Source organism: Pseudomonas capsici (assembly GCF_017165765.1).
GTDB lineage: Bacteria > Pseudomonadota > Gammaproteobacteria > Pseudomonadales > Pseudomonadaceae > Aquipseudomonas > Aquipseudomonas capsici.
In genome coordinates this window covers 1-57,671 of sequence record NZ_JAFGZD010000007.1, presented here as the reverse complement: position 1 = coordinate 57,671, position 57,671 = coordinate 1, and the positions used below count along the sequence as shown (strand labels likewise).

Below are 57,671 nucleotides of genomic sequence, written 5' to 3'. Positions count from 1 at the left end.
AGCCCTGTTTCGCGGCGGCAAGCTGGATCAGGGCATGCCTGCCTGCACCGGTTGCCACTCGCCTGACGGCACCGGCAACGCTCCGGCCGGCTATCCGCATCTGGGCGGCCAGCATGCCGATTACATCAAGAAACAATTGACTGCATTCCGTGAAGGCGACCGGGTCAACGACGGCGACACCATGGTCATGCGTTCCATCGCAGCCAAGCTGAGCAACAAGGATATCGAGGCTCTGGCGCAATATATCCAGGGTCTGCACTGATCGGTACGCAGGCCTTCGGGCAGGTATTCCCGAGCCAGGGCGTGACGTGTTTCATGACACATGCAAAAAGGGTGGCCCGAGCCACCCTTTTTTTTGATTGTCAGCGTTACACTAAGAACTCACGTCTTGATGGCCGGTCGAAAAACCGTCGCTTCGAGGCGACTCAATCTGCTCAGGAGTAAAGCATGCGTAATCTGATCATCAGCGCCGCTCTGGTTGCCGCCAGTCTGTTCGGTATGTCCGCTCAGGCCGCCACACCCATCGAAGCTGGTAAGCAATATGTTGAATTGAGCAGCGCCGTGCCTGTTTCCGAGCCAGGCAAGATCGAAGTGGTTGAACTGTTCTGGTATGGCTGCCCGCATTGCTATGCATTCGAGCCGACCATCAACCCATGGGCTGAAAAGCTGCCTGAAGACGTCAATTTCGTCCGTATCCCTGCCATGTTCGGCGGCGCCTGGGATGCCCACGGCCAGTTGTTCATCACCCTGGACACCATGGGCGTAGAGCATAAGGTTCACGCAGCTGTATTCAACGCCATCCAGAAAGACCGCAAACCTCTGACCAAGCCCGAAGACATGGCTGACTTCGTTGCCACCCAGGGTATCGACAGAGCCAAGTTCCTCGAAACCTTCAACTCCTTCGCAGTGAAAGGCAAGATTGCCCAGTACAAGGAACTGGCCAAGAAGTACGAAGTGACCGGTGTACCGACCATGATCGTTAACGGCAAATACCGTTTCGACCTGGGCAGCTCCGGTGGCCCGGAAGAAACCCTGCAGGTTGCCGACCAACTGATCGCCAAAGAGCGAGCGGCCGCCAAGGCAGGCAAGTAAGAGCCTTTCGCCATGCGCCGCTGGGGTAAGGGCACACAGCGAGTCGTTGGCCTGCATGAACCGCAGGTCAACGAACACCATCTGCTGCAAAGCGGACTGCCCGCCGATGGCCGGCTTCGGTTGCTCAGCTTCAATATCCAGGTCGGTATCAGCACCGAACGTTACCGGCATTACCTGACACGCGGCTGGCAGCATCTGCTGCCCCACGGCGGACGCGCGGGCAATCTGCAGAAGATCGGCGATCTTCTCAACGATTTCGATCTGGTAGCGTTACAGGAAGCCGACGGCGGCAGCCTGCGTTCGGGCTTCATCAACCAGGTCGAGCATCTGGCCCACCTCGGTTCTTTCCCTTACTGGTATCAGCAACTCAATCGCAACCTGGGACGCCTGGGTCAGCACAGCAACGGCGTGCTCAGCCGTCTGCGCCCCGGCAAGATCGAGGATCATCCATTACCCGGACCTGCCGGACGTGGTGCCATTCTTGTACGTTTCGGGGAAGGCGAGGACGCGCTGGTAGTGGTCATGATGCATCTGGCCTTGGGGTCACGCACCCGTGTAAGACAACTGGCCTATATCCGGGAACTGATTGGCGGCTATCGTCACCAGATCCTCATGGGCGACATGAATACCCATGCCAACGACTTGCTGGAGCATTCGCCGCTGCGCGATCTCGGCCTTCTGGCCCCGCAGGTCGAGGCAACCTTTCCCAGCTGGCGGCCACAGCGCTGTCTGGATCATATTCTGCTCAGCCCGACACTGACGCTCGAACGTGTTCAGGTACTGGCCCAACCCATTTCCGATCACCTGCCCGTTGCTGTAGAGATTCGCCTGCCTGCTTCGCTATGTGGTGACTCGCTACCCGTGCTCTCTGGTGGACCCCTTGAATGAGCGAAGAAGCCGAGCGCTGGAAAGAGAAGTATCTCAAGGGTATCGAGCAGCAAGACCTGCTCGCTGAGCGCTGGAACGCCCGGCTCGACTTGCTGCGCCGCGGTCTGGTCCGCAGTAGTCTCGCGGCGGAAGGTACCGACCGGTCTGTCGACGAATGCATGAAGGAAATGCGCGAAATCGTGCGCAAGGACGACATGGATGCGGGTCTGGCAGCCCTGATACCACGCCTTGAAAAGGCGGTGCTGGATTCCGAGCAACGTCGTGAAGTCCGGGTCGGGCAGATCAGCAGCGCTTTGAATGCGCTGGTGACCCAACTGCAATCCTTGCCACTGCCCCGCGAAGTGCGCAAACCCCTCAAACGTTTTGCCAAGGATCTGGAAGACCGTGCCTCCCAGGCCCGGGAATTGCCACTGCTGCTCAGCGAACTGAGCGGTTTGCAGGGCAAGGCGCTGACCCTGCTGGAAAAGCACGAAGAAGGTCCTCGCCCCGGACTCCTGCAACGTCTGTTCGGTAGCCGCGAAGAACCGGGCGAGGCGGCACATGCTCCTGAAAGCGCTCATCCGCCTGCGCCAGCTTCTGCCGAGCATGAGCATGAAAGCGACGACGAGGCACCTGAGCTTCCTTCGGCGCCAGTGCCCGCACCTGCGCCAGCACAGTCAGCACCAGCACCAGCACCAGCACCAAGGGTCGAGGTTGAAGCGCCAAAAGCCGAGCCGACAATAGAGGCTTCAGCTCCCACCCCCGTGGTTGAGCCCGTGGCTGAAGCACCAAAGCCGGTTGAAGTGCTAGCCGCCGCACCCGCGCCCGTCGAGAAAGTGGCGTCGGCGCCAGTGCAGGCCCCACCGCAGGATCTGCTGACACCAACGCCTTCCGTTCCTTACGAGCATCTGCCTGTTGTGCAGGCTCCGGTCGAGAGCGAAAGCGAAGAAGATGAAACGTCGACCGATGAGCAAGAGGCCGACGAAGGTGATCCCAACTATTCCCTGCCTCACTCCCCGGAGCCGAGCTACAGCTCGGTGGCAGCCCATATCGAAGAAACCTTGCTGGGACTGCTCAAGGACCTGACCTTGTCGGAGCACCATCGCCCGCAAGTCGAAGACATGCAGTTACGCCTCAAACACGGGCTCAACTGGTATGAACTGCTGCCGATCCTCGATGATCTGGCCGTTCTGATGCTGGCGATCAATAACGGCGGCCAGCAGGAATTCGGGACCTATCTCAAGCAGCTCAACGAGCGGCTGGAGTCGTTCCAGAGCCATCTGCAGGCCGCCAGCGAAGATCATGCGGAAAGTCAGTCCACCGCTCGCGATCTCAACGAGCAGTTGCGCGAACAGGTAGGGGGATTGCAGAGCAGCGTCCAGGACGCCTCCGACCTGACCAGCCTCAAGCAGGTACTGGATAACCGGCTCGAAGGCCTGCTCAGCACGATGGATCATTATCAGCGTAAACGTGATAACCGCGAGCAGGAAATCGCCTCACGCCTGCAAGGCCTCGCCGCCCGTGTCGCCAGCATGGAGCAGGAAGCCCTGGGTTTCAGGACGCACCTGGAAGAGCAACGACAGAAAGCCCTGATCGACCCACTGACCAGCCTGCCCAACCGTGCGGCATGGGGCGAGCGTCTCGAGCAAGAGATGACGCAATGGCAACAGGAAAAGAACAACCTGTTGATTTGCATTCTGGACCTGGATCACTTCAAGCGGATCAACGATGGCTACGGGCATCTGGCCGGTGACAAGGTGCTGAAGATCGTGGCCAGCGTCCTGAAAAAACGCATACGGCCCACAGACTTCCTGGCCCGCTTCGGCGGCGAGGAGTTCGTCATGCTCATGCCTGCCACCCACGTCTCGACAGCCCTGACGCTGCTGGATGAACTGCGGGCTGCCGTCGAACTGTGTCCGTTTCACTTCAAGGGTGAACGGGTGACGATCACGGTATCCATGGGCGTGACCGCCTTGCGCACCGGCGAGCGTAGCGATATCGCCCTCAAGCGGGCCGATCAGGCGCTGTATCGCGCCAAGGAAAACGGCAGGAATCGCGTCGAGCAGGGGTGACTGAAACATCTGGAATCCATCGGCGTTTCACGAATGAAGCAATTTGGTCGCATTTTGTTATGATGTTGCATTTGCTGCCGACGTATCCTGACTGCCATGAAGCTGTTCATCCCTGCTTTTCTCCTTCTGGTCCTGACTGCCTGCTCCAGCGGGCCAAAACTCGATACCAGCCATCCTTCGGCCAACCATGACGGCCGGGTTCAATACGTCATCATGCACTACACATCCGCCTCGCTTGAGCGCTCGCTGGAGTTGTTGACCCATGGCGAAGTCAGCAGTCATTACCTGATAGGCGACGACAACCCGGCGACGATCTACAAGCTGGTCGATGAGGGTGCTCGCGCCTGGCATGCTGGCGAGAGTGAATGGGAAGGGCGTACCTGGCTCAATTCCAGCTCGATCGGCATCGAAATCGTCAATCCCGGCTATACCGATACGCCTACGGGACGTCTCTGGTATCCGTACACCGAAAGCCAGGTCCAGTCGATCATCGTGCTGCTCAAGGACATCATCAAACGCAACAATATCGACCCCAGGCACATCATCGGGCACAGCGATATCGCTCCGATGCGCAAGCTGGACCCGGGTCCTCTGTTCCCCTGGAAGCGACTGGCCCATGAAGGCATAGGCATCTGGCCGGACGAACGGCAGGTCGCCCAGCGTCAGGCGCAGATGATGGATAACCTGCCCAGCATCACCTGGTTCCAGGAGCAATTGGCACGCCTGGGTTACACCACGCCTCAGACCGGCGAGCTGGACACCGCTACACGCCACGTTCTGGCAGCCTTTCAGATGCATTACCGTCCAGAGCGCTTCGACGGACAACCCGACATCCAGAGCGCAGCCATCCTGAAGGTACTCAACCGGGTCGAATAGATCAGGCTCGCGGGCAGCGTTCTTTAACAAACTATTTGCGCGCTTGTTGCTATACCTGATGGATATTCCATGCGGATATCCACTGATGCTCATCGCGCAAACGCGCTTTCGCATTCACTTTTCCCACCCTTGGCTGCTGGCGTTGCTGGCGGCCCTGTTGAGCGCGGCTGTCTTTTTATTCGGCAGCTTCGGACTGGCAATGCATCAGGCGCGACAAAACGAAAGCCTGCAGATGAACGCTCAGGGCGAGCGTTTTCTCGTGCGACTGGAGCAGCTTTTCGGTCAGTTGCGGGCCGGGCTGGATCAACTGGAACAGCAACCGCTGAGGCGTTGCAGCCCGGAAATGGTGGGGCGCCTGCGCGAGGTCATCTCCAGCAATCGCTTCATTTACGAAGCCGCCTATGTCGGCGATGCGCGTACCTGTTCCAGCTGGCCACGACCCAGGGTGCTCCGCGAGCTTCGAGAACCCGACATTCGTGGCCCGACCTATGATTACTGGCTCAACACCTCGACCCAGCCGGACGACAATCTGGCGGCACTGGTCATGGGCCGTGGAGATTTCCGGGTAGCGACCTCGCGGGGACATCTGACGGACGTCGTGGATCTTCCGGCAGGTGGCAGCCTGCTGGTGGTCCTCGATAACGGCACCCGGGCGATACCGGTTCTGGGGCCTGCGCAAGCCTGGCCGCCGGTGGAAAGCTGGTCGCCGGACAACGCCACCACGCTGATCACGACAGCAAACCAACTGATCTACCGCATGCCCACGCAAAGCCCGGAGTATCAGCTGGTGCTGATCACCCCGCGGACCGACTTGCAGGTAAAGATCACCGGAGCCTGGTGGTTGCTGGTGCCCGCCAGCCTGTTGATGTCCTTGTGCATCGCGGCGCTGGTCCTGCAATTGATGCAGCAGCGCAAATCCCTGGGTGCCGAGTTGTCGGGGGCGTTGCGACGCGGGGAATTGAAGGTTCTCTATCAACCCATCTTCAACCTTGAAACCGGCTTGTGTGCAGGTGCCGAAGCGCTGGTGCGCTGGCGCAGGCCGGACGGCACGCTGACCAGCCCGGACCTTTTCATTCCGCTGGCCGAAAACACCGGACAGATCCGGCAAATCACCGATTTTGTCTTGCAGCAATCGCTGGAAAAGCTCGGGCCGCTATTGCGCGCCAATCCGCATCTGTACGTTTCGGTGAACCTGGCGGCATGCGATGTCATCGCGCCGCGTATTGGGCGCGTAACGGCCAGATTGCTGGCCCTGCACAAGGTCGCAGCTCGCCAGATCGCGTTTGAGGTAACCGAGCGAGGCCTGATCGATGTGGTGGTGGCGCGCAATCACCTGCAAATGCTGCGCGATCGCGGTCATCAGATCCTCATTGATGACTTCGGCACGGGCTATTGCAGCCTGGCCTATCTGCAAACCCTGCCGGTGGACTGTCTGAAGATCGACAAGGCCTTTATCGATGCATTGGGGCACGATGCCGCCAGCAGCGGCGTTGCGCCCCATATCATTCGCATGGCCCACGCCCTGCAATTGCGGGTGATCGCCGAAGGAATCGAGTTCGAATCCCAGGCCCATCTGCTCAAGAGCGAAGGCGTCGTCTATGGCCAGGGCTGGCTGTTCGCCCGCCCTTTGACCGCCACCCGATTCTGCGAACTGGTCACCGGCGGTCGGAGAGGGGCAGGGCGACGCAAGGATGATGTGGCGTGATCTTACGTCGGCAGCGCCATGTAAAACTGCGTTCCCTGGCCAGGCCGTGAATAGACGCCCATTCTCCCCCCATGCAGTTGCACGATTTCCTTGCACAGCGCCAACCCGAGGCCGGCACCGCCTTTCTTGCGCCCTACCTGCACGAACGGCTCGAAGATCCGTCCTTGCTGCCCGTAAGGAATGCCTTCGCCATTGTCTTCGATACTGATGATCGCCCGCTCCCCATGACGGCGAGCCTGCAGGCGGATCAGACCGCTTTCGGGGGTATGGCGCAACGCGTTGTCCAGCAGGTTATCCAGAACCCGTTCCAGTTGCGCCTGATCGGCATGCAGATGTGGGACGGGCTCCTGAATGTCCAGCATCAGGGTGATGTCGTGCAACCGGGCCTGTTCCTCGAAACGGCCTCTGGCTTCTTCGAGCAGCTGTTTGATGGAGCAGGGGGCCAGCTTGAGTTTCTGCAAGCCGTTCTGGTAGCGCGAGAAATTCAGCAAGTCGTTGATCAGTTGCATCAGACGCTGCATTTCTTCAGTGATGGTATTGAGCAGATCCGCTTCGCGGGACTCTGCCGCAAAATGCAGGCGCTCCTGCAAAAGCCCGAAGGCCATATGGATACCGGTCACCGGTGTGCGCAGTTCATGAGACGCACGCAGGACGAACTCGCTGCGCACCCGCTCGAACGCCCGTTGCTCGGTCACATCGCGCAACACCATCACGGCACCGAGAATGTGGCCTTTGGTATGACTGACGGGGGTCAGGCTGTAGGTCAGCAGCCTGGATTCGCCATCGATATCGATGCTCAGGTCTTCCGGCGCATGCTCCAGAGTCCCGCCACGCAGGATCAGGAATAACTGCTCATCCAGCTCGGGATGTTCCAGCGCTTCACCCAGGCCGCGTCCAAGACGACTCTCGTCCCAGCCGAGCTGGCGCTGGGCCACAGGGTTCAAATGCTCCAGGCGACCCTGCCGGTCGATCATCAACAGGCCGTCGTCGATACTGTCGAGCACCGCTTGCAGACGCTGCTGACCGGCCAGCAATTCATCGACATTAGTCGCCTGATGCTGACGCAAGGCCTCGGCCATAAGGCCGAAACGCCGGGTCAGAAGGTTCATTTCGGCTGCCGAGGAGATAGGCAGCGTCACTTCATAATTGCCCTGGCCGATATGGTCGGCCGCCTTGGCCAAGGCCTCGATCGGGGCACCAAAGCGACGGGCAATGCCATGGGCAGTGATGAATCCGATGCACAGCACGGCAATACCCACCAGCCCAAGCAACCCGGCAATCCACAGCGCCCGCTCCCGGGAATAGGCTTCGGCCGTGCTGATGTTCTGCAGGGCTTCGCCGTGGGTATCCAGCAGGTCGTTGCGCAACGCGTCGAAGCTGCTCCGCAGTTCGGGGTTGTCGTGCATTGCGCGTGTGTCATTCTCGAAGCGTTGGGCGGCCTCCAGGAAGCGCTGGTAGTAGCGGCTCGTATTCTCGAATCGGCCCTGCACCTTGCTTTGCGCATCACGTTCGATGCCTTCGGTCAGCAAGTCGTGAAACTGATCCTGATAAGTCTTCAGCAAGCGCTTGTCAGGCGAAGGGCTGATCATGATCACCAACTGATCGCCCAGGTTCTGCCGCAGCTTCAATCCAAGCTCAAGGTTGTTGATATTGCCCTGGATCAGAGCCTCCTGGCTCTTGGCCATTTGCATGACACTGACCAGCCCCAACAGCAATCCCAGCAACGCAACCGTCATCAACGCCGAAATGCTGAGGAACAGGCGGGTACGTAACTTCATTGCCAGCTTCATACAGAACAACTCATAGGTTGTACTGCTTGCGCTTGCGATAAAGCGTCGAGGAGTCGATCCCCAGAGTCTTCGCAGCCTGATCGAGGGTATCGCTGGTGGCCAGGACGGCGCCGATATGAGCCTTTTCAAGTTCATCGAGGCTCAGGGCAGCTCCCACGCGAGGTGCGTTGTTGGTCGGGACCTCAGCCATGCCGAGGTGACTGACTTCGACCCGCTCCTGCGGACAGATGATGCTGGCACGTTCGATGACGTTACGCAGTTCACGGATATTGCCGGGCCAGCGGTAGTTGAGCAGTGCGGCACGGGCTTCCTCGCTGAATCCGCGAGCCGGTCGGGCGTAATCCTTGACGAAGCGCGCCAGGAAGCGGTCGGCCAGCGTCAGGATGTCTTCGCTTCGCTCGCGCAACGCCGGAAGGTGCAGGGTGATCACGTTCAGGCGATACAGAAGATCTTCCCGGAAGCGCCCGCTGCGCACCATGTCTTCCAGATTCAGGTTGGTGGCCGCCAGAATTCGTACATCGGCACGCCGCGTGACCGGATCACCGACGCGCTCGTATTCCTTGTCCTGAATGAAACGCAGCAATTTTGGTTGCAACGTGAGTGGAAAATCGCCGATTTCATCGAGAAACAGCGTGCCGCCATCGGCTTGGTTGACGCGACCCAGCGTGCTTTCGCTGGCCCCGGTAAAAGCTCCGCGACTGTGACCGAACAACTCGCTTTCCATCAGCTCGGCAGTCAGGGAAGGGCAGTTGATGGTGACACAGGATTTCTTGGCCCGCTTGCTCCAGCCGTGAATGGCGCGGGCCAGTTCACCTTTACCGGTCCCGGATTCGCCCAGAATCAGGATGTTGGCATCGGTCACGGCAACCTGCCGCGCCGTTTCCAGAATGGCCATCATCGACGGGCTGTGTGAATCCAGGCCGTCCTTGGGTTTACGTATCTCGCCTTCCAGAGCCTCCAGACGAGCAGACAACTGCCGTACTTCCAGTTGCTTGGCGGTAGCAAGGCGCAGTTGATCCGGGCTGCAGGGTTTGACCAGATAATCGGCGGCACCGGCCTGAATGGCATCGACCGCCGTATCGACCGCCGAATGGGCCGTGACGATCACGACCCGCATCCAGGGTGCCTGAATACGCATCTGCGCCAGAACATCCAGCCCGTTGTCCTCGCCCAGGCGCAAGTCCAGAAAGCACAGGTCGAACACCTGGCGCTGCATCAAGGTGTCGGCCTGAGCTGCGCTGTTGGCAGTGGCGACACTGTAACCCTCATCTTCCAGACAGTACCGGAACGTGCGAAGGATGGCGGACTCGTCGTCCACAAGCAGAATACGGCCCTGATTCTCAGTGGCTGTCTCCATTTTTCCTACGCTCCTAAGTAAATGATCTTGGTTAGTGTCGGAATCATCGGGCAAGTTGCATGGTTGATTCTGATTGATTCTGTGACATGCATGTTAGCTATCTGTTCGAGCCTTGGCTAACCGGCTGATTTTCCTGACGATATTTCTCCCGCCAGGGATGTTTTGCCCCCACGATCTCCCAAGACCCTCGATTTTCCTCAAGTTAACTCCATGACCACCCTTTCGAACATTCGTGCAGAACGCACGACCACAGGGGGTCGATCGTGCAGCTTGCTGGCCGTAACTTTTTCGAGAATATCTCAAGCCATTGATTTTATTGAACTTATTAAAAAATCAAAAAATGGCATGCAGCCTGCAATATCCCTTGCACTCAAGGCCTGACCTCATGGCCAACCACTTCATCACACCGTTCAGGTAAAGGGAGTTTAAGGATGAACAACTGGCATATTGCTCATTTGCGTATTTCATCCTTGCACATCCAACAAGGCCTGTTTCTGCTGCTGGCCTTGCTTGTCACCCTGATCGCGGTTCAGCAATTCGAACGTTGGGATCATTCGCGTGAAGCGGCCCGGACCCAACAGCAGATCATCAAGGTAAGCACGTCCTATCAGAGCCTGACCCGCACTGCACAGATCAATGGACTCGAAGCCAGGCCTGTAGACGGCGTGGTCTCCGTAAACGAAGTAGTAACGCCGCAAAAATGGATCTTCTGATCCTGAGAAACCGAACGAAACGTTCCAAATTCAAATAGCTGTAAAAAGGAGTATCACCATGCTGAGTTGGGCTATCACGTTCTTGATCATCGCCATTGTCGCTGCCGTTCTGGGCTTCGGTGGTATCGCAGGCACTGCAACAGGTATCGCCAAGATTCTGTTCATCGTGTTCCTGGTCATGTTCGTCGTATCTTTCTTCTTCGGACGCCGTGGACGAGGCTGAGTAATGGGCAAATCCTTGCAATCACTGGCCGCCGCCCTGTTGATGGGCGGCAGTGCCATGGCATTAGCCGCCAATGACGGGCAGGCTCGGGTCAATGAGCTGTTGAGTTCTGCGCCCGAGTACCGCCAGACGTGGACCAAGGTCGTCAAGAAAGAGGAACGGTTGCCTGACTGGATCATCAACCTCTCTGGTGCTTCCGAGCAGATGACTGCCGTTACCGAAGACGGAGACCCTTACCTCGTCGGTCCTCTGTGTGAAACTGCCGAAACCTGCCGGAGCAAGCGCCTCATCGTGGCATTCAGCCTCGATAAGGAAGACGCCTACGCCATGCTGGTCGAAGTGCCTGCCGGACTTCCGGCCGACAAGTCGCCGACTCGTCATGCGACCTACCGTTTTCTGGGCAAACCGGATGAAGGCATGCAGCAATTGCTGAAAGAGCAGTTGAGCAAGGACCCGAACTGGTATTGATCGGCCCCCTGACATCTTTCAAGGACCAGGCATCCGGACACCCTCCCGCCTGCCTGGTCTCCCGTCGCCCTCGTTCCACTCTTCATTCTCGCAAGAGAATCAGGCTATGTTCGTGAGTGCATAAGCACAGTCCAGCCGTGTACCCTTGGATGCCGCAACCAATCGACGAGGGTTTCATGGGTTGGTTCAACCGTCACAAATTCCTGCCGTTTCTCGCCTGGCTGCCCGCACAGACCCGTGCCAGCGTCGGTCGGGATGCATTGGTAGGTCTGAGCGGTGCCGTTCTGGCATTGCCCCAATCCATCGCTTACGCGCTGATCGCCGGTCTTCCTCCGGAATATGGTTTGTACGCGGCCATCGTGCCGGTGTTGATCGCCTGTTTGTGGGGTTCGTCGTGGCATCTGATCTGCGGGCCGACGGCAGCGATTTCCATCGTGCTGTATGCCAGCATCAGTCCGCTGGCGGTTCCGGCCAGCCAGGACTACATCACTCTCATTCTGTTGCTGACGTTCATTGCCGGAGCCTTCCAGTTGCTGCTGGGCATGATGCGCTTCGGCGCGCTGGTGAATTTCGTCTCGCACTCCGTCGTGCTGGGCTTCACCCTGGGCGCAGCCATTGTGATTGCACTGGGACAGATACCGAACCTGACCGGCATCGACCTGCCCAGCCAGAGCACAGCCCTCAACAGCCTGACAGCGGTCCTTGAACACAGTCAGGAGATCGACAAGCCTTCGCTGATCCTCGGCCTGCTGACTCTGGCACTGGGCATTACCCTGAAATATTTCGTGCCGCGCTGGCCGACGCTATTGATCGCTCTGGTATCGAGCAGCCTGCTGGCCTGGCTGTGGCCTGCGATGTTTGGCCATGTGAAGGTGGTCAAGGCTTTCACGGGTCAGTTGCCGCCATTCAGCCCGCTGCCGCTGGATCTGGAATTGATCCTCAAACTGCTGCCGACTGCCGTGGCGATCGGCATGCTCGGGCTGGTGAACAGCCTGTCGATTGCCCGCTCGCTGTCGGCACGCTCCCAGCAACTCATCAATGCCAATCAGGAAGTCCGCGCCCAGGGCCTGTCGAATATGGTCGGCTCCCTGTTTTCGGGTTACATGTCTGCCGGTTCATTTACCCGCGCCGCCTTGAGTTATGAGGCCGGTGCCCGCTCACCTCTGGCGGGTGTGTTTTCGGCATTATGGGTCATGCTGTTCGCCGTCGCGGGGGCGTCACTGATTGCCCACATCCCGATTCCGGCCATGGCGGCCTCAATTCTGCTGATCTGCTGGGGACTGGTGGATCATCGCGGTATCGCGGCGTTGTTCCGGGTCAGCCGTTCGGAGTTTTTCGTGATGGCCCTGACCTGTGTCGCAACGCTGCTGCTGGAGCTGCAGACCGCAATCTACGCGGGCGTGCTGGCTTCGCTGTTCTTCTACCTCAAGCGCACGTCGCAGCCCAAGGTGCAGCAGTGGCGCGAAGGTGACGAAGACATCATGCGCGTTGGCGGGTCGATTTTCTTCGGGGCCAGTCACTACCTGCAAACCCGCCTGCAGCGTACCGAAGGCAAGCATGTGGTGATCGACGCCCAGCACATCAACTTCATCGACTATTCGGGCGTGGAGATGCTGCATCAGGAGGCCCGACGCCTGCTCAAACAGAACCGGACCCTGACTTTACGCCGCGCCCGACAGCAGGTCGTTGAAGAGTTGCAGAAGCTGGAGGGTGCACAGAAGTGCCCGATCCTGTTCGAGGATTAGGCGCTCGCCAACTGCCGCCGCATTTCGGCCAGCACCTCTGCGGAGTCCGGACGCACGCCGCGCCATAGCAGGAAGGCTTCGGCGGCCTGTTCGACGAGCATGCCCAAGCCATCCACCGCCTGGGCAGCACCGTGCTCGCTCGCCCAGCGACAGAATGCGGTCGGCTCCTTGCCGTACATCATGTCGTAGCAGAAGGTATGACCCGGCTGGATCAGGCTGGCGGCAATCGGTGGCAGCTCGCCCGACAGGCTGGCGGAGGTTGCGTTGATGATCAGGTCTACCGACTCTTCCAGCCAGTCGTAACCGCTGGCGAATACCGGGCCGAGGTCCGTAAAGAGCTGGGCCAGGTTTTCGGCTTTTTCCACCGTACGGTTGGCGATCACCAGGGCAGCCGGTTTCTGCGCGAGCAACGGCTCCAGAGCACCACGCACAGCACCGCCGGCACCGAGCAACAGGATACGCTGGCCTCTCAGGCTGACACCGTGATTGACCGTCAGATCACGAACCAGCCCGGCGCCGTCGGTGTTATCGCCCAGCAAGGTGCCGTCGGCCTGCTTGCTCAAGGTATTCACGGCACCTGCGCGCTGGGCACGCCGGGTCAGGCTGTCGGCCAGGCGATAGGCTTCTTCCTTGAACGGCACGGTCACATTGGCCCCGCGACCGGTCTGGAAAAAATCTCGGGCGAAGGCCGTGAAGTCATCCAGTGGCGCCAGCGCGGTTCGGTAATCCAGTTGCTGCTCTGTCTGCCTGGCGAACAGGCTGTGGATCAATGGCGACTTGCTGTGGCCGATGGGATTACCGAATACGACGTACTGGTCCATTTGTGTTCCTGTTGATGTGTTTAGCGCCCGGTGCACTACTGACTGCGAGAGGCGGCTTCGGTCATTCCGCCAACCAGTCCCGATCCTGAAGGAAATACTCGGTCAGGCGCGCTTCTTCGCTGCCCGGCGCAGCCTTCCAGTCATACCCCCAGCGCACTTGCGGGGGCAGGGACATCAGGATCGATTCGGTACGGCCACCCGATTGCAGGCCAAACAGCGTGCCGCGGTCGTACACCAGGTTGAACTCGACATAGCGGCCACGTCGGAACTCCTGGAACTCACGCTGTTGCACGGTATAAGCCGTGGCCTTGCGACGACGCACAATCGGCAGGTAGGCGTTGATATAGGCGTCACCGATGGCGCGCATGAAAGCGAAGCTGGTGTCGAAATCCCAGTGATTCACATCGTCGAAGAACAGACCGCCAACCCCGCGTGGCTCGTTGCGATGCTTGATGTGGAAATAGCTGTCACACCAGGCCTTGTAACGGGGATAGACGTCATCGCCAAACGGCGCACAGGCACGCTCGGCAACCCGGTGCCAGTGCACGCAGTCCTCTTCGACGCCGTAGTAGGGCGTCAGGTCGAAACCGCCACCGAACCACCAGACCGGCTCTTCGCCTTCCTTTTCTGCGATGAAGAACCGCACGTTGGCGTGGGAAGTCGGCACATGGGGATTGTGCGGATGGATCACCAGGGAAACGCCCAGGGCCTCGAAGCCGCGTCCGGCCAGCTCGGGCCGGTGAGCACTGGCCGACGGCGGCAGGTTGCTGCCAAAGACGTGGGAAAAGTTGACGCCGCCCTTTTCGATGACAGAGCCGTTTTCGATGACCCGCGTTCGACCACCGCCACCTGCCGGACGTGTCCAGGCATCTTCGACAAAGTGTGCGCTGCCGTCCTCGAGCTCCAGAGCAGTGCAGATTCGGTCTTGCAGATCCAGCAGGTAGGCTTTTACGGCCTCGGTACGGGTAGTCATAGTGATCCCTGATGCTGACTTCAAACGGCTGAGCCCCCCGAATGCAAAGGGGTACAGGCAAATTGGCGCGTAGCATACCACTGGCCGGGCTGCCTTCGCAGTTGACGAAGATCACTTGAAGGAGTCCGATAGCCTATCTGACGATTCGTTTCAGCATGGAGATAGCAAATGGCAAAGCGTATCCAGTTCAGCACTGTCGGAGGACCCGAAGTTCTTGAATATGTCGACTTCGAGCAGGCCCAACCCGGCCCGCAACAAGTCGTGGTTCGCAACAAGGCCATTGGCCTGAATTTTATCGATACCTATTACCGCAGCGGTCTTTACCCTGCACCTTCGTTTCCCTCTGGGCTGGGTACGGAAGGCGCGGGCATAGTCGAAGCCATCGGCAACGAAGTGACGCGCTTTCAGGTAGGCGACCGAGTAGCTTATGGCACTGGCCCGCTGGGCGGTTACAGCGAACTGCATGTATTGCCCGAGGACCATCTGGTGAAACTGCCCGATTCCATCAGCTTCGAGCAGGCCGCAGCCGTGATGCTCAAAGGCCTGACGGTGCAATATCTGCTGCGTCAGACTTATCTGGTCAAACCCGGCGAAACCTTTCTGTTCCACGCCGCTGCCGGTGGCGTCGGTTCGCTGGCCTGCCAGTGGGCCAAGGCGCTGGGAGCGCATCTGATCGGCACGGTCAGCTCACCGCAGAAGGCCGAGCACGCCAAAGCCCTGGGTGCATGGGAAACCATCGACTACAGCCATGAAGACGTGGCGGCACGCGTGCTGGAACTGACCGAAGGCAAGAAGTGCCCGGTGGTCTACGACGGCGTCGGCCAGGACACCTGGCTGACTTCCCTCGAGTGCGTTGCACCTCGCGGCCTGCTGGTCAGCTTCGGCAATGCATCCGGGCCGGTTTCAGGGGTGAATCTGGGCATTCTGGCGCAGAAGGGTTCGCTGTACGTGACCCGTCCAACCCTGGGCAGCTACGCCAATAACGCGCAAAACCTGCAATCGATGGCCGACGATCTGTTCGACATGCTCGCCAGCGGCAAGATCAAGCTCAACGATATCCAGCAATACGCCCTGAAGGACGCCGCCCAAGCGCAGACCGAGCTGTCGGCACGGCGCACCACGGGATCGACGATTCTGATTCCTTAACCGGGACGCACCACCTGGCCGGTCGCGACATCGCGAATGACACTGGGGTTTCGGCGGCCGCCCAGGCTGCCGCCGAGCACCAGGTCGATCTGCCCACGGAAATACTGCTCCACGCGCAGGCGCGTGCGGGCAGCGGGGCGACCGGCAGGGTTGGCCGAAGTGGAAATCAACGGGCCGACCAAGGCGCACAGTTCACGCACGGTCGGGTGATCGGTCACGCGCAGGGCCACGGTTTCATGCACGCCGGTGATCCACTCGGGCAGCAGGTTCTGATGCGGCACCAGCCAGGTGTTGGGGCCAGGCCAGGTGCTGGCCATGCGATCGATCCACTGCTCGGGGAAGTCCTCGAACAGAAAGTCGAACTGACGGATGTTGTCGGCAATGAGAATCAGCCCTTTATCCACAGGCCGCGATTTGATCGCCAGCAAGCGATAAACCGCTTCTTCATCCCACGGATCGCACCCAAGCCCCCAGACCGCCTCGGTTGGATAGGCAATCACCGCTCCGGCACGAATATCTCGAGCGGCTTGCTGCACACGCCAACTGCTGACCATTGATGTATCTCCGCTAAATCTTGCCGGGCAGTTTAACCTCAGGGCGCCCGTGCGAACCATCGTCCGGCTTCATTGCTGATCATTCCGTCCAGTTCCAGCTCGGTCAGGGCTGCCAGCACCCGGGGCAGCGGCCATTCACTGGCAGCAGCCAGCGCTTCGCTGGTCTGTGGCGCGGCATGCAGAAGGGTCAACAGCAAAGAGGCAGGAGAGTGCTTGCCCTGAGAGGCACTCTGACGAGCGAGTGCGTTGCCATCGTCTGCTAAGCAGTTGGTCGCGGGCAAGCTCGCCCCTACAGCGATGTTTCTGCGTTCGGTCTGCTGAGTGGGCACTTGGCGATGCCAGTGCTGCAAGGCTTCGAGAATGTGATCCACGGTTTCCACCAGCACCGCGCCATCGCGGATCAACTGATGACAGCCACGGGCACCGGGATGATGGATAGAGCCGGGAATGGCATAGACCTCTCGGCCATGTTCCGCTGCCAGTCGCGCCGTAATCAACGAACCGCTGCTCACACTGGCCTCCACCACCAGCACACCGAGGGACAGACCGCTGATGATCCGGTTGCGACGCGGGAAGTTGCTGGTCTGTGGTCCGGCATCCAGCGGGAACTCGGAAATCACTGCGCTGCCCTGGGCGATCATCTGCGCGGCCAACTGTCGATGGCGCTGTGGATAAAGTTTTTCGAGCCCTGTACCCAACACGCCGATTGTGGCTCCGCCAACGTCAAGAGCACCCTGATGCGCAGCACCGTCGATGCCCAGAGCCAGGCCGCTGGTGATGACAAAACCGGCACCCGCCAGACTTCGGGCAAAAGCAGCGGCGGTGTCCATCCCCGGCTTCGAGGCACGACGACTGCCGACCATTCCCAACTGAGGCCGCTCAAGAATCGAAGGGTTGCCAGCGATGAATAACAGAGGCGGTGGGTCGGCGATTTCAGCAAGCAGTGCAGGGTAGCCAGGATCGTCCCACATCAATAAATGCTGGTCTTCATGCTCAATCCAGGCCAGTGCGGCACTGGCTCCGTCACGCACCAACGGGTCGCGCCGGGCTTCGGCACAGGCCGTCGGCAGCCCCAATGCGCGCCATGCACTGGCGGGTGCCGAGAGCGCAGCCGAGGCGCAACCAAAAGCATCGATGAGTCTGGAAAAGCGTCTGGGTCCTACCTCCGGCAAGCGATGCAAACGCAGGCGCGCTTCCAGTTCGGCAGGCGAAGGCATGGCCTTTTCAAACAGCGGCATAAGATCGTCCTTGATCCATGGCCCACTTCAGGATGTGGGCAAACCTGTGGATAACTCTGTTGACAACAATTTGATAAGTGAAAGATCCGGTGGAAAAAACTGTCTCAGCCTTGAGACAGAGCCTCAGGGGTTACGGACCTTGTCCATAATGGACAAAGATCGGTTCGCGTGCAGGACCAAGGCGTAACTGAGCTTTTCATAAGTGCGGAAAACCATCAGCAACCCGGAGCGTTCGTCGGGAATTTTCACCTGATCGCCGGTCACCCGGTCGCGGACGGTTTCGCCGGTCTTGTAAATCGCGAGTACATTGCCTTCGACCAGCCCGTCACGTCGGCCCTTGTTGAGCGTCACCACGTCGTAGACGCCCACCTGAGTCACGCCCCGAGGCACATCGAGAATCAGACCTTCAATGGCGTTCTGTGGCGAACTGGGCATGAATGTCGAGTTGATTGCCCGTTCTTCACTGGTGAACAGGCGGTCGCCCAGACGCACTTCCTGGGTAGAGCGTTGCAGCATCAGGGTGGAAACATCGCCTTCGGTAGCAATGACTTCACCGCCGCCGATATCGTCGGCATTGATGCCCAGCACTTCCTTGGTGACAGGATCGGTATAAACCTTGCCCTGACGGAAGATCCCGTAGCTCAGCTGTTGCGGGTCCAGATTGCCGCGAGCGTAGATGCGGTCGCCTCCGCCACTGAGTACACGTTCGGCATTGCCGGCAACGATGTAAGGGGCCTTGTTGAACTGGTCGGCGTCGTCGACGATCCGGTTACTGATCAGGAACGCATTGATGGCACCGAGCGGAATGCTCGGGATCGCTTCGATCGTCGGCGTGCTGCGCACACGCGGTGACAATTTGATGGTGCCGCGGGATTCGGCGCGGTTGAGCACCACACGAGGCTGACCATCGACATAGATCAGCGACAGCGAGTCGCCGGGATAGATGAGGTCGGGATCGCGCACTTGTGGATTGGCCCGCCATATCTCGCGCCATTTCCATGGTTCTCGCAGGAATTTGCCGGAAATATCCCAAAGCGTGTCACCGGCAACGACGGTATAACTCTGCGGGTGGCCTTCCTTGAGTTGCACTTGCGCCTGAGCAAGACCGCTGGCAGTCAAAAGCAGCAGGGCGAGTAGTGATTTCCTCATGCGGTGAATCCCTTTATCATGTTGTCTCGCGTAAACATAAGTTCCATCAGTCTCATATAGCTGTCTGCTTTGACGTTTCAAGCCTGGCAGCCGATTTTGACTTTACCCTACAGTGCAGCCCTTACGTATATGGCCATTCTAAACATTCTCGAATTTCCCGATTCGCGCCTGCGCACCATCGCCAAACCCGTGGCGATAGTAGACGACGGCATACGCCAGTTGGTCGACGACATGTTTGAAACCATGTACGAAGCCCCAGGCATTGGTCTGGCAGCAACCCAGGTCAACGTCCACAAGCGCGTGGTCGTGATGGACCTGAGTGAAGATCGCAGCGAACCCCGCGTCTTCATCAACCCCGAAATCGAAATGCTGACCGAAGAAATGGATCAGTATCAGGAAGGCTGCCTCTCGGTGCCCGGGTTCTATGAAAACGTCGACCGCCCCGTGAAGGTTCGCATCAAGGCCCTGGACCGTGACGGCCAGCCTTACGAACTGGTTGCCGAAGGTTTGCTCGCCGTCTGCATCCAGCATGAATGCGATCACCTGAACGGCAAGCTGTTCGTCGACTACCTGTCCAATCTGAAGCGTGACCGGATCAAGAAGAAGCTGGAAAAACAGCACAGACAGAACGCTTGATCCATCACCCAAAAGGCCTGTGAGGGCCTTTTCTTTTTTACAGAACGAGAAGCCCATGACTGAGCCACTGCGCATCGTCTTCGCCGGTACTCCGGAATTTGCCGCCGAACACTTGAAGGCCCTGCTCGACAGCCCTCATCAGATCGTCGCGGTCTATACCCAGCCTGATCGCCCGGCCGGTCGTGGACAAAAGCTGATGCCAAGCCCGGTCAAGCAACTGGCGCTACAGCATGGCCTGCAAGTGCTGCAACCGCCAACCCTGCGTGACGCAACCGCTCAGCAGGAGCTGGCAGCGCTCAAACCCGACCTCATGGTAGTGGTCGCCTATGGCCTGATCCTGCCGCAAGTGGTGCTGGATATTCCTCGTCTGGGCTGCATCAACAGCCACGCGTCCCTGCTGCCACGCTGGCGTGGTGCGGCACCGATCCAGCGTGCCGTGCAGGCAGGCGATGCCGAAAGCGGCGTGACCGTCATGCGCATGGAAGCCGGCCTGGATACCGGCCCGATGCTGCTCAAGGTCACCACGCCTGTCACGGCAGAAGATACCGGCGGCACCCTGCACGATCGCCTTGCCGAACTCGGCCCACCTGCCGTATTGCAGGCCGTTGCCGGGCTCGCCGATGGGTCGCTGGCGGGTGAAGTGCAGGACGACACCCTCGCCACTTATGCTCACAAACTGAACAAGGACGAGGCACGGATCGACTGGAGCCGCCCGGCAGACGAGCTGGAACGCCTGATCCGCGCCTTCAATCCATGGCCGATCTGTCACAGCACCCTGAACGAAGAAGCTCTCAAGGTCCTGGCCGCCAGCCTTGCCGAAGGACAGGGCACACCGGGCACGATTCTCGGAGCCAGCAAGGACGGCCTGATTGTCGCCTGTGGCCAGGGCGCATTGCGCCTGACCCGCCTGCAACTGCCGGGCGGCAAGCCGCTGAACTTCACCGACCTGTTCAACAGCCGCCGCGAGAAGTTCGCCACCGGCACGGTATTGGGTCAATGAATCCGCGTCTGGCCGCCGCCAGAGCCTTGGCCGCTGTCCTGAGCGGCAAGGCTTCGCTGAACAGTTCGTTACCGGCTCAGCTGGATAAAGTCGAGGTCCGTGATCGGGGCCTCACTCAGGACCTGGCTTTCGGGACTGCTCGCTGGCAGCCACGCCTGTCCGCGCTGGCGGCCAGGTTGCTGCAAAAGCCCTTCAAGGCAGCAGACGCCGATGTCGAGGCACTGTTGCTGGTTGGACTTTATCAACTGCTCTACAGCCGCATTCCCGCTCACGCCGCTATCGGTGAGACGGTGGGTTGTGCCGACAAGCTGAAAAAGCCGTGGGCCAAAGCCTTGCTCAATGCGGTCCTGCGCCGCGCCCAACGTGAAAGCGAAGCGCTGCTGGCCGAACTGGAACACGACCCGGTAGTGCGCACCGCTCATCCGCGCTGGCTGCAAAAAGCCCTGAAAGCCGCGTGGCCCGAACACTGGGAAGCCATCTGCGCCGCCAACAACGCGCATCCGCCCATGATCCTGCGGGTCAACCGTCGGCATAACAGCCGTGTTCAATACCTTGAGCTGTTGAAAACAGCCGGTATCGAAGCCGTTGCCTGCACCTTCAGCCAGGACGGTATCCTGCTGGCCGAGCCGGGTGATGTGCGTTCACTGCCAGGTTTTGCCGAAGGCTGGATCAGCGTTCAGGATGAAGCCGCGCAACTGGCTGCCGACCTGCTGGAACTGGCTCCCGGTCAACGAGTTCTCGATGCCTGCTGTGCACCGGGCGGCAAGACCTGCCACCTGCTGGAAGTGCAGCCACAACTCGATGGGGTGGTAGCTGTTGATCTGGAAGCCAAACGTCTGGTGCGCGTGCGGGAAAACCTCGATCGCCTGGGCCTGGATGCCGAACTGATCGCCGCCGACGCTCGGCAAACCGCCCAATGGTGGGACGGCAAGCCCTTTCAGCGCATTCTGCTCGACGCGCCTTGCTCGGCAACCGGCGTGATCCGTCGCCACCCGGATATCAAGCTGACCCGTCAGGCCGATGACATCGCTGCCCTGGCCACGCTGCAAGGCGAACTGCTGGACGCGCTCTGGCCGACCCTGCAGGTTGGCGGCATCCTGCTGTACGCCACCTGCTCGACGCTGCCCACGGAAAACACCGAAGTGATCGAGGCCTTTCTGGCCCGCACCTCGGGCGCTCGTGAGCTGGATATCGCCGGACAGCTCGGCCAGCAACCCGCAGGCATCAAGCAGCCCCACGGTCGCCAGTTGCTGGCGCAGGAAGGCGGGCATGACGGCTTCTATTACGCCAAACTGATCAAGATCGCGGCTTCGGTCTGACAGGGAGATAGCAGTTGAAAATCATCATCCTGGGTGCGGGGCAGGTTGGCGGCACGCTGGCCGAACATCTGGCCAGTGAAGCCAACGACATCACGGTCGTGGACACCGACGGCGACCGGTTGCGTGACCTGGGCGACCGCCTGGATATCCGCACGGTGCAGGGCAAGGGCTCGTTTCCCACGGTGTTGCGCCAGGCGGGTGCCGACGATGCCGACATGCTGGTGGCCGTCACCAACAGCGATGAAACCAATATGGTCGCCTGTCAGGTTGCCTACACGCTGTTCCACACGCCGACCAAGATTGCCCGGGTCCGCGAAGCGGCTTACCTGACCCGCGCCGGTCTGTTCGATAACGATGCGATTCCCGTGGATGTATTGATCAGCCCGGAACAGGTCGTCACCAACTACATCAAACGCCTGGTCGAATACCCCGGCGCTCTCCAGGTCATCGACTTTGCCGAAGGCAAGGCACAACTGGTTGCCGTCAGGGCTTATTACGGCGGGCCGCTGGTGGGTCAGAAACTGCGCCAGTTGCGGGCACACATGCCCAATGTCGACACCCGGGTAGCCGCGATCTTCCGGCGCGACCGCCCCATCACCCCCCATGGCGACACCGTTATCGAAGCCGATGACGAAGTGTTCTTCATTGCAGCCAAGGCGCATATCCGGGCTGTGATGGGCGAGATGCGACGTCTGGATGAAAGCTACAAGCGCATCGTGATCGCAGGCGGCGGCAATATTGGCGAGCGTCTGGCCGAGGCTATCGAAAGCCGTTATCAGGTCAAGATCATCGAGATGAACCCGGCGCGTTGCCGTCATCTGTCGGACACCCTCAACAGCGCCGTGGTCCTGCAAGGCAGTTCTTCGGATCGCGATCTATTGATGGAAGAAAACATCGGCGATACCGACCTGTTCCTGGCCCTGACCAACGACGACGAAGCCAATATCATGTCGTCGCTGCTGGCCAAGCGGATGGGCGCCCGCAAGGTGATGACGCTGATCAACAACCCGGCCTATGTGGATCTGGTGCAGGGCGGGGAAATCGATATCGCCGTCAGCCCGCAACTGGCAACCATCGGCACCTTGCTGACCCACGTGCGACGCGGCGATATCGTCAGCGTGCATTCACTGCGCAGGGGCGCGGCCGAAGCCATCGAGGTCGTGGCCCATGGCGATGCCAAATCCAGCAAGGTCATCGGCAAGGCCATCAAGGACATTATCCTCCCGCAAGGCACCACCATCGGCGCCATCATCCGCGACGAAGAAGTTCTGATTGCCCACGACATCACCGTGATCGAATCCGGCGACCACGTGATCATGTTCCTTGTGGATAAAAAATACATCCGCGATGTGGAGCGGCTGTTTCAGGTGGGGTTGAGCTTTTTCTGACGGACTGCGACAGGAGCGCATTCATTCGCTAACAGCATCGCGAATGAATGCGCTCCCACGGATCAATACCAGCGGGCTTCGCCTTCCGGGCGCTTCTTGAAGCGCTTCATGGTCCACATGTACTGGCTCGGGTAAGCCCGTACATATTTCTCGACCACCTTGCTCATCGCTGCCGCCGAGGTTTCAGTGTCGGTGCTGTACATGTCTTCAGGAGCTGCTTCCAGAACGACCTTGTAGCCCGAGCCATCCGGCAGGCGCATGGCGTGCAGGAATACGCCAACGGCTTTGCCACCGGCCAGCATGTTGGGCACGAATTTGCTGGTCAGTGCCTGGGTACCGCAGAAGGGCACGAAGATACCCGCCGACTCTGCCGGCTCGGGGTCCGCAGGAATTCCCACCGAACCGCCTTTACGCACTTCCTTGATGACACTGAGGATGCCTTCCTTGGTGGAAGCCGCAACACGGTTGCCCAACTGGACCCGCTGCTTGCGCAGCAGTTCGTCCACCGCCTTCAGCTTGGGCGGGCGATAGAAAATGATCGGTTTGCACTGGCTGCAATAGAAGTGGTTGAGCACTTCCCAGTTGCCCAGGTGGCTGGTGATTCCGACCACGCCCTTGCCAGAGGCGAGAGCGTCCTTGAGCACATCGAGGCCTTCGACTTCACGCACCAGGTCGATGGATTTCTGGGCAGGCCAGATCCAGGCGCAGGCGCTTTCGGTCAGGGTCTTGCCGATATCCATCAGGCTGCGGCCCACCAGTCGGTTCAGCTCAGCCTCGTTCAGTTCCGGAAAGCATTTGGACAGATTGATGCGCGCCACTTCACGGGAACGGTTCGGAAGCTTCCACATCAACCAGCCAATCGCAGTGCCGACCCATTGCACGGCACGCCAGGGTAGCAGGGCAAACAACCGCAACGCCCCGACAATCATGGCACCTTTGAACTTATCCACAGATCACTCCCAAATTCTCGAGGTGCGCATTGTAACCTTCAGCGGGCCAGAGTCGCGTATCGATCACAATCGACGGTGTGATCCATGACCATGCCGCTCGATTGCATGTAGGCGTAACAAATGGTCGGCCCGACAAAGGTGAAACCCGCTTTCTTGAGGGCCTTGCTCATGGCCTCGGCTTCTGGCGTGATGGCCGGGACCTCGCTGCGGTCCCGGAAATGGTTGACCTTCTGTTCTCCACCGACAAACGACCAGAGAAACCCGACCGGGTCGTCCAGCTTCAACCAGGCCTGCGCATTGCGGCGGGCCGCGTTGAGCTTGAGGCGGTTACGAATGATGCCTGGCTCCTGCATCAGAACTTCGATCTCGTCATCGGTCATGGCCGCGATGCGATGGACGTCAAAACCGAACATGACTTCGCGATATCGCGCGCGTTTTTTCAAAACCGTGATCCATGACAGACCGGCCTGGAACCCTTCGAGCAAAAGCAACTCGAAGAGCTTCTGCGCATCGCGCAGCGGCACTCCCCATTCCTGATCGTGATAAGCGATGTAAATCGGGTCTTCATTGCACCAAAAGCAGCGAGTCATAGGCCTTCCAAGGGTGGACGTGCAGCCGAATCGGGTATACTCCCGCTCTTTAAATCGCAGCCCAGCACAGGTGAATTTTGTGAGCCAGCCTACGCCAGCCGTGCGTACCTTCCAAGACTTGATCCTCGCCCTCCAGCAATACTGGGCAGAACAAGGTTGCGTGGTACTTCAGCCCTACGATATGGAAGTAGGCGCCGGCACTTTCCACACCGCCACTTTTCTGCGCGCCGTAGGCCCGGAAACCTGGAACGCCGCTTACGTACAGCCGAGCCGTCGCCCGAGTGATGGCCGTTACGGCGAAAACCCCAACCGCCTGCAGCATTACTATCAGTTTCAGGTCATCCTGAAACCGAACCCGGACAACTTCCAGGAACTGTACCTGGGTTCGCTCAAGCACATCGGCCTCGATCCGCTGGTGCATGATGTCCGTTTCGTCGAAGACAACTGGGAATCGCCAACCCTGGGCGCCTGGGGTCTGGGCTGGGAAATCTGGCTCAACGGCATGGAAGTCTCGCAGTTCACCTACTTCCAGCAGGTCGGTGGCATCGAGTGCTACCCGGTAACCGGCGAAATCACCTACGGCCTTGAGCGTCTGGCCATGTACCAGCAGGGCGTGGACTCGGTCTACGATCTGGTCTGGGCTGACGGTCCGTTCGGCAAGGTGACTTACGGCGATGTGTTCCACCAGAACGAAGTGGAGCAATCGACCTACAACTTCGAACACGCCAACGTTGAAAAACTGTTCGAGCTGTTCGACTTCTATGAAAGCGAAGCCGCACGCCTGATCGAACTTGAGCTGCCATTGCCAAGCTACGAAATGGTCCTCAAGGCTTCGCACACCTTCAACCTTCTGGATGCGCGCCGGGCGATTTCCGTGACTGCGCGTCAGCAGTACATCCTGCGCGTGCGCACGCTGGCCCGCTCTGTCGCTCAGAGCTACCTGCAAGCCCGGGCCAAGCTTGGCTTCCCGATGGCGCCGCCCGATCTACGCGATGAAGTGTTGGCTAAGCTGGAGGCTGCACAATGAGTGCTCAAGATTTTCTGGTCGAACTGGGCACCGAAGAACTGCCACCCAAGACCCTCAGTTCCCTGGGCGATGCATTTCTGGCCGGTATCGAGAAAGGCCTGCAGAGTGCTGGCCTGACCTATAGCGCCAAGCAAGTTTACGCCGCACCACGCCGTCTGGCGGTACTGGTTACCGGCCTGGCTACGCAACAACCGGATCGCAGCGTCAACCTGGACGGCCCGCCCCGTCAGGCCGCTTTCGATGCCGAAGGCAACCCGACTCAGGCCGCGCTGGGCTTCGCCAAGAAGTGCGGCGTCGATCTGAGCGAAATCGACCAGACCGGTCCAAAGCTGCGTTACAGCCAGAACATCATCGGTAAACCGACAGCCACATTGCTGCCGACCATCGTCGAAGATTCGCTGAACGACCTGCCAATCGCCAAACGCATGCGCTGGGGTGCCCGCAAGGAAGAGTTCGTGCGTCCGACCCAATGGCTGGTCATGCTGCTGGGCGATCAGGTGGTCGACTGCACGATCCTGGCCCAGAGCGCAGGCCGTCATTCGCGAGGCCACCGCTTCCACCATCCGCAGGACGTGCGTATTTCTTCGCCAGCCAGCTATCTCAGCGAACTGAGAGCAGCCCATGTACTGGCAGACTTCAAAGAGCGTCGTCAGATCATCAGCAAGCGGGTCGACGAACTGGCCGCTCAGCAGGAAGGCACCGCTATCGTACCGCCAAGCCTGCTGGACGAAGTGGCAAGCCTGGTCGAGTGGCCGGTTCCGTTGGTCTGCTCGTTTGAAGAGCGTTTCCTCGAAGTGCCTCAGGAAGCCCTGATCACCACCATGCAGGACAACCAGAAGTATTTCTGCCTGCTGGACAGCGAAGGCAAGCTGCTGCCGCGCTTCATCACAGTGGCCAACATCGAGAGCAAGGACCCGGCACAGATCATCGCCGGTAACGAGAAGGTGGTTCGCCCACGTCTGACCGACGCCGAGTTCTTCTTCAAGCAGGACAAAAAGCAGAAGCTGGAAACCTTCAACGAACGCCTGAAGAATGTCGTGTTCCAGGCCCAGTTGGGCAGCGTCTTCGACAAGGCCGAGCGCGTTTCCAAACTGGCGGCTTTCATCGCACCACGCATTGGCGGCGACGCCCAGCGTGCGGCACGTGCCGGTATTCTGTCCAAATGCGACCTGGCCACCGAGATGGTCGGCGAGTTCCCGGAAATGCAGGGCATTGCCGGTTTCTACTACGCCAAGGCTGACGGTGAGGCGGAAGACGTCGCACTGGCACTCAACGAGCAATACATGCCTCGCGGTGCGGGAGCAGAGCTGCCTACCACCCTGACCGGCGCTGCCGTGGCCATTGCCGACAAGCTCGACACACTGGTCGGCATCTTCGGCATCGGCATGCTGCCAACCGGCAGTAAGGACCCGTATGCACTGCGTCGTGCTGCGCTGGGTATCCTGCGCATCCTGATCGACAAGAAGCTGGATCTGGATCTGATCGAGACCGTCAAGTTCGCGGTCAGCCAGTTCGGTGCCAAGGTCAAGACTGCCGGCCTCGCCGACCAGGTGCTGGAGTTCATCTTCGACCGTCTGCGTGCGCGTTATGAAGACGAAGGCGTCGAGGTTGCGGTCTACCTGTCGGTTCGTGCCTTGCAGCCAGGTTCAGCCCTGGACTTCGATCAACGGGTCCAGGCCGTTCAGGCATTCCGCAAGTTGCCACAGGCTGCTGCGCTGGCGGCGGTGAACAAGCGCGTATCGAACCTCCTGAGCAAGGCCGAGGGCAGCATCGCCCAGACCGTCGAGCCCAAGTACTTCGACAACGCCAACGAGTTCTCTCTGTATTCGGCCATTCAGCAGGCCGACCACGCGGTCCAGCCGATGGCAGCCGAGCGTCAGTACAGCGAATCCCTGGCACGCCTGGCAACCCTGCGCGAGCCTGTGGATGCGTTCTTCGAGGCAGTAATGGTCAACGCTGACGACGCCAACGTGCGCGCCAACCGTTATGCATTGCTGGCACGTCTGCGCGGCCTGTTCCTGGGCGTTGCCGATATCTCGCTGCTGGGTTGAGGAATAGAGAGTGAAGCTGCTGATTCTCGATCGGGACGGAGTCGTCAACCAGGACTCCGACGCTTATATAAAGTCGGTGGAGGAGTGGATTCCCATTCCTGGCTCGATCGAGGCCATCGCAGCATTGAGCAAGGCCGGCTGGACGGTGGCGATTGCCACCAACCAGTCGGGCATTGCCCGAGGTTATTACGACCTGGCTACTCTGGATGCCATGCATGCGCGTTTGCGCGAGCTGGTGGCAGGGCAGGGTGGCGAGGTTGGCTTGATCGTTTATTGCCCACATGGGCCGGATCAAGGTTGTGACTGCCGCAAGCCAAAGCCTGGCATGCTGCAGACCATCGCCAATCATTACGCAGCAGACCTGAAAGGTTTATGGTTCGTGGGCGACAGCAAGGGTGACCTGCAGGCCGCTTTGGCCGTCGATGCACAACCTGTTCTGGTAATGACCGGTAAAGGCCGCAGGACAATGGACGGAACAGTGCCGGCCGGCACTTTGATTTTTGACGATCTGGCGGCAGTTGCCGCAGAACTTATCCACAATAGCGTCTCGCTGTAAGCCCTCAGGTTCAACGGTACGCTGAATGAGCGGGCATCTGCCCGTACGGTAAAAGCAACTATGTCGATCATCCAGGCAATCAGGACCTTTTTCTTTTACCTGTTGCTAGGCACCAGCTCGCTGCTGTGGTGCACATTGAGTTTCTTCATCGCGCCCTTTCTGTCCTTCAAAGCCCGCTACCGGTTCATCAATGTCTACTGGTGCCGCTGTGCAATCTGGCTGACCCGCGTATTCCTGAACATCCGCGTGGAAGTGACAGGCGCGCACAACGTTCCACAGACACCCTGCGTGATCATTTCCAACCACCAGAGCACCTGGGAAACCTTCTTCCTCTCGGCTTACTTCGAGCCCATGAGCCAGGTACTCAAGCGTGAGCTGCTGTATGTGCCGTTCTTCGGTTGGGCAATGGCCATGCTGCGCCCTATCGCGATCGATCGCGAGAACCCCAAGGCCGCACTCAAGCAAATAGCCAAGAAGGGTGACGAATTGCTCAAGGACGGTATCTGGGTCCTGATCTTCCCGGAAGGCACCCGTGTGCCGTTCGGTCAGATCGGCAAGTTTTCCCGTGGAGGCACAGCCCTGGCGGTCAACGCCGAACTGCCTGTACTGCCAGTTGCACACAACGCCGGCAAGTACTGGCCGAAAGAAGGCTGGGCAAAGAAGCCAGGCACTATCCAGGTCGTGATCGGTGAACCCATGTACGCCGAAGGCTCCGGCCCTCGCGCCATTGCAGCCCTCAACGACCGCGTCCAGGCGTGGAATGAAGCTACCCAGAAGTCCCTGGGATCAGATGTTGCACCTGTCTCGAGCAACGAAAAAGTCGAAGTCTGATTTTGTGGATAACCTGTGCACCATTTTTGCAAAATCATCGGAAAAAGCGGCTAAGTCATTAATTTAGCTGCTTATTTCTGAAGCTCATTAGTGAGCTGAAAACGTGCATAAGTTTTGCGAGTAGATAGAAAGCCGACCTTCAGGGTCGGCTTTTTAGTGGGCGAAAGCTCTAGATCGACAAGGAAGAAAAATGGAAGATTCAAAATGTTCGAATTAGCCACTTTTGGTCTGCTATGCGGATTTATACTCGGGTACTTATTGGTGTTCGTGCTGAACCAAGTGAGGCAATGGATTGCGTTGCACGACTCACCTGCCGTCAAAGAGTTTTCCACCTATGCCTACTGGATTCTTGCAGGAGGCGCATTTTTCGCGTTGTACATGGGGTATGTCAGGCATAGCGTGATGGGAAACAGCATTCTTTCGACTATAGGCTTTTATGTTGGCCTTCTCATTCCTTTCATAATGAAATCAAGAATCAGGGATTTAGTTGAAAATCTGCTCCCTGAACCAGACGTGCTAGAGGCTCCCGTAGAGCGAGGATTATCTGCAACCAACGATGAACGTCCCATAATTCGCCAATCTCTGACGGAACGCCTTCTTTCGAGTGAAGTGCTTTCAATCATGGCATTGGTGTTGTGGATAATTTCGTTATTTTTGCCGGTAGCTGTTGGTAGCAAAAGTGAAATCACGCCGGGCTGGCTCGCTCTGTATATGGGTTGGGCTGGGGTAGGAATCGTCCAGTTCGCCTGGTTTGCAAACCCATTCTTCCTGATAAGTTTTATACGCCTCCAGATTTCGCGTAGTGCAGTAGAGCTTGCTGTCATAGCTTTACTGCTATCGCTTAATACCTTCACATTCCCCGCTTATATATTTGGAGTTTACGGCTATGGCTGGGGAATGATTCTTTGGTTCGTGGCAATAGCATTGATGGTTGCTGCTGCCGGTGCTTTTGAAATCGAAAACGTTAAAGAGACTGGAGTGGACAAGGGAGGCTGGCTACGTCCCGTCGGTATCTACCTCGCTGTACTGATAGCAGGTATATCTATTGCGCTCTCAATCTATGACCACACAAATGCTGACAGCGAAGATAAAAAGCGCCTTGTGAACATTGCCATAAAGCGAGAACCGTCTGAAAAAGATGGCCCACATCTATAGCACAAGCGTTGATGACAGAGGCTAGTCTGTGACAGTAAGGGTGCCGCATAAGCCAAATCCGCTTGCGGCTGTGCTCCAGAGAAAATTTCAGTTTTGTCTGGCTACACAGTTTTTATTTACTGAAACCAGAAAATTTTAAGAATGGGCGAATTCTGCAAATTTTCTTAACTGGCACAAAATAAAAAGCCCGGCGTAAGCCGGGCTTTTTATTTGAAGAGCACTACAACAACCCTTAGAAATCCAGGTTGGAAACCGCCAGCGCATTGCTCTCGATGAAGTCGCGACGAGGCTCGACCGCATCACCCATGAGGGTGTTGAAGATCTGGTCAGCGGCGATTGCGTCTTCGATCGTGACTTTCAGCATGCGACGCACGCTTGGGTCCATGGTAGTTTCCCAGAGCTGATCGGGGTTCATTTCGCCCAGACCTTTATAGCGCTGGATGGTGTGACGCTTGGTGCTTTCAGCCATCAGCCAGGCGAGGGCGTCCTTGAACTCGGTGACTGGCTTCTTGCGCTCGCCACGTTGCACATAAGCACCTTCTTCCAGCAGGGAGCTGATTTGTGCGCCCAGAGCCGTGACGGTCTTGTAGTCGTTGCTGCCGAAGAAGTCGCGGTTGAAGGTGACGTAGTTGGACAGGCCGTGGGAGATCAGTTCGACCTCTGGCAGCCATACATTACGCTCACGGTCTTCACGCAGGCTGGCCTTGTACACCAGACCCGACTTCTCGCTGGTACGCAAACGCTCATCGAACTTGGCCAGCCAGGCTTGCATGGCGGCATGGTCGGACAGTTGATCGAGCGTGACAGGCGGCAGGTAAACGAAGTGCTCGGTCAGTTCCTGAGGATACAGACGCGACAGGCGCTTGAGGGTCTTCATGACCATGCGGAAATCGTTGACCAGACGCTCCAGCGCTTCGCCGGAGATGCCGGGAGCCGAGTCGCTCAAGTGCAGGCTGGCGTCTTCCAGAGCCGACTGAGTCATGTACTCTTCCATGGCGTCGTCGTCTTTGATGTACTGCTCTTGCTTGCCTTTCTTGACCTTGTACAGCGGTGGCTGAGCGATATAGATGTAACCGCGCTCGACCAGCTCCGGCAATTGACGGAAGAAGAACGTCAGCAGCAGGGTACGGATGTGCGAACCGTCGACGTCAGCATCGGTCATGATGATGATGTTGTGATAACGCAGTTTGTCGATGTTGTACTCTTCGCGGCCAATGCCACAACCCAGGGCAGTGATCAAGGTGCCCACTTCCTGAGAAGAGATCATCTTGTCGAAACGTGCTTTCTCGACGTTGAGGATCTTGCCTTTCAGAGGCAGGATTGCCTGAGTTTTACGATTACGCCCCTGCTTGGCTGAACCGCCAGCAGAGTCCCCTTCCACGAGGTACAGTTCGGAGAGGGCAGGGTCTTTTTCCTGACAGTCCGCAAGTTTGCCCGGCAGACCGGCGATATCCAGCGCGCCTTTACGACGAGTCATTTCGCGGGCTTTACGTGCAGCTTCACGAGCACGTGCAGCGTCGAGCATCTTGCCCACGACCGCCTTGGCTTCGTTCGGGTTTTCCAGCAGGAAGTCAGAGAAGTATTTACCCATCTCTTGTTCAACGGCTGTTTTGACTTCGGACGAAACCAGTTTGTCCTTGGTCTGGGAGCTGAACTTCGGATCCGGCACCTTGACCGAAATGATCGCAGTCAGACCTTCACGCGCATCGTCACCGGTTGTGGCGACTTTGTGCTTCTTGGCCAGGCCTTCCTGTTCGATATAGTTGTTCAGGTTACGGGTCAGTGCAGAACGGAAACCAACAAGGTGCGTACCGCCATCACGCTGCGGAATGTTGTTGGTGAAGCACAACAGGTTCTCGTTGAAGCTGTCGTTCCACTGCAAGGCGATCTCAACACCCACACCATCGTCGCGCTGGACGTTGAAGTGGAACACCTGGTTGACTGCCGTCTTGTTGGTGTTCAGGTACTCAACAAAAGCGCGCAGACCACCTTCGTACTTGAACAGCTCTTCCTTACCGCTGCGTTCGTCCTTCAGGAAGATACCAACGCCGGAGTTCAGGAATGACAGTTCACGAATACGCTTGGCCAGGATGTCCCAGCTGAAGTGGATATTCTTGAAGGTTTCTGCAGAAGGTTTGAAGTGGATCTGCGTACCTGTGGTATCGCTCTCACCAACAATTTTCATGGGCTCCTGTGGAACACCATGAACGTAGGTTTGCTCCCAGATCTTGCCGCTGCGACGTACAGTCAGTTGCAGGACTTCCGAGAGGGCGTTAACTACAGAAACACCTACACCGTGCAGACCGCCGGAAACCTTGTAGGAGTTGTCATCGAACTTACCGCCGGCATGGAGCACGGTCATGATGACCTCGGCAGCCGACACGCCTTCTTCTTTGTGGACGTCTACCGGAATACCGCGACCGTTGTCGCGTACGGTAATGGATTCGTCTGGATGGATGGTGATGCTGATGTCGTCGCAGTGGCCAGCCAATGCTTCGTCGATCGAGTTATCAACCACCTCGAACACCATATGGTGCAGACCGCTGCCATCGTCTGTATCACCGATGTACATTCCGGGACGCTTGCGTACGGCATCAAGTCCTTTCAGCACTTTAATGCTGGACGAGTCGTACGTTTGGTTTTCGCTCATGCAATCACTCCCGATGGTCGTGGGTCTGGGTGATACGGCCTTGTTCCACGTGGAACAAGGCAACTGGCGTTTCCGTCTGCCAGCCTTCCCTCAAAAATTCTTGATCTACACAGGTAATAAAAACCTGGCAGCGTAATTCTTCCAGCAAGCGACAAAGTGCGCGGCGGTGGTTGTCGTCCAGTTCGGAAGGCAAGTCGTCCACCAGATAAATACATTGGCCGCGGCGAGCCTGGCTGACCAGATGCCCTTGAGCGATGCGCAATGCACAGACCACCAACTTCTGCTGACCGCGGGACAATATATCCGCAGCATTATGTGCGCCTAACCTGAGACGCAAATCAGCCCGTTGTGGTCCGGCCTGTGTATGGCCCATTTGCTGATCACGATGCAAGGATGAAGCGAGCACAGTGCTCAGCTCTTTTTCCTTATCCCAACCTCGGTAATAGCTCAGGGTCAAACCTTCAAGCTCAACAAGTTCGCTCAAAGTTTGTTCAAAGACGGGTTTCAAGGCCTTGATATACGTGCGACGAAACTCATCGATTTCATCACTGGCCAGGCACAGTTCCCGGTCCCATGCCGCTTGCGAAGCGGCGTCAAGTGTACCATGCCGCAGCCATGAGTTCCGCTGCCGCAGGGCCTTCTGCAGTCGCTGCCAAGTGGACATGAAACGAGGTTCCACGTGGAACACTCCCCAATCCAGAAACTGCCGACGTATCTTTGGTGCACCTTCCAGCAAACGGAAACTGTCAGGGTTGATCAGTTGCAGTGGAAGTATCTCGGCCAGTTGGGCTGCGCTACGTGCGTTCTGCCCATCAATGCGAATCTGAAACTCGCCTTGTCTGTCGCGGGAAATTCCAAGATTGCTTTGGCCACTTTCAGCCAACTGAACCTGACCGAAAACAGTACAGGCTGGCTGCTCATACTGAATGACCGGAAGAAGGCGACTGCTACGAAACGAACGTGCAATACCCAACAAATGAATGGCTTCCAGCACGCTGGTTTTGCCACTTCCGTTGGCACCGTAAAGGATGTTGATACGCGGGGAGGGGGAGAAGGTCACCGGGTGCAGATTGCGCACCCCAGTGACCGAGATGCGGCTAAGAGACATCTAGATAGCGCTGAACATGGGTTACAAACGCATCGGCATGACAACGTAAGCGGAATCGTCGTTATCCGACTCCTGTACCAGGGCGCTGCTGTTGGAGTCGGACAGAATCAGGCGTACCTGTTCTGTTGTCATCACACCCAGCACGTCGAGCAGGTAGCTCACGTTAAAACCGATTTCCAGTGAGTCACCGCTGTACTCTACGCTGATCTCTTCTTCCGCTTCTTCCTGCTCAGGGTTATTGGCCTGAATCTTCAATTGACCGTTGGCCAGTTGCAGACGGATGCCACGGTATTTTTCGTTCGACAGAATCGCAGTACGGCTGAAGGCTTCACGCAATGCCTGACGATCGCCCACTACCAGCTTGTCACCACCTTTTGGCAGTACGCGCTCGTAGTCGGGGAATTTGCCGTCTACCAGCTTGGAGGTGAAGGTGAACTCGCCGGTCGTGGCACGGATGTGGTGCTGGCCCAATACGATGCTGACAATGCCGTCCTGCTCGGTGAGCAGACGCGCCATTTCCAGAATACCTTTACGTGGCACGATCACTTGATGACGATCGGCTTGTTCGATCTGTGCAGACATCGAGCACATGGCCAGACGGTGACCGTCGGTGGCGACAGCGCGCAAGACGCCAGCGCTGACTTCGAGCAGCATGCCGTTGAGGTAGTAACGAACATCCTGCTGAGCCATGGCAAAACTGGTGCGCTCGATCAGGCGGCGCAGCTTGCTTTGCACCAGATCGAACGTCAGCGAGCCTGGACCTTCTTCGACAGTCGGGAAGTCATTGGCAGGCAATGTGGACAAGGTGAAACGGCTACGACCAGCCTTGACTACGACTTTGGAGTCATCGACCTTGATGTCGATCAGCACATCGTTCGGCAGGCTTTTGCAGATATCCATCAGCTTGCGCGCAGGGACAGTGATCTCCCCGGGCTCGGCTGGCTCTTCGAGCTGGACACGACCGACCAGTTCCACTTCCAGGTCGGTACCTGTCAGGGAAAGTTGCTGGCCTTCGACGACCATGAGCACATTGGATAGCACCGGCAGGGTCTGGCGGCGTTCAACCACGCCGGCGACCAATTGCAGGGGTTTCAACAGGGCTTCGCGTTGAATGGTGAAATGCATGGTCTAGTCCCTTGCCTTGATAAGCTGCACTGGCGTCATCATGTAGTCAGAGTCCGCAGCAGGTTCTTGTAGTCCTCGCGGATATCCGCGTCGGATTCCTTGAGTTCGTTGATCTTGCGGCATGCATGCAGAACGGTCGTATGGTCGCGACCGCCGAATACATCGCCGATTTCCGGAAGACTGTGGTTCGTCAGCTCCTTGGAAAGCGCCATTGCCACCTGACGTGGGCGGGCAACAGAACGGGAGCGACGCTTGGACAACAGGTCGGAGATTTTGATCTTGTAGTACTCGGCGACAGTGCGCTGAATGTTATCCACACTCACCAGCTTGTCCTGCAACGCCAACAGATCTTTCAGAGACTCACGAATCAGTTCGATCGTGATATCCCGGCCCATGAAGTGCGAGTGAGCGATGACTCGCTTGAGTGCACCTTCGAGTTCACGGACATTGGAGCGAATGCGCTGCGCAATGAAGAATGCAGCATCATGAGGTAATTCGACCTTGGCCTGATCGGCTTTCTTCATCAGGATCGCAACGCGGGTTTCCAGCTCCGGCGGCTCGACGGCCACCGTAAGTCCCCAGCCAAACCTGGATTTCAGACGCTCTTCCAGGCCTTCGATCTCTTTGGGGTAGCGGTCACTGGTGAGAATGACCTGTTGTCCACCTTCGAGCAGAGCGTTGAAGGTGTGGAAGAACTCTTCCTGGGAACGCTCCTTGCGGGCGAAGAACTGAATGTCGTCGATCAGCAGGGCATCCACCGAGCGATAGAAACGCTTGAACTCGTTGATCGCGTTCAGTTGCAGCGCCTTGACCATGTCGGCCACGAAACGCTCCGAGTGCAGATAGACAACCTTCGCATTCGGGTTCTTCTTGAGCAGATGGTTACCCACAGCATGCATCAAGTGAGTCTTACCCAGACCGACACCGCCATAAAGGAAGAGCGGGTTGTAGCCATGCTTGGGGTTATCCGCAACCTGCCAGGCCGCAGCACGGGCCAGCTGGTTGGATTTACCTTCGACGAAGTTTTCAAAGGTGAATGTGCGGTTCAGGTAGCTGGTGTGCTTGAGTGCACCCTCGACCTGGACAGTACGCTGCTCGGCACGCGCCGGAGCCTGTTGCGAACTGGCACCCGCCATCGGATCGAAACTGTCACGCGAAGGCTCGTCGTGAGTCTCGGCGCTCTGTACTGCAGGAGCCGGCGCAGGAGCAGCCACCACCGGAGCGGCGACAGGTGTCGAGACACTGCTGACATTATTGGCCGACAACGCTTGCGAAGCGGCAGCCGCCAGTGGGGCATTGGGTGCCGCACGCGGTGCCGAGCTGCGCTTGCTGCCTATCAATAAGGAAAGGGCAGGCGCCATTCCCTGACCATGCTCGCCCAGAAGCTCAAGCAGACGGCTCAGGTACTTTTCGTTTACCCAATCGAGAACGAAACGGTTCGGTGCATATACACGCAACTCGTCGCCTTCGGCTTCGACCTGTAGCGGACGGATCCAGGTGTTGAATTGCTGGGCAGGCAGCTCATCGCGCAAAAGCTCCACGCACTGCTGCCAAAGTTCCACTGACACGGATATCCCCTAAGTCGAAAGCCGGTAAGGCAAAAACATCCGCCATTGTAACGATCAGGCGCAGACTTATCCACATGTAGGTTGCTCACAAACAAGGAGAAAGTCGGCTTTTATTACGCGAAAAGTCGACAGACGGTCGATGGATAAGCCCTGTGGATAAACTGGTCTCAGCTCATTGCATAAGTCGGCGCCAAACTCTGTGGATAACCAGCCTGTGGATAACAAGGCATTCCATACACAGCTTTTCCGAGGTCACAGCACAGGCAGAACACTGTTTCTCGACAATCTTATGATCCCCTGTACACATTGGTTTTAAAGGCTTTGGCTTGGTTATCCACAGAAGATCAGGTACATAGCCTTTATAAGCTCTTCAAAAAAGCTTTAAATATTCCCTCTTTCTATTTCTATAACTGATTTCCTCCAGATTGAGCTGTCAGGCTGTAAAGATGCGGAATGACCTGTAAGGAAGCAGATAAAGGAAAAGCTGGTTGGAAATTGACCTGCACGCTTGCTTTCTCTAGAATCCCCGGTCTCTTAAAACGGGGGCCATTCCGGCCCGTAGTGGACGAACCAGGTAACACGCCATGAAACGTACTTTCCAACCCAGCACTATCAAGCGCGCCCGCACCCACGGTTTCCGTGCCCGTATGGCCACCAAGAACGGCCGTGCAGTCCTGTCGCGTCGTCGCGCCAAAGGCCGTAAGCGTCTGGCAGTTTGATAAATCGGCACTGGTGGTGAGTCGAGACTTCAGTCGGGAAAAGCGTTTGCTGACTCCCCGGCATTTCAAGGCAGTCTTTGACTCCCCTACCGGCAAGGTTCCGGGGAAAAATCTCCTGCTCCTTGCGCGCAACAACGACCTCGATCATCCCCGTCTGGGGCTGGTGATAGGTAAAAAGAGCGTAAAACTCTCCGTTGAGCGAAACCGCTTGAAACGCCTCATGCGCGAATCATTTCGCCAACACCAGGATAATCTGGTCGGTTGGGATATCGTGATCGTCGCGCGTAAGGGTCTGGGTGACATAGAAAACCCGGAATTGATTCAGCATTTCGGCAAGCTCTGGAAACGTCTGGCACGCAGCCGACCCACTCCGGAAACAAAACCCGAAACTGCAGGGGTAGACAGTCCAGATGCGTAAACTGGCACTCGTTCCGATCCAGTTTTACCGCTACGCCATTAGCCCGCTGATGGCCAGTCACTGTCGTTTCTACCCCAGTTGCTCCTGCTATGCGTATGAAGCCATCGATAATCATGGCGTTTTACGCGGCGGCTGGCTGACACTTCGTCGTTTGGGCCGCTGTCATCCGTGGAATCCCGGTGGTTATGACCCGGTTCCACCTGTCCCCACCTCCCGTTCTTCTTCGATGGCCGAGTAATCATGGATATTAAACGCACGATCCTGATCGTCGCCCTGGCAATCGTGACCTACGTCGGGGTTCTGAAATGGAACCAAGACTACGGCCAGGCTGCCATGCCGACCCAGAATGTTGCAGCCAGCACAACCGCACCGGCTATACCGGATACGGCTGCTGGTACTAATGGTTCTGCAAATGCCGATGTTCCAAGTGCTACCCCGACCAATGTCGCAGCGCCTCTGGAAACTCCGGTCGCACCGAGCAAGGACCTGATTCAGGTCAAGACTGACGTGCTCGATCTGGCGATCGATCCGGTAGGTGGTGACGTGGTTCAACTTCGTCTGCCACTGTACCCACGTCGTCAGGACCGTCCGGATGTTCCATTTCAGCTATTCGACAACGGTGGCGAACGTACCTTTCTGGCACAAAGCGGCCTGACCGGTACCAACGGACCTGATGCACGCGCTGCCGGTCGTCCGGTTTATTCGTCTGCACAGAAGACTTATCAACTGAACGATGGCCAGAACGATCTGGTCGTTGAACTGAAATTCGCTGATAACGGCGTCAACTACATCAAGCGCTTCACCTTCAAGCGCGGTCTGTACGATGTGGTTGTCACCTACGTTGTGGATAACCAGAGCGCTCAGCCATGGGCGGGTAATCTGTTTGCACAACTGAAGCGCGATGCCAGTTCCGATCCGTCTTCGACCACTGCCACCGGTACTGCCACCTACCTGGGTGCAGCCCTGTGGACAGCTGCAGAGCCGTACAAAAAAGTGTCGATGAAAGATATCGACAAGGCTCCGCTGAAAGAAACAGTACAAGGCGGCTGGGTTGCATGGCTGCAGCATTACTTCGTGACGGCCTGGATTCCAAGCCATGGCGACAGCAATGCCGTTCAGACACGTAAAGACAACCAGGGCAACTACATCATCGGTTTCACTGGCCCGACACTATCGGTTGCTGCCGGTGCCAAAGGCGAAACCAGTGCCACCTTGTATGCAGGTCCGAAAAGCCAGGCGGTACTCAAAGAGTTATCCCCAGGTCTGGAGCTGACTGTCGACTACGGTTTTCTCTGGTTCATTGCACAGCCGATCTTCTGGCTGCTGCAACATATCCACTCCATTGTGGGTAACTGGGGCTGGTCGATCATTTTCCTGACCATGCTGATCAAAGGCCTGTTCTTCCCACTGTCGGCCGCCAGCTACAAGTCCATGGCGCGCATGCGTGCCGTAGGTCCGAAGCTGACTGCACTGAAAGAACAGTTTGGCGACGATCGCCAGAAAATGTCCCAGGCAATGATGGAGCTGTACAAGAAAGAAAAGATCAACCCGCTGGGTGGATGCTTGCCGATTCTTGTCCAGATGCCGGTTTTCCTTGCACTGTACTGGGTACTCCTGGAAAGCGTGGAAATGCGTCAGGCTCCATGGATACTGTGGATAACTGACCTGTCGATCAAGGATCCGTTCTTTATCCTGCCGATCATCATGGGCGCGACCATGTTCATCCAGCAGCGTCTGAACCCGACTCCGCCGGATCCGATGCAGGCCAAGGTCATGAAAATGATGCCAATCATCTTCACGTTCTTCTTCCTGTGGTTCCCTGCCGGTCTGGTTCTGTACTGGGTTGTGAACAACACCCTGTCGATTGCACAGCAGGCCTACATCACTCGCAAGATCGAAGCATCTACCAACAAAGCTGCTGCTTGATCTAACCTGTGAACAAGTTTTACAAAGCGCCCCCTCGTGGGGCGTTTTGCTATCTGTCAGTTGTCCAGGAGCCGGACCATGAACGTCCCTCGTGAAACCATCGCCGCCATCGCCACCGCTCAAGGTCGCGGTGGTGTAGGCATCGTGCGCATATCCGGGCCTTTGGCAGGCAAGGCTGCCCAGGCAATCATTGGACGCACGCCAAAACCACGATTTGCTCACTACGGTCCTTTCGAGGATGAAACAGGCCAGGTCATCGACGAAGGGATTGCACTGTATTTCCCGGGGCCCAACTCCTTTACCGGTGAAGATGTCCTGGAGCTTCAAGGCCATGGCGGCCCTATCGTGCTGGATATGTTGCTGCAGCGCTGCCTGCAGCTCGGCAGCCGTCTGGCCCGGCCGGGGGAGTTCAGCGAACGGGCTTTCCTTAACGACAAGCTGGATCTTGCCCAGGCCGAAGCCATTGCGGACCTGATCGAAGCCAGTTCTGCACAGGCTGCACGTAATGCCCTGCGTTCTCTGCAGGGCGTGTTTTCCCAGCGTGTGGATAACTTGACCGAGAAGCTGATCAGCCTGCGAATCTATGTGGAAGCCGCTATCGACTTTCCCGAGGAGGAAATCGACTTTCTTGCCGATGGCCACGTGCTGAGCATGCTTGATGAGGTCCGTGAGGAGTTATCCACAGTGCTGCGCGAAGCAGGGCAGGGTGCATTGCTGCGTGACGGCATGACAGTCGTGATCGCCGGTCGCCCCAATGCGGGTAAATCCAGCCTGCTCAATGCCCTGGCGGGTCGAGAGGCTGCGATTGTCACCGAGATTGCCGGCACGACACGGGATGTATTGCGCGAACATATCCACATAGACGGCATGCCGCTGCATGTTGTGGATACAGCCGGCTTGCGCGATACCGACGACCAGGTAGAAATAATCGGCGTACAGCGTGCTCTCAAGGCCATTGGCGAGGCTGACCGCATCTTGCTGGTGGTCGACGCCACTGCGCCGGAAGCAACCGATCCTTTCGCGTTATGGCCTGAATTCCTGGAGCAACGTCCTGATCCAGCGAAGGTTACGCTGATCCGTAACAAAGCCGATCTGAGTGGTGACCTGATTGGTCTGGAAACCAGCGCCGATGGCCATGTCACCATCAGTCTCAGCGCCAAGGCCGGTGGCGAGGGTCTGGAACTGCTGCGTGAACATCTCAAAGCCTGCATGGGTTATGAACAGACCTCGGAAAGCAGTTTCAGCGCACGCAGACGTCACCTCGAAGCGCTGCGTCATGCCAGTGACTTCCTCGAGCATGGCCGTGCACAACTGACACTGGCGGGCGCTGGCGAGCTATTGGCCGAAGATCTGCGCCAGGCCCAGCAGGCGCTGGGAGAGATTACCGGAGCTTTCAGCTCGGACGACCTGCTCGGCAGGATCTTCTCAAGCTTCTGTATCGGTAAATAAGCCCCGGCCACACCGCTTGAACAGCCCGGTGCAATGCCGGGCTCCTCCTTCTGAATCACGCCCTCCCTATCAGCCTCTCTTATCCACAAAGAGAAGCCTTGCTGTGTCCATTCATTACCGCCTGTCGCTCAGACAACACAATCCTCGGTGTCTGCAGCCTGTGAATTGTCCCTTCGGGAAGCGATTTATCTGAATTAAGCCCTGTGAATAACTGCTTCTGAGCTCAGTTGATAACTGGGGTCGAAAGCTGAAGATAAACCCGTCTGTGGACAAGTTATCATTTAATCCACAGGCTCAAGACGGTTATCCCAAGGCCTCATTGGCACATGAACACAGACTTATGAATCTCTGTACACATTGATTAATATGGCTTGTAGAACCTTATCCACAGAAAGCATGCTCAATAAGAATAAACATAAAAACAAGGTTTTATAAGATTTCTTTCCTTTTTAATTTCTTTATCCGCCAGTTTTCCACAGCTGGTTAAATTTTGTGCAACGGGTTTCTTTCAGGTGGGTGTATTCCCTATACTTGTCAGCTATCCCAATTTCCCATCGACAACAGGCACGAGGTGCGTGGTGGATTTCCCTTCCCGTTTTGAAGTGATCGTCATCGGTGGCGGTCATGCCGGTACCGAGGCCGCACTGGCGTCGGCACGCATGGGTGTCAAAACCCTCCTGCTGACGCACAACGTGGAAACGCTCGGTCAGATGAGCTGTAACCCGGCTATTGGCGGTATTGGCAAAAGCCATCTGGTCAAGGAAATCGACGCCCTTGGCGGTGCGATGGCAACCGCTACAGATAAAGGCGGCATCCAGTTCCGCGTATTGAACAGCCGAAAAGGTCCGGCGGTACGAGCGACTCGTGCCCAGGCAGACCGCGTTCTATACAAGGCAGCCGTTCGCGAAATTCTGGAAAACCAGCCGAACCTGTGGATATTTCAACAAGCCTGCGATGACCTGATCGTCGAGCAGGACCAGGTTCGTGGTGTCGTCACGCAAATGGGCCTGCGTTTCATGGCCGACTCAGTGGTCTTGACCACCGGTACGTTCCTGGGCGGACTTATCCACATCGGGATGCAGAACTATTCCGGTGGCCGTGCCGGAGATCCACCGTCGATTGCTCTGGCAAAACGGTTACGTGAACTGCCGCTGCGCGTTGGTCGCCTGAAAACCGGAACGCCGCCACGCATCGATGGCCGTTCGGTGGATTTTTCAGTGATGACCGAACAGCCGGGCGATACGCCTATTCCGGTCATGTCGTTCCTGGGCTCCAAGGAACAGCATCCAGCGCAGGTCAGTTGCTGGATTACGCATACCAATGCCCGGACTCACGAAATCATTGCGTCCAACCTTGATCGCTCACCCATGTATTCCGGTGTGATCGAAGGCATCGGTCCGCGTTACTGCCCTTCGATCGAAGACAAGATCCACCGCTTTGCCGACAAGGAAAGCCATCAGGTCTTCATCGAACCGGAAGGTCTGACCACCCACGAGCTGTATCCGAACGGGATTTCCACTTCGCTGCCATTCGATGTGCAACTGCAGATCGTTCGCTCGATTCGCGGTATGGAAAACGCGCACATCGTTCGCCCCGGTTATGCCATCGAATACGATTACTTCGATCCGCGTGACCTGAAGTACAGCCTGGAAACCAAAGTCATCGGCGGTCTGTTTTTCGCAGGTCAGATCAACGGCACCACTGGCTACGAAGAAGCCGGCGCACAAGGTCTGCTGGCCGGAACCAACGCTGCGCTCCGTGCCCAGGGCAAGGAAAGCTGGTGCCCGCGCCGTGATGAGGCGTACATCGGTGTGCTGGTCGACGACCTGATTACCCTCGGTACTCAAGAGCCTTACCGGATGTTCACATCCCGTGCCGAATATCGCCTGATATTGCGTGAAGACAACGCCGATTTGCGTCTGACGGAAAAAGGTCGTGAACTGGGTCTGGTGGACGATGCCCGCTGGGCAGCGTTCTGCACCAAGCGTGAAAACATCGCGCTGGAAGAACAGCGTCTGAAAAGTACCTGGGTCCGGCCTGGCACGGAGCAGGGCGATGCGATTGCTGCGCACTTCGGTACGCCGCTGACCCACGAATACAATCTGCTCAACCTGCTGACTCGCCCGGAAGTCGATTATGCGAGTCTGATTTCCCTGACCGGTCAGGGTTGCAGCGATCCTCAAGTCACCGAGCAGGTCGAGATCAAGACCAAATACGCCGGTTACATCGAGCGTCAGCAGGATGAAATTGCCCGTCTGCGGGCCAGCGAAGATACAAAACTGCCGGAAGACATCGATTACACGACGATTTCCGGTTTGTCGAAAGAGATTCAAAGCAAGCTGGGGATAACTCGTCCCGAGACCCTGGGACAGGCATCGCGTATTCCCGGCGTGACGCCAGCAGCGATTTCCCTGTTGATGATTCACTTGAAAAAACGCGGCGCGGGCCGTCAGTTGGAGCAAAGCGCTTGAGTTCTATGGTCACTCCGCAGCATGCTCAGGAATTATCCACAGGTGCCCGGGAACTGGGTGTGGATCTGAGTGAAAAACAGCATGGCCAGTTGCTGGCTTATCTCGAGCTGTTGATAAAGTGGAACAAAGCCTACAACCTGACGGCTGTGCGCAATCCGGACGAGATGGTTTCGCGGCATTTGCTCGACAGCCTGAGCGTCGTTCCCTTCATCGAAGGCCCACGCTGGCTGGACGTTGGTAGCGGTGGCGGAATGCCCGGCATTCCTCTGGCTATCATGTTTCCGGAAATGAAGGTTTCGCTGCTGGACAGCAATGGCAAGAAAACCCGGTTCCAGACTCAGGTCAAACTTGAGCTGAAACTCGACAATCTCGAAGTTATCCACAGTCGTGCAGAAGCGTATCAGCCAGATGTGCCGTTCACGGGGATCGTTTCCCGGGCATTCAGCAGTCTGGAAGACTTTACCGGGTGGACACGCCACATGGGTGACACCGATACACGTTGGTTGGCAATGAAAGGGCTGCATCCGACCGATGAACTGGTAGCATTGCCGGCAGACTTTCATCTCGATAGCGCACAAGCCTTGACCGTTCCAGGTTGCCAAGGCCAACGCCATCTGCTGATACTGCGCCGCACGGCATGACTGGGAACACAAGCAAGAATGGCTAAGGTATTCGCGATAGCGAACCAGAAAGGTGGTGTGGGTAAAACCACCACCTGTATCAACCTCGCAGCGTCACTGGTTGCAACCAAGCGCCGCGTGCTGTTGATCGATCTCGACCCTCAGGGCAACGCGACCATGGGGAGCGGTGTGGATAAACACACCCTGGAAAACTCGGTATACGACTTGCTGATCGGCGAATGCGATCTGGCCGAGGCGATACAGTTTTCCGAACATGGTGGTTATCAACTGCTGCCGGCCAACCGTGACCTTACGGCTGGCGAAGTGGTGTTGTTGGAAATGCAGATGAAGGAAAGCCGCTTGCGCAATGCGCTTGCGCCGATCCGGGAAAACTACGATTACATCCTCATCGACTGCCCGCCGTCGCTGTCGATGCTGACCCTCAATGCCCTGGTAGCTTCCGATGGGGTCATTATCCCCATGCAGTGCGAGTACTTTGCGCTGGAAGGTCTCAGCGACCTTGTGGATAACATCAAGCGCATCGCAGAACTGCTCAACCCTCAACTGAAAATCGAAGGGTTGCTGCGCACGATGTACGATCCGCGTCTGAGCCTGATCAACGATGTTTCCGCACAGCTCAAGGAACATTTCGGCGATCAGCTCTACGACACGGTTATCCCGCGCAACATCAGGCTCGCAGAAGCGCCGAGTTTCGGCATGCCGGTGCTGGCCTATGACAAGACCTCCCGCGGTGCTCTGGCTTACCTGGCGCTTGCAGGTGAACTGGTACGTCGTCAACGTCGCAGCTCGAAAGCCGCTCAGCCAACCTAAGGAATTCCCATGGCCGTCAAGAAACGAGGTCTCGGACGTGGGTTGGACGCACTTCTGAGCAGTCCAACCGTCAGTTCGCTGGAAGAACAGGCCGTCAAGATCGATCAGCGCGAGCTGCAGCACGTGCCTCTGGATCTTATCCAGCGTGGCAAGTACCAGCCGCGTCGCGATATGGATCCCCAGGCACTGGAAGAACTTGCCCTGTCGATCAAGTCACAGGGCGTCATGCAACCGATCGTGATTCGTCCGATCGGCGACAACCGCTATGAAATCATTGCCGGTGAGCGTCGCTGGCGTGCGAGCCAGCAGGCAGGCGTAGAGACGATTCCGGCCATGGTCCGCGAAGTCTCGGACGAAAACGCCATCGCCATGGCGCTGATCGAGAACATCCAGCGCGAAGATCTCAACCCCATCGAAGAAGCGCTGGCGTTGCAGCGGTTGCAGCAGGAATTCCAGCTGACCCAGCAACAGGTCGCCGATGCAGTGGGCAAGTCGCGCGTCAGCGTGGCCAACCTGTTGCGTCTGATCGCCTTGCCTGACGTGATCAAGACCATGCTGTCCCATGGTGATCTGGAAATGGGTCATGCACGTGCATTGCTCGGTTTGCCCGAAGAAAGGCAGGTCGAAGGTGCGCGACATGTTGTCGCACGTGGTCTTACGGTGCGTCAGACCGAGGCCCTTGTCAGGCAATGGCTCAGCGGCAAGCCGGCTCCTGTGGAAGCGGTGAAGACAGACCCCGATATCAGTCGGCTGGAACAGCGTCTTGCCGAGCGGCTGGGCTCTGCAGTCCAGATTCGTCATGGGCAGAAGGGAAAGGGGCAGTTAGTCATCCGTTACAACTCGCTGGACGAGTTGCAAGGGGTGCTCGCTCACATTCGCTGAAACAATTGCTCTGTAGCGTATAGTCGGAAATCACTACCTTACGGTTGAATAGGGGCTTAACCGCCCCTATACTCTGCGCGCATTTTGTCGGCACAAATTATGCCAAGTTATTGCTTGTGACGACCGACATTCAAGGAGCAGTTGCGATGGAATCACGCATGCCAGACCGCTTGCCGTTCCATCGGTTAGCGGTTTTTCCGGTATTGCTGGCTCAATTGATTGTCCTGCTGCTGGCTGCCCTGGCGCTCCTGCAGTGGAATGGAGTCGTAGCGGGATATTCAGGGCTGTGCGGTGGCCTGATAGCTTGGCTGCCCAATTTGTACTTTGCTCACAAGGCTTTCCGGTTTTCCGGGGCCAGAGCAGCGCAAGCCATCGTCCGGTCATTCTATGCCGGCGAGGCAGGCAAACTGATTTTGACGGCAGTGCTTTTTGCACTGACGTTTGCAGGTGTGAAGCCATTGGCGCCGCTGGCTGTATTCGGCGTGTTCATGTTGATCCAGGTGGTCAACTGGTTCGCTCCCCTGCTAATGAGAACAAGACTTTCGAGACCTTAGGGCGTTTGAGGCAAAAATGGCAGAGCAAACAGCTTCGGGCTATATCCAGCACCACTTGCAGAACCTGACATTCGGTCAGCTACCCAACGGCAGCTGGGGCTTTGCCCATACCGCAGCAGAAGCAAAGGAAATGGGCTTTTGGGCTTTCCACGTCGATACTCTCGGCTGGTCGGTCGCACTGGGTCTCATTTTCGTTCTTATTTTCCGCATGGCGGCCAAGAAGGTAACTTCCGGCCAGCCTGGCGCCCTGCAGAACTTCGTCGAAGTGCTGGTCGAGTTCGTCGATGGCAGCGTGCGGGACAGCTTCCACGGTCGTAGCGCCGTGATCGCTCCCCTGGCCCTGACCATTTTCGTCTGGGTGTTCCTGATGAACGCCGTCGACCTGGTCCCGGTCGACTGGATTCCTCAACTGGCGATCCTGATCTCGGGCGATGCGCACATTCCTTTCCGTGCCGTTCCGACCACAGACCCGAATGCCACCCTGGGCATGGCTCTGTCGGTATTCGCACTGATCATTTTCTACAGCATCAAGGTCAAGGGCATCGGTGGTTTCATCGGCGAACTGACACTTCACCCGTTCGGCAGCAAGAACATCTTCGTTCAGGCGCTGCTGATTCCGGTGAACTTCCTGCTTGAATTCGTGACCCTGGTAGCCAAGCCGATTTCGCTGGCACTGCGTCTGTTCGGCAACATGTACGCTGGCGAGCTGGTATTCATCCTGATCGCGGTCATGTTCGGCAGCGGCCTGCTCTGGCTCAGTGGCCTGGGTGTGGTGCTGCAATGGGCGTGGGCTGTATTCCACATCCTGATCATCACCCTGCAAGCGTTCATCTTCATGATGCTGACCATTGTTTACCTGTCAATGGCTCACGAAGATAACCATTAAGATTCGCCATCCGGTGTATCTGATGACCCTCTCGCCATTGGTGAGAGGGAGCCGCAAGCGGGAAACCGCAAGGGCTGATGTAACAAACGATTTTGCTTTACCGCTTTAATCTAAGAAAACCTAACCAATACGACGTAAAAGTCGGGAGGAAAGATGGAAACTGTAGTTGGTCTAACCGCTATCGCTGTTGCACTGTTGATCGGCCTGGGCGCACTGGGTACTGCAATCGGTTTCGGCCTGTTGGGCGGTAAGTTCCTGGAAGGCGCAGCGCGTCAGCCAGAAATGGTTCCAATGCTGCAAGTTAAAATGTTCATCGTTGCGGGCCTGCTCGACGCCGTTACCATGATCGGTGTTGGTATCGCTCTGTTCTTCACCTTCGCGAACCCCTTCGTTGGTCAGCTCGCTGGCTAATCGCTCGAATATTCGAGTTGATTGGTGTGATGGACAACGAACGAGCGAGGTGTTGGCGTGAATATTAATGCAACCCTGATTGGCCAGTCCGTTGCGTTCTTCATCTTTGTGCTGTTCTGCATGAAGTTCGTGTGGCCTCCGGTCATCGCGGCTTTGCACGAACGTCAGAAGAAGATCGCGGATGGACTGGACGCTGCTACACGAGCAGCTCGCGACCTGGAGCTGGCCCAAGACAAAGTGGGTCAACAACTGCGCGAAGCTAAAGCTCAAGCAGCCGAAATCATTGAGCAAGCCAAGAAACGCGGTACTCAGATTGTCGACGAAGCCCGTGAACAGGCTCGTGTCGAAGCTGACCGTGTGAAGGCTCAGGCTCAGGCCGAGATCGAGCAGGAACTGAACAGTGTCAAAGACGCTCTGCGCGCCCAGTTGGGCAGCCTGGCAGTCAATGGTGCCGAGAAGATCCTGGGCGCCACAATCGATCAAAACGCGCACGCGGAGCTGGTTAACAAACTGGCAGCTGAAATTTAAGCGAGGGCGATCATGGCAGAACTGACCACGTTGGCCCGACCTTACGCTAAGGCGGCCTTCGAGCACGCGCAGGCCCACCAGCAACTGGCCAATTGGTCAGCCATGCTCGGCCTGGCTGCTGCGGTGTCGCAAGACGACACCATGCAGAGCCTGCTCAAGGCCCCGCGACTGACGAGCGCACAAAAGGCCACCACTTTTATTGAAGTGTGTGGCGACAAGTTCGATGCCAAGGCACAGAATTTCATCCATGTCGTTGCTGAAAACGACCGTCTCCCGCTTCTGCCGGAGATCGCCGAACTGTTCGACCTGTACAAGGCCGAGCAGGAAAAATCGGTCGATGTGGATGTCACCAGTGCTTTTGCATTGAACCAAGAACAGCAAGACAAACTCGCCAAGGTTCTCAGTGCACGGCTCGGCCGGGAAGTGCGCCTGCACGCTGCGGAGGATGCCACCCTTATCGGTGGTGTCGTTATCCGCGCCGGCGACCTGGTTATCGATGGCTCAGTTCGCGGCAAGATCGCGCAACTAGCCGAAGCATTGAAATCTTGAGTTTGAAGGGGCAGCAGAGCAATGCAGCAACTCAATCCTTCCGAAATAAGTGAAATCATCAAGGGTCGCATCGAGAAGCTCGATGTAACCTCTCAAGCCCGCAACGAAGGCACAGTCGTCAGCGTGTCTGACGGTATCGTGCGGATTCACGGTCTTGCCGACGTAATGTACGGCGAAATGATCGAGTTTCCGGGCGGCGTCTACGGTATGGCGCTGAACCTTGAGCAAGACTCTGTCGGTGCCGTTGTACTGGGTGCCTACACGACTCTGGCTGAAGGCATGAGCGCCAAGTGCACCGGCCGCATCCTCGAAGTTCCGGTTGGCAAGGAACTGCTGGGTCGCGTTGTCGACGCACTGGGCAACCCTGTTGACGGTAAAGGTCCGCTGAACAACACCGAGACCGATGCGGTCGAGAAAGTTGCTCCAGGCGTGATCTGGCGTAAGTCGGTCGACCAGCCAGTACAAACTGGCTACAAGGCCGTCGACGCAATGATCCCAGTCGGCCGTGGCCAGCGTGAGCTGATCATCGGTGACCGCCAGATCGGTAAAACCGCCATGGCGATCGACGCGATCATCAACCAGAAAAACAGCGGCATCTTCTGCGTCTACGTTGCAGTTGGTCAGAAGCAATCGACCATCGCCAACGTTGTTCGCAAGCTCGAAGAAAACGGTGCACTGGCTAACACCATCATCGTTGCTGCAAGTGCTTCCGAATCCGCTGCGCTGCAATTCCTTGCACCGTACTCGGGTTGCACCATGGGCGAGTACTTCCGCGACCGCGGTGAAGACGCGCTGATCGTTTATGACGATCTGTCCAAGCAAGCAGTGGCTTACCGCCAGATTTCCCTGCTGCTGCGCCGTCCACCAGGACGTGAAGCCTACCCAGGTGACGTGTTCTATCTCCACTCCCGTCTGCTGGAGCGCGCATCGCGTGTTTCCGAAGAGTACGTAGAGAAGTTCACCAACGGCGCAGTGACCGGCAAAACCGGTTCCCTGACTGCACTGCCGATCATCGAAACCCAGGCTGGCGACGTTTCCGCGTTCGTTCCGACCAACGTGATTTCCATCACCGACGGTCAGATCTTCCTGGAATCGGCCATGTTCAACTCCGGCATCCGTCCGGCTGTGAACGCCGGTGTTTCGGTATCCCGTGTAGGTGGTGCCGCTCAGACCAAGATCATCAAGAAGCTTTCCGGTGGTATCCGTACCGCTCTGGCTCAGTACCGTGAACTGGCAGCATTCGCCCAGTTCGCTTCTGACCTGGACGAAGCGACCCGCAAGCAGCTTGAGCATGGTCAGCGCGTTACCGAGCTGATGAAGCAGAAGCAATACGCGCCGATGTCCATCGCTGATATGTCGTTGTCCCTGTATGCCGCTGAACGTGGCTTCCTGGTGGACATCGAGATTCCAAAAATCGGCAGCTTCGAGCAGGCTCTGATTGCTTACTTCAACCGCGATCACGCCGACTTGATGGCGAAGATCAACGTGAAGGGTGACTTCAATGACGAAATCGATTCTGGCCTCAAAGCCGGTATCGAGAAGTTCAAGGCCACCCAAACCTGGTAAGCCGCAGCGGGAGCCGAGAGGTTCCCGCTTGCTAACCTGATAGGTGTTACATGGCAGGCGCAAAAGAGATTCGCAGCAAGATTGCGAGCATCAAAAGCACGCAAAAGATCACCAGCGCCATGGAAAAAGTGGCGGTCAGCAAAATGCGCAAGGCTCAAGCGCGCATGGCTGCTAGCCGTCCTTACGCGGAGCGCATCCGCCAGGTGATTGGTCATCTTGCCAACGCCAACCCGGAGTATCGCCACCCGTTCATGATCGATCGCGAAGTAAAGCGTGTCGGTTATGTCGTAGTGAGCAGTGACCGTGGTTTGTGCGGTGGCCTGAACACCAACCTGTTCAAGGCTTTGGTCAAGGACATGGCGGTAAACCGTGAAAACGGCGTAGAGATCGATCTGTGCGTGGTCGGCAGCAAAGGTGCGGCATTTTTCCGCAACTTCGGCGGTAATGTCGTCGCTGCGATCAGCCACCTGGGCGAAGAGCCGTCGATCAATGATCTGATCGGCAGCGTCAAGGTGATGCTGGATGCCTACCTGGATGGTCGAATCGATCGCCTGTCCGTGGTATCCAACAAGTTCATCAACACCATGACCCAGCAGCCAACGGTGGAGCAATTGATTCCGCTGGTGGCAACCCCGGATCAGAAACTCAAGCACCACTGGGACTATCTCTACGAACCCGATGCCAAAGAGCTGCTCGACGGCTTGATGGTTCGCTACGTTGAGTCGCAGGTGTACCAGGCGGTGGTCGAGAACAACGCTGCTGAACAAGCTGCGCGGATGATCGCGATGAAGAACGCCACAGACAACGCCGGTGATTTGATCAGCGATTTGCAGCTGATCTACAACAAGGCGCGTCAGGCAGCGATCACCCAAGAGATCTCGGAAATCGTCGGCGGCGCTGCCGCGGTTTAACGGTTCAAATATTAGAGGAACCAGCTAATGAGTAGCGGACGTATCGTTCAAATCATCGGCGCCGTGATCGACGTGGAATTCCCACGCGATAGCGTACCGAGTATCTATAACGCGCTGAGTGTACAAGGCGCGGAAACCACTCTTGAAGTTCAGCAGCAGCTGGGCGACGGCGTGGTTCGTACCATTGCAATGGGTTCGACCGAAGGCTTGAAGCGCGGTCTGAACGTCAACGACAGCGGCAAAGCCATCTCCGTACCGGTCGGTAAAGCGACTCTGGGCCGGATCATGGACGTCCTGGGCAACCCGATCGACGAAGCCGGTCCTATCGGTGAAGAAGAGCGTTGGGGCATTCACCGTCCTGCGCCATCCTTCGCTGAACAGGCGGGTGGCAACGATCTGCTGGAAACAGGCATCAAGGTTATCGACCTGGTCTGCCCGTTCGCCAAGGGCGGTAAAGTCGGTCTGTTCGGTGGTGCCGGTGTAGGCAAAACCGTAAACATGATGGAACTGATCCGTAACATCGCCATCGAGCACAGCGGTTATTCCGTGTTCGCCGGTGTGGGTGAGCGTACTCGTGAGGGTAACGACTTCTACCACGAGATGAAGGACTCCAACGTTCTGGACAAGGTTGCACTGGTTTACGGTCAGATGAACGAGCCACCGGGAAACCGTCTGCGCGTTGCTCTGACCGGCCTGACCATGGCCGAGAAGTTCCGTGACGAAGGTAACGACGTTCTGCTGTTCGTCGACAACATCTATCGTTACACCCTGGCCGGTACCGAAGTATCCGCACTGCTGGGCCGTATGCCTTCCGCAGTAGGTTACCAACCGACCCTGGCTGAAGAGATGGGTACTCTGCAAGAGCGCATCACTTCCACCAAGAACGGTTCGATCACCTCGATCCAGGCGGTATACGTACCAGCGGACGACTTGACCGACCCGTCGCCAGCGACCACGTTCGCCCACTTGGACGCAACTGTCGTACTGTCCCGTGACATCGCTTCCCTGGGTATCTACCCAGCGGTAGATCCACTGGATTCGACTTCGCGCCAGCTGGACCCGAACGTCATCGGCCAGGAACACTACGACACCGCTCGCGGCGTTCAGTACGTGTTGCAGCGTTACAAAGAGCTGAAAGACATCATCGCGATCCTGGGTATGGACGAGCTGTCGGAAACCGACAAGCAGTTGGTAAACCGTGCTCGTAAGATCCAGCGCTTCCTGTCGCAGCCGTTCTTCGTGGCTGAAGTCTTCACTGGTGCATCGGGTAAATACGTTTCCCTGAAAGACACCATTGCTGGCTTCAAAGGCATCCTCAACGGTGACTACGACCACCTGCCAGAACAAGCGTTCTACATGGTCGGCGGCATCGAAGAAGCGATCGAGAAAGCCAAGAAACTGTAATCCCGGCGCCCGGAAACGGGCGCTAATTAGGTTGAGGCAAGCAAATGGCTATGACAGTCCATTGCGACATCGTCAGCGCGGAAGGGGAAATCTTCTCCGGTCTGGTCGAGATGGTGATTGCGCACGGCAACCTGGGTGATCTCGGTATCGCTCCAGGCCACGCGCCTCTGATCACCAATCTGGTCCCAGGCCCGATCCGCTTGATCAAGCAGGGTGGGGAAGCCGAGGTGTTCTACATCTCCGGCGGTTTCCTCGAGGTTCAGCCGAACATGGTCAAGGTGCTTGCCGATACTGTGCAACGTGCTGCCGACCTGGACGAAGCTTCTGCTCAGGCCGCCGTCAAGGCTGCCGAGAAGGCCCTGAACGAAAAAGGCGCGGACTTCGATTACGGATCTGCGACTGCTCGTCTGGCCGAGGCAGCAGCTCAGCTGCGCACCGTTCAGCAAATTCGCAAGAAGTTCGGCGGCTAACCCCGCTGTCTTCAATGCGCGATTGAGTAAAAGGGTAGCCTCGGCTACCCTTTTTCTTTTTTCCGAATCAGTCCGCTCCGGGCTGGTTACCGCTCAGTTGGTAGTCCTCATGTCTCTCGATATCGTTATTCTTGCCGCTGGCCAAGGTACCCGCATGCGTTCGGCCTTGCCTAAAGTCCTGCACCCTGTTGCAGGTAACTCCATGCTTGGTCATGTTATCCACAGCGCACGGCAGTTATCCCCAAATGGCATTCATGTGGTGATCGGTCATGGTGCAGATGCCGTACGCGAGCGTTTGGCAGCGGATGACCTGAATTTCGTCATGCAGGACAAGCAACTGGGGACAGGCCACGCAGTTGCCCAAGCAGTACCGCAACTGAGCGCTGATACCGTGCTGATTCTGTACGGCGATGTACCGCTGATCGAGGTTCAGACCCTGCAGCGTCTGCTGGCTCTGGTCACCCCGGAGCAGTTGGGCCTGCTGACTGTGACGCTGGACGATCCGACTGGCTATGGCCGCATCGTTCGTGACGCAGAGAACCGGGTCTGTGCCATTGTCGAGCACAAGGATGCCAGCGAAGCCCAGAAGGCTATCAACGAAGGCAATACCGGCATTCTTGCAGTACCCGGCAAGCGTCTGGCCGACTGGCTCGGGCGTCTGTCCAACAACAACGCTCAGGGCGAGTATTACCTGACGGATGTCATCGCCATGGCCGTCAGTGATGGTCTGGTGGTTGCCACCGAACAGCCTCACGATGCGATGGAAGTGCAGGGCGCCAATGACCGCAAGCAATTGGCGGAGCTGGAGCGTCATTACCAGTTGCGTGAGGCCCGTCGTCTGATGGCTGCCGGCGTGACTTTGCGTGACCCGTCGCGTTTCGACGTGCGCGGCGAGGTGACGGTTGGCCGTGATGTGCTGATCGATATCAACGTGATTCTTGAAGGTCGCGTGATCATTGAAGATGACGTGGTCATCGGCCCTAATTGCGTCATCAAGGACAGCACCCTGCGCAAAGGCGTCGTGCTCAAGGCCAACAGCCATATCGAAGGCGCAATTCTGGGCGAGGGCAGCGATGCCGGCCCATTCGCTCGCCTGCGTCCTGGCAGTGTCCTGGGTGCCAAGGCCCATGTGGGTAACTTTGTGGAACTCAAGAATGCTCACCTTGGCGATGGCGCAAAAGCCGGACACCTGGCTTATCTGGGCGATGCCGAAATCGGTGCGCGCTCCAATATCGGTGCCGGGACCATCACCTGCAACTACGATGGTGCCAACAAGCACAAGACCATTCTGGGTGAGGATGTATTCATCGGTTCCAACAACTCGCTGGTTGCACCTGTGGATATCTCTTCAGGAGCCACCACTGCAGCGGGTTCTACCATCACTCAGAACATTCCTGCCGAACAGTTGGGCGTCGCTCGCGCACGCCAGCGCAATATCGAAGGCTGGAAGCGTCCGGTAAAGGTCAAGAAATCCTGAGGTTATCCACAGGCCCCGTGGGAGCGATTCATTCGTGAAAATAGCTCCATTCGCGAATCAATTCGCTCCCACAGCTTGACCCTGTTTCGATAATGAGGTTTTATTTCTTTCGTTATCTTTTGAATCGAAACTTAAAGCCAAAATGTCGAAACGTAATACGCCTCAACGTCGCCACAATATCCTCACCTTGCTCAATGAGCAGGGCGAAGTCAGTGTCGATGATCTGGCCCAGCGCTTTGAAACTTCGGAAGTTACGATTCGAAAGGATCTGGCCGCTCTCGAAAGCAATGGCTTGCTGCTACGCCGTTACGGTGGTGCAGTCACCTTGCCTCACGAACTGATTGCCGAAAGCAGCCAGCCCGTTTCCCGATACAAGCAGGCCATTGCCCGGGCGGCAGTGACGCGAATTCGCGAACATGCCCGCATCATTGTGGACAGTGGCAGCACCACCGCTGCGCTGATTCCCGAGCTGGGCGCGCAGCCGGGCCTGGTGGTAATGACCAACTCCCTGCATGTGGCGCGGGCTCTGGCCGAGCTTGAACATGAGCCGGTGCTGCTGATGACCGGTGGAACCTGGGACCCGCACTCCGAATCCTTCCAGGGACAGGTGGCCGAGCAGGTTCTGCGCTCCTACGACTTCGATCAGTTGTTCATCGGTGCCGACGGCATCGATCTGATTCGTGGTACCACGACCTTCAATGAGTTGCTGGGCCTGAGCCGGGTCATGGCTGAAGTCGCCCGGGAAGTGGTGGTCATGGTCGAAGCCGATAAAGTCGGTCGCAAGATTCCCAACCTGGAACTGCCCTGGAGCAGTATCCATACCCTTATCACAGATGAGCGCCTGCCCGATGAGGCACGCGAACAGATAAAAGCCCGCGGCATTACCCTGATTTGTGCCGCTGTCAGCTAGGAGAGAACCATGTGTGGAATTGTCGGCGCCGTTGCTGAACGTAGTATCACAGCCATTCTGCTGGAAGGGCTCAAGCGTCTTGAATACCGGGGCTATGACAGCGCCGGTGTAGCGGTTTTCAGCAATGAAGGCAGCCTTGAGCGCCGTCGTCGTTCGGGCAAGGTCAGCGAGCTTGAGCAGGCGTTGGCAGGCGAGCCTCTGGCCGGTCGCCTGGGTATCGCTCACACCCGTTGGGCCACCCACGGCGCACCATGCGAGCGCAATGCACACCCGCACTTTTCGGCCGATGAGCTGGCAGTTGTCCACAACGGCATCATCGAAAACCACGAAGCCCTGCGCGAGCGCCTCAAGGGCCTCGGCTACGTGTTCGTTTCCGATACCGACACCGAAGTCATCGTTCACCTGCTGCACCATCAGCTCAAGGACACTCCGGATCTGGCCACCGCTCTGAAAGCAGCGGTCAAGGAACTGCACGGTGCCTACGGCCTGGCAGTCATCAGCGCCAACCAACCGGATCGTCTGCTGGCCGCACGCAGTGGCAGCCCATTGGTGATTGGTCTGGGTCTTGGTGAAAACTTCCTGGCATCGGACCAGTTGGCACTGCGTCAGGTGACCGACCGCTTCATGTACCTGGAAGAAGGCGATATCGCCGAGATCCGTCGCGACAGCGTACAGATCTGGTCTGTGGATGGTCTGCCGGTGGTTCGCGAAACCGTGCAATACCACGAAGGTGCCGAAGCCGCCGACAAAGGCGAATACCGTCACTTCATGCTCAAGGAAATCCACGAGCAGCCCAAGGTTGTGCAGCGCACGCTGGAAGGTCGTCTGGGTCAGCAACAAGTTCTGGTCCATGCCTTTGGTCCACAAGCTGCCGAACTGTTTGCCAAGGTTCGCAATGTTCAGATCGTGGCCTGCGGCACCAGCTACCACGCCGGTATGGTTGCGCGTTACTGGCTGGAAGGTCTGGCCGGCATTCCTTGTCAGGTCGAAGTGGCCAGTGAGTTCCGCTATCGCAAGGTTGTGGTCCAGCCGGACACCCTGTTCGTTTCCATCTCTCAGTCCGGCGAAACCGCCGACACCCTGGCCGCACTGCGCAACGCCAAGGAACTGGGCTTCCTGGCCAGTCTGGCCATCTGCAACGTCGGCATCAGTTCCCTGGTGCGCGAATCGGATCTGACCCTGCTGACCCAGGCCGGTCCTGAAATCGGCGTGGCATCCACCAAGGCCTTCACCACCCAACTGGTTGCCCTGCTGTTGCTGACCCTGTCGTTGGGCCAGGTCAAAGGCACGCTGGAGAGTGGCGTCGAAGCCGAACTGGTCGAGGAACTGCGTCGCCTGCCGACCCGTCTGGGCGAAGCGCTGGCCATGGACAGCACCGTCGAGAAAGTCGCCGAGCTGTTCGCCGAGAAACACCACACCCTGTTCCTGGGCCGTGGCGCGCAATTCCCGGTAGCGATGGAAGGAGCCCTCAAGCTCAAGGAAATCTCGTACATCCACGCCGAAGCCTACCCGGCCGGCGAACTCAAGCACGGCCCGCTGGCGCTTGTGGATAACGACATGCCGGTGGTCACCGTTGCACCGAACAACGAACTGCTGGAAAAACTCAAATCCAACCTCCAGGAAGTCCGCGCACGCGGCGGTGAGCTGGTGGTATTCGCTGATGAACAAGCCGGTATGACCAACGGCGAAGGCACCCACGTGATTGCCATGCCGCACATCATCGATGTGCTTGCACCGATTCTCTACACCATCCCGCTGCAACTGCTGTCGTACTACGTGGCGGTGTTGAAAGGGACGGACGTCGACCAGCCGCGGAATCTGGCGAAGTCTGTGACTGTGGAGTGAGTTATCCACAGGGGTGAGTTTCAGTGGTTTTCAACAATAAAGATTGACACAAAACAATAAAGTTTGACACGCATGAACATAGATTGACACAAGGCTCAAAC

Annotated in this window: 54 protein-coding genes (1 of these 54 running past the window's edge); 41 read left to right on the top strand and 13 right to left on the bottom strand. The window is 57.6% G+C overall.

Translation table 11 applies throughout. From position 1 onward, the window contains the following. The 6 genes from JSY17_RS11620 to JSY17_RS11595 form a co-directional block, all read left to right on the top strand. Window positions 1-262, top strand: partial view of a c-type cytochrome gene (locus tag JSY17_RS11620; protein ID WP_117180581.1) — the 3' portion only. It extends 353 nt beyond the left edge of the window; the window shows 262 of its 615 coding nt (coding positions 354-615); its start codon lies off the left edge, out of view; the stop codon is at window positions 260-262. A 185-nt stretch (window positions 263-447) separates the two neighbouring features. Beyond that, a complete protein-coding gene (locus JSY17_RS11615) occupies window positions 448-1,092 on the top strand; it encodes a thiol:disulfide interchange protein DsbA/DsbL (protein ID WP_117163903.1) in 645 nt (214 codons plus the stop codon). Between the two features lie 12 nt (window positions 1,093-1,104). Further along, a complete protein-coding gene (locus JSY17_RS11610; protein WP_117163904.1) occupies window positions 1,105-1,980 on the top strand; it encodes an endonuclease/exonuclease/phosphatase family protein in 876 nt (291 codons plus the stop codon). Next, window positions 1,977-4,031, top strand: coding sequence for a GGDEF domain-containing protein (locus tag JSY17_RS11605; protein ID WP_206402965.1), 2,055 nt, complete (start codon window positions 1,977-1,979; stop codon window positions 4,029-4,031). The genes JSY17_RS11610 and JSY17_RS11605 overlap by 4 nt, the downstream gene beginning before the upstream one ends. A 96-nt stretch (window positions 4,032-4,127) precedes the next feature. After that, a complete protein-coding gene (locus JSY17_RS11600; RefSeq protein WP_117163906.1) occupies window positions 4,128-4,907 on the top strand; it encodes an N-acetylmuramoyl-L-alanine amidase in 780 nt (259 codons plus the stop codon). 85 nt (window positions 4,908-4,992) lie between these two features. Continuing rightward, complete coding sequence (locus JSY17_RS11595; protein ID WP_206402964.1) at window positions 4,993-6,612, top strand: EAL domain-containing protein; 1,620 nt, start codon at window positions 4,993-4,995, stop codon at window positions 6,610-6,612. 2 nt (window positions 6,613-6,614) lie between these two features. Here the strand turns inward: JSY17_RS11595 and JSY17_RS11590 are convergent, their stop codons facing one another. Further along, the gene (locus JSY17_RS11590) at window positions 6,615-8,402 is read right to left on the bottom strand and encodes a KinB sensor domain-containing domain (RefSeq protein ID WP_206402963.1); all 1,788 of its coding nucleotides are present in this window, start codon (window positions 8,400-8,402) and stop codon (window positions 6,615-6,617) included. Window positions 8,403-8,412: 10 nt separating this feature from the next. Next, the gene (algB, locus tag JSY17_RS11585) at window positions 8,413-9,759 is read right to left on the bottom strand and encodes a sigma-54-dependent response regulator transcription factor AlgB (RefSeq protein ID WP_117163909.1); all 1,347 of its coding nucleotides are present in this window, start codon (window positions 9,757-9,759) and stop codon (window positions 8,413-8,415) included. Window positions 9,760-10,190: 431 nt separating this feature from the next. Between algB and JSY17_RS11580 the strand changes: the two genes are divergently transcribed. From JSY17_RS11580 to JSY17_RS11565, 4 genes are all read left to right on the top strand, one after another. Beyond that, window positions 10,191-10,472 carry a hypothetical protein gene (locus JSY17_RS11580; protein WP_117163910.1) on the top strand — a complete coding sequence of 94 codons (282 nt, stop codon included), beginning with the start codon at window positions 10,191-10,193 and terminating at the stop codon, window positions 10,470-10,472. A gap of 58 nt (window positions 10,473-10,530) precedes the next feature. Beyond that, the gene (locus tag JSY17_RS11575) at window positions 10,531-10,695 is read left to right on the top strand and encodes a DUF1328 domain-containing protein (protein WP_025257796.1); all 165 of its coding nucleotides are present in this window, start codon (window positions 10,531-10,533) and stop codon (window positions 10,693-10,695) included. A gap of 3 nt (window positions 10,696-10,698) precedes the next feature. Then, window positions 10,699-11,163 (top strand): inhibitor of vertebrate lysozyme family protein, encoded by a 465-nt coding sequence (locus JSY17_RS11570; protein WP_117163911.1) that lies wholly within the window; start codon window positions 10,699-10,701, stop codon window positions 11,161-11,163. Between the two features lie 176 nt (window positions 11,164-11,339). After that, on the top strand, window positions 11,340-12,908 hold the full coding sequence (locus tag JSY17_RS11565; protein ID WP_206402962.1) for a SulP family inorganic anion transporter: 1,569 nt from the start codon (window positions 11,340-11,342) through the stop codon (window positions 12,906-12,908). On the opposite strand, the gene aroE is transcribed toward JSY17_RS11565, so the two are convergent. Continuing rightward, complete coding sequence (aroE, locus tag JSY17_RS11560) at window positions 12,905-13,729, bottom strand: shikimate dehydrogenase (RefSeq protein ID WP_117180587.1); 825 nt, start codon at window positions 13,727-13,729, stop codon at window positions 12,905-12,907. The genes JSY17_RS11565 and aroE overlap by 4 nt on opposite strands. Window positions 13,730-13,790: 61 nt before the next feature. Then, window positions 13,791-14,702 (bottom strand): oxygen-dependent coproporphyrinogen oxidase, encoded by a 912-nt coding sequence (gene hemF, locus JSY17_RS11555; RefSeq protein WP_025257792.1) that lies wholly within the window; start codon window positions 14,700-14,702, stop codon window positions 13,791-13,793. Between the two features lie 168 nt (window positions 14,703-14,870). Between hemF and JSY17_RS11550 the strand changes: the two genes are divergently transcribed. After that, a complete protein-coding gene (locus tag JSY17_RS11550) occupies window positions 14,871-15,848 on the top strand; it encodes an NADPH:quinone reductase (RefSeq protein WP_117184720.1) in 978 nt (325 codons plus the stop codon). Here JSY17_RS11550 and JSY17_RS11545 read toward each other — a convergent pair. The 3 genes from JSY17_RS11545 to JSY17_RS11535 all read right to left on the bottom strand — a co-directional run bounded on the left by JSY17_RS11545 (window position 15,845) and on the right by JSY17_RS11535 (window position 18,789). After that, on the bottom strand, window positions 15,845-16,402 hold the full coding sequence (locus tag JSY17_RS11545; protein WP_117180589.1) for an L-threonylcarbamoyladenylate synthase: 558 nt from the start codon (window positions 16,400-16,402) through the stop codon (window positions 15,845-15,847). The genes JSY17_RS11550 and JSY17_RS11545 overlap by 4 nt on opposite strands. Window positions 16,403-16,440: 38 nt before the next feature. Continuing rightward, entirely contained in the window at window positions 16,441-17,640 is a 1,200-nt protein-coding gene (gene dprA / locus JSY17_RS11540) for a DNA-processing protein DprA (RefSeq protein WP_206402961.1), read from the bottom strand. 123 nt (window positions 17,641-17,763) lie between these two features. Continuing rightward, entirely contained in the window at window positions 17,764-18,789 is a 1,026-nt protein-coding gene (locus tag JSY17_RS11535) for a LysM peptidoglycan-binding domain-containing protein (RefSeq protein ID WP_206402960.1), read from the bottom strand. Window positions 18,790-18,918: 129 nt separating this feature from the next. Between JSY17_RS11535 and def the strand changes: the two genes are divergently transcribed. Genes def through trkA form a run of 4 tightly spaced genes read left to right on the top strand, consistent with a single transcriptional unit; the run spans window position 18,919 to window position 23,132 of the window. Next, on the top strand, window positions 18,919-19,425 hold the full coding sequence (gene def, locus JSY17_RS11530; RefSeq protein WP_200997916.1) for a peptide deformylase: 507 nt from the start codon (window positions 18,919-18,921) through the stop codon (window positions 19,423-19,425). Between the two features lie 55 nt (window positions 19,426-19,480). Then, the gene (gene fmt / locus JSY17_RS11525) at window positions 19,481-20,425 is read left to right on the top strand and encodes a methionyl-tRNA formyltransferase (RefSeq protein WP_117184716.1); all 945 of its coding nucleotides are present in this window, start codon (window positions 19,481-19,483) and stop codon (window positions 20,423-20,425) included. Further along, window positions 20,422-21,744, top strand: coding sequence for a 16S rRNA (cytosine(967)-C(5))-methyltransferase RsmB (gene rsmB, locus JSY17_RS11520; protein WP_200976949.1), 1,323 nt, complete (start codon window positions 20,422-20,424; stop codon window positions 21,742-21,744). The genes fmt and rsmB overlap by 4 nt, the downstream gene beginning before the upstream one ends. Window positions 21,745-21,758: 14 nt before the next feature. After that, on the top strand, window positions 21,759-23,132 hold the full coding sequence (trkA, locus tag JSY17_RS11515) for a Trk system potassium transporter TrkA (RefSeq protein WP_117184714.1): 1,374 nt from the start codon (window positions 21,759-21,761) through the stop codon (window positions 23,130-23,132). A gap of 62 nt (window positions 23,133-23,194) precedes the next feature. On the opposite strand, the gene JSY17_RS11510 is transcribed toward trkA, so the two are convergent. Both JSY17_RS11510 and JSY17_RS11505 read right to left on the bottom strand, forming a co-directional pair. Next, window positions 23,195-24,082 carry a lysophospholipid acyltransferase gene (locus JSY17_RS11510; RefSeq protein ID WP_117180595.1) on the bottom strand — a complete coding sequence of 296 codons (888 nt, stop codon included), beginning with the start codon at window positions 24,080-24,082 and terminating at the stop codon, window positions 23,195-23,197. 38 nt (window positions 24,083-24,120) lie between these two features. Beyond that, window positions 24,121-24,672 (bottom strand): DNA-3-methyladenine glycosylase I, encoded by a 552-nt coding sequence (locus JSY17_RS11505; RefSeq protein ID WP_117184713.1) that lies wholly within the window; start codon window positions 24,670-24,672, stop codon window positions 24,121-24,123. 79 nt (window positions 24,673-24,751) lie between these two features. On the opposite strand from JSY17_RS11505, the gene glyQ reads away from it, so the two are divergent. From glyQ to JSY17_RS11480, 5 genes are all read left to right on the top strand, one after another. Beyond that, a complete protein-coding gene (gene glyQ / locus JSY17_RS11500) occupies window positions 24,752-25,699 on the top strand; it encodes a glycine--tRNA ligase subunit alpha (RefSeq protein WP_206402959.1) in 948 nt (315 codons plus the stop codon). Continuing rightward, window positions 25,696-27,750 carry a glycine--tRNA ligase subunit beta gene (gene glyS, locus JSY17_RS11495; protein WP_206402958.1) on the top strand — a complete coding sequence of 685 codons (2,055 nt, stop codon included), beginning with the start codon at window positions 25,696-25,698 and terminating at the stop codon, window positions 27,748-27,750. The genes glyQ and glyS overlap by 4 nt, the downstream gene beginning before the upstream one ends. A 10-nt stretch (window positions 27,751-27,760) precedes the next feature. Beyond that, window positions 27,761-28,306, top strand: coding sequence for a D-glycero-beta-D-manno-heptose 1,7-bisphosphate 7-phosphatase (gene gmhB, locus JSY17_RS11490; RefSeq protein WP_117163924.1), 546 nt, complete (start codon window positions 27,761-27,763; stop codon window positions 28,304-28,306). A 60-nt stretch (window positions 28,307-28,366) separates the two neighbouring features. Continuing rightward, window positions 28,367-29,137, top strand: coding sequence for a lysophospholipid acyltransferase family protein (locus JSY17_RS11485; RefSeq protein WP_206402956.1), 771 nt, complete (start codon window positions 28,367-28,369; stop codon window positions 29,135-29,137). Between the two features lie 204 nt (window positions 29,138-29,341). Then, window positions 29,342-30,292, top strand: coding sequence for a hypothetical protein (locus tag JSY17_RS11480; RefSeq protein WP_206402953.1), 951 nt, complete (start codon window positions 29,342-29,344; stop codon window positions 30,290-30,292). Window positions 30,293-30,524: 232 nt separating this feature from the next. On the opposite strand, the gene gyrB is transcribed toward JSY17_RS11480, so the two are convergent. From gyrB to dnaA, 4 genes are read right to left on the bottom strand one after another with little or no spacing between them, the layout of a single operon-like run. Continuing rightward, on the bottom strand, window positions 30,525-32,942 hold the full coding sequence (gene gyrB, locus JSY17_RS11475; protein ID WP_117163928.1) for a DNA topoisomerase (ATP-hydrolyzing) subunit B: 2,418 nt from the start codon (window positions 32,940-32,942) through the stop codon (window positions 30,525-30,527). Between the two features lie 4 nt (window positions 32,943-32,946). Further along, the gene (gene recF, locus JSY17_RS11470; RefSeq protein WP_025257774.1) at window positions 32,947-34,050 is read right to left on the bottom strand and encodes a DNA replication/repair protein RecF; all 1,104 of its coding nucleotides are present in this window, start codon (window positions 34,048-34,050) and stop codon (window positions 32,947-32,949) included. Between the two features lie 21 nt (window positions 34,051-34,071). After that, window positions 34,072-35,175 (bottom strand): DNA polymerase III subunit beta, encoded by a 1,104-nt coding sequence (dnaN, locus tag JSY17_RS11465; RefSeq protein WP_117163929.1) that lies wholly within the window; start codon window positions 35,173-35,175, stop codon window positions 34,072-34,074. Between the two features lie 38 nt (window positions 35,176-35,213). After that, a complete protein-coding gene (dnaA, locus tag JSY17_RS11460; protein ID WP_117163930.1) occupies window positions 35,214-36,743 on the bottom strand; it encodes a chromosomal replication initiator protein DnaA in 1,530 nt (509 codons plus the stop codon). A 584-nt stretch (window positions 36,744-37,327) separates the two neighbouring features. Here dnaA and rpmH point away from each other — a divergent pair. The 21 genes from rpmH (at window position 37,328) to glmS (ending at window position 57,570) form a co-directional block, all read left to right on the top strand. Next, a complete protein-coding gene (gene rpmH, locus JSY17_RS11455; protein WP_002551315.1) occupies window positions 37,328-37,462 on the top strand; it encodes a 50S ribosomal protein L34 in 135 nt (44 codons plus the stop codon). 16 nt (window positions 37,463-37,478) lie between these two features. Then, window positions 37,479-37,880 (top strand): ribonuclease P protein component, encoded by a 402-nt coding sequence (gene rnpA, locus JSY17_RS11450; RefSeq protein ID WP_117163971.1) that lies wholly within the window; start codon window positions 37,479-37,481, stop codon window positions 37,878-37,880. Then, on the top strand, window positions 37,873-38,118 hold the full coding sequence (gene yidD / locus JSY17_RS11445) for a membrane protein insertion efficiency factor YidD (RefSeq protein ID WP_117163931.1): 246 nt from the start codon (window positions 37,873-37,875) through the stop codon (window positions 38,116-38,118). Before rnpA ends, yidD begins: the two co-directional genes overlap by 8 nt. A 2-nt stretch (window positions 38,119-38,120) precedes the next feature. Further along, window positions 38,121-39,806 carry a membrane protein insertase YidC gene (gene yidC / locus JSY17_RS11440; protein WP_117180603.1) on the top strand — a complete coding sequence of 562 codons (1,686 nt, stop codon included), beginning with the start codon at window positions 38,121-38,123 and terminating at the stop codon, window positions 39,804-39,806. 78 nt (window positions 39,807-39,884) lie between these two features. Then, window positions 39,885-41,255 carry a tRNA uridine-5-carboxymethylaminomethyl(34) synthesis GTPase MnmE gene (gene mnmE, locus JSY17_RS11435; RefSeq protein ID WP_117163933.1) on the top strand — a complete coding sequence of 457 codons (1,371 nt, stop codon included), beginning with the start codon at window positions 39,885-39,887 and terminating at the stop codon, window positions 41,253-41,255. Window positions 41,256-41,833: 578 nt separating this feature from the next. Beyond that, entirely contained in the window at window positions 41,834-43,726 is a 1,893-nt protein-coding gene (gene mnmG / locus JSY17_RS11430) for a tRNA uridine-5-carboxymethylaminomethyl(34) synthesis enzyme MnmG (protein ID WP_206402952.1), read from the top strand. Further along, on the top strand, window positions 43,723-44,367 hold the full coding sequence (rsmG, locus tag JSY17_RS11425; RefSeq protein ID WP_162883174.1) for a 16S rRNA (guanine(527)-N(7))-methyltransferase RsmG: 645 nt from the start codon (window positions 43,723-43,725) through the stop codon (window positions 44,365-44,367). The genes mnmG and rsmG overlap by 4 nt, the downstream gene beginning before the upstream one ends. Window positions 44,368-44,385: 18 nt before the next feature. Beyond that, window positions 44,386-45,177 (top strand): ParA family protein, encoded by a 792-nt coding sequence (locus JSY17_RS11420; RefSeq protein WP_200977148.1) that lies wholly within the window; start codon window positions 44,386-44,388, stop codon window positions 45,175-45,177. Between the two features lie 9 nt (window positions 45,178-45,186). Next, on the top strand, window positions 45,187-46,059 hold the full coding sequence (locus JSY17_RS11415) for a ParB/RepB/Spo0J family partition protein (protein ID WP_117163937.1): 873 nt from the start codon (window positions 45,187-45,189) through the stop codon (window positions 46,057-46,059). A 146-nt stretch (window positions 46,060-46,205) separates the two neighbouring features. Next, complete coding sequence (locus JSY17_RS11410; RefSeq protein WP_117163938.1) at window positions 46,206-46,613, top strand: F0F1 ATP synthase subunit I; 408 nt, start codon at window positions 46,206-46,208, stop codon at window positions 46,611-46,613. Window positions 46,614-46,629: 16 nt separating this feature from the next. Continuing rightward, complete coding sequence (gene atpB, locus JSY17_RS11405) at window positions 46,630-47,499, top strand: F0F1 ATP synthase subunit A (protein WP_117163939.1); 870 nt, start codon at window positions 46,630-46,632, stop codon at window positions 47,497-47,499. Window positions 47,500-47,652: 153 nt separating this feature from the next. Further along, complete coding sequence (gene atpE, locus JSY17_RS11400) at window positions 47,653-47,910, top strand: F0F1 ATP synthase subunit C (RefSeq protein ID WP_002555987.1); 258 nt, start codon at window positions 47,653-47,655, stop codon at window positions 47,908-47,910. 57 nt (window positions 47,911-47,967) lie between these two features. Further along, on the top strand, window positions 47,968-48,438 hold the full coding sequence (locus JSY17_RS11395) for a F0F1 ATP synthase subunit B (protein ID WP_025262618.1): 471 nt from the start codon (window positions 47,968-47,970) through the stop codon (window positions 48,436-48,438). A gap of 12 nt (window positions 48,439-48,450) precedes the next feature. Continuing rightward, on the top strand, window positions 48,451-48,987 hold the full coding sequence (locus JSY17_RS11390) for a F0F1 ATP synthase subunit delta (protein WP_025262617.1): 537 nt from the start codon (window positions 48,451-48,453) through the stop codon (window positions 48,985-48,987). Window positions 48,988-49,008: 21 nt separating this feature from the next. After that, window positions 49,009-50,553: a F0F1 ATP synthase subunit alpha gene (gene atpA / locus JSY17_RS11385; RefSeq protein ID WP_117163940.1), complete on the top strand. Its 1,545-nt coding sequence runs from the start codon at window positions 49,009-49,011 to the stop codon at window positions 50,551-50,553. A 50-nt stretch (window positions 50,554-50,603) separates the two neighbouring features. After that, complete coding sequence (gene atpG / locus JSY17_RS11380) at window positions 50,604-51,464, top strand: F0F1 ATP synthase subunit gamma (RefSeq protein ID WP_117163941.1); 861 nt, start codon at window positions 50,604-50,606, stop codon at window positions 51,462-51,464. A 27-nt stretch (window positions 51,465-51,491) separates the two neighbouring features. Beyond that, window positions 51,492-52,868, top strand: a complete 1,377-nt coding sequence (gene atpD, locus JSY17_RS11375; RefSeq protein ID WP_117163942.1) for a F0F1 ATP synthase subunit beta — start codon at window positions 51,492-51,494, stop codon at window positions 52,866-52,868. Window positions 52,869-52,912: 44 nt separating this feature from the next. Continuing rightward, window positions 52,913-53,338 carry a F0F1 ATP synthase subunit epsilon gene (locus tag JSY17_RS11370; protein WP_025262613.1) on the top strand — a complete coding sequence of 142 codons (426 nt, stop codon included), beginning with the start codon at window positions 52,913-52,915 and terminating at the stop codon, window positions 53,336-53,338. A gap of 109 nt (window positions 53,339-53,447) precedes the next feature. Then, window positions 53,448-54,815 (top strand): bifunctional UDP-N-acetylglucosamine diphosphorylase/glucosamine-1-phosphate N-acetyltransferase GlmU, encoded by a 1,368-nt coding sequence (glmU, locus tag JSY17_RS11365; protein WP_200998070.1) that lies wholly within the window; start codon window positions 53,448-53,450, stop codon window positions 54,813-54,815. A gap of 142 nt (window positions 54,816-54,957) precedes the next feature. Continuing rightward, window positions 54,958-55,725 carry a DeoR/GlpR family DNA-binding transcription regulator gene (locus JSY17_RS11360; protein WP_117163944.1) on the top strand — a complete coding sequence of 256 codons (768 nt, stop codon included), beginning with the start codon at window positions 54,958-54,960 and terminating at the stop codon, window positions 55,723-55,725. A gap of 9 nt (window positions 55,726-55,734) precedes the next feature. Continuing rightward, window positions 55,735-57,570: a glutamine--fructose-6-phosphate transaminase (isomerizing) gene (gene glmS, locus JSY17_RS11355; RefSeq protein WP_117163945.1), complete on the top strand. Its 1,836-nt coding sequence runs from the start codon at window positions 55,735-55,737 to the stop codon at window positions 57,568-57,570. The last annotated feature ends 101 nt before the right edge of the window (window positions 57,571-57,671 follow it).

Coding starts and splice junctions, on each gene's coding strand:
- JSY17_RS11615 (WP_117163903.1), top strand. CDS start 448: ATGCGTAATCTGATCATCAGCGCCGCTCTGGTTGCCGCCAGTCTGTTC.
- JSY17_RS11610 (WP_117163904.1), top strand. CDS start 1,105: ATGCGCCGCTGGGGTAAGGGCACACAGCGAGTCGTTGGCCTGCATGAA.
- JSY17_RS11605 (WP_206402965.1), top strand. CDS start 1,977: ATGAGCGAAGAAGCCGAGCGCTGGAAAGAGAAGTATCTCAAGGGTATC.
- JSY17_RS11600 (WP_117163906.1), top strand. CDS start 4,128: ATGAAGCTGTTCATCCCTGCTTTTCTCCTTCTGGTCCTGACTGCCTGC.
- JSY17_RS11595 (WP_206402964.1), top strand. CDS start 4,993: ATGCTCATCGCGCAAACGCGCTTTCGCATTCACTTTTCCCACCCTTGG.
- JSY17_RS11590 (WP_206402963.1), bottom strand. CDS start 8,402: ATGAAGCTGGCAATGAAGTTACGTACCCGCCTGTTCCTCAGCATTTCG.
- algB (WP_117163909.1), bottom strand. CDS start 9,759: ATGGAGACAGCCACTGAGAATCAGGGCCGTATTCTGCTTGTGGACGAC.
- JSY17_RS11580 (WP_117163910.1), top strand. CDS start 10,191: ATGAACAACTGGCATATTGCTCATTTGCGTATTTCATCCTTGCACATC.
- JSY17_RS11575 (WP_025257796.1), top strand. CDS start 10,531: ATGCTGAGTTGGGCTATCACGTTCTTGATCATCGCCATTGTCGCTGCC.
- JSY17_RS11570 (WP_117163911.1), top strand. CDS start 10,699: ATGGGCAAATCCTTGCAATCACTGGCCGCCGCCCTGTTGATGGGCGGC.
- JSY17_RS11565 (WP_206402962.1), top strand. CDS start 11,340: ATGGGTTGGTTCAACCGTCACAAATTCCTGCCGTTTCTCGCCTGGCTG.
- aroE (WP_117180587.1), bottom strand. CDS start 13,729: ATGGACCAGTACGTCGTATTCGGTAATCCCATCGGCCACAGCAAGTCG.
- hemF (WP_025257792.1), bottom strand. CDS start 14,702: ATGACTACCCGTACCGAGGCCGTAAAAGCCTACCTGCTGGATCTGCAA.
- JSY17_RS11550 (WP_117184720.1), top strand. CDS start 14,871: ATGGCAAAGCGTATCCAGTTCAGCACTGTCGGAGGACCCGAAGTTCTT.
- JSY17_RS11545 (WP_117180589.1), bottom strand. CDS start 16,402: ATGGTCAGCAGTTGGCGTGTGCAGCAAGCCGCTCGAGATATTCGTGCC.
- dprA (WP_206402961.1), bottom strand. CDS start 17,640: ATGCCGCTGTTTGAAAAGGCCATGCCTTCGCCTGCCGAACTGGAAGCG.
- JSY17_RS11535 (WP_206402960.1), bottom strand. CDS start 18,789: ATGAGGAAATCACTACTCGCCCTGCTGCTTTTGACTGCCAGCGGTCTT.
- def (WP_200997916.1), top strand. CDS start 18,919: ATGGCCATTCTAAACATTCTCGAATTTCCCGATTCGCGCCTGCGCACC.
- fmt (WP_117184716.1), top strand. CDS start 19,481: ATGACTGAGCCACTGCGCATCGTCTTCGCCGGTACTCCGGAATTTGCC.
- rsmB (WP_200976949.1), top strand. CDS start 20,422: ATGAATCCGCGTCTGGCCGCCGCCAGAGCCTTGGCCGCTGTCCTGAGC.
- JSY17_RS11505 (WP_117184713.1), bottom strand. CDS start 24,672: ATGACTCGCTGCTTTTGGTGCAATGAAGACCCGATTTACATCGCTTAT.
- glyS (WP_206402958.1), top strand. CDS start 25,696: ATGAGTGCTCAAGATTTTCTGGTCGAACTGGGCACCGAAGAACTGCCA.
- JSY17_RS11485 (WP_206402956.1), top strand. CDS start 28,367: ATGTCGATCATCCAGGCAATCAGGACCTTTTTCTTTTACCTGTTGCTA.
- JSY17_RS11480 (WP_206402953.1), top strand. CDS start 29,342: ATGTTCGAATTAGCCACTTTTGGTCTGCTATGCGGATTTATACTCGGG.
- gyrB (WP_117163928.1), bottom strand. CDS start 32,942: ATGAGCGAAAACCAAACGTACGACTCGTCCAGCATTAAAGTGCTGAAA.
- recF (WP_025257774.1), bottom strand. CDS start 34,050: ATGTCTCTTAGCCGCATCTCGGTCACTGGGGTGCGCAATCTGCACCCG.
- dnaN (WP_117163929.1), bottom strand. CDS start 35,175: ATGCATTTCACCATTCAACGCGAAGCCCTGTTGAAACCCCTGCAATTG.
- rpmH (WP_002551315.1), top strand. CDS start 37,328: ATGAAACGTACTTTCCAACCCAGCACTATCAAGCGCGCCCGCACCCAC.
- yidD (WP_117163931.1), top strand. CDS start 37,873: ATGCGTAAACTGGCACTCGTTCCGATCCAGTTTTACCGCTACGCCATT.
- yidC (WP_117180603.1), top strand. CDS start 38,121: ATGGATATTAAACGCACGATCCTGATCGTCGCCCTGGCAATCGTGACC.
- mnmE (WP_117163933.1), top strand. CDS start 39,885: ATGAACGTCCCTCGTGAAACCATCGCCGCCATCGCCACCGCTCAAGGT.
- JSY17_RS11420 (WP_200977148.1), top strand. CDS start 44,386: ATGGCTAAGGTATTCGCGATAGCGAACCAGAAAGGTGGTGTGGGTAAA.
- JSY17_RS11415 (WP_117163937.1), top strand. CDS start 45,187: ATGGCCGTCAAGAAACGAGGTCTCGGACGTGGGTTGGACGCACTTCTG.
- JSY17_RS11410 (WP_117163938.1), top strand. CDS start 46,206: ATGGAATCACGCATGCCAGACCGCTTGCCGTTCCATCGGTTAGCGGTT.
- atpB (WP_117163939.1), top strand. CDS start 46,630: ATGGCAGAGCAAACAGCTTCGGGCTATATCCAGCACCACTTGCAGAAC.
- atpE (WP_002555987.1), top strand. CDS start 47,653: ATGGAAACTGTAGTTGGTCTAACCGCTATCGCTGTTGCACTGTTGATC.
- JSY17_RS11390 (WP_025262617.1), top strand. CDS start 48,451: ATGGCAGAACTGACCACGTTGGCCCGACCTTACGCTAAGGCGGCCTTC.
- atpA (WP_117163940.1), top strand. CDS start 49,009: ATGCAGCAACTCAATCCTTCCGAAATAAGTGAAATCATCAAGGGTCGC.
- atpG (WP_117163941.1), top strand. CDS start 50,604: ATGGCAGGCGCAAAAGAGATTCGCAGCAAGATTGCGAGCATCAAAAGC.
- atpD (WP_117163942.1), top strand. CDS start 51,492: ATGAGTAGCGGACGTATCGTTCAAATCATCGGCGCCGTGATCGACGTG.
- JSY17_RS11370 (WP_025262613.1), top strand. CDS start 52,913: ATGGCTATGACAGTCCATTGCGACATCGTCAGCGCGGAAGGGGAAATC.
- glmU (WP_200998070.1), top strand. CDS start 53,448: ATGTCTCTCGATATCGTTATTCTTGCCGCTGGCCAAGGTACCCGCATG.
- JSY17_RS11360 (WP_117163944.1), top strand. CDS start 54,958: ATGTCGAAACGTAATACGCCTCAACGTCGCCACAATATCCTCACCTTG.
- glmS (WP_117163945.1), top strand. CDS start 55,735: ATGTGTGGAATTGTCGGCGCCGTTGCTGAACGTAGTATCACAGCCATT.